Genomic DNA, 52362 nt, shown 5'->3' on the forward strand with positions numbered 1-52362 from the left:
GCGCTGCTCAAGCAAGTCGGTTCGGTGATAGGCCGCTTCGACCTTGTTCGCCACGGTATGCGCGAGCGCGCGCTCTGCAAGATCGCGAGCGTAGCCATGTTCACTAGCACAATCGCGGAAGCTGCTGCGGAATCCGTGCGCCGTGGCGATGCGTCCGGGGGTATCACTCTTCGCTTGAACGCGGCGCAGAAAGGACGTTAGGGCCATGTCGCTGAGTACCTTTCCGTGTGGTGACGGGAAGACAAGCGTTTCAACCGCTTGACGAGTGCGAGAGCGGGCGCGGGCGCGGGTAGCGCCACGCGATGCGGTTCCTTCGCTCTCATTCTGTGCGGCGGAACGGTCCAAATACCTGTCTTCAGGTCAAATTCCCCAAATCGCGCCGCGTACTTCGCCGCTTCGCGCCGCCGTCAAGATCAGAAAGAGCAGGGCGGCGCGCGTGGCTTCGCCTTGCTTGAGTTCCGAAACATGGTTTTTGACGATGCAGAACATCGCGCCAAGGCATAGCGGGCTGATGCTCTTTCTTACCGCCCTGCTTCGGCAGAATGTGATCGACCACGCTGACAGGGTTCGCCGTGACATGACCATGCGCCCAAGCCCATTGCATGACCGCGTGCATCCGCTGACGGACGCGGCTGGCGGTTTCCTGCTTTTCGAGGCAGATCGCTCTTAGAACTTCAGCAATCGGCGGGCGTGATCGCGTAGAGTTTCTTCGCGCCGAGTTTCGGAAAGACATACGCCTGTAGTGTGTTGATCCACTGGTCGGCGTGCTTCGCGTTCTTCCAGCCCGGTTTCAGTTCTGTGTGAACTTCCCGCGCCGCTTTCTCGAAGGTGAGTGCAGCAGCGGCGACTGCGGCTTTTTCGCGCTCGCTGTTTCGCTGGTCGATCGGATCGTCGCCCGCGTCGAGGGTTCGACGCATCGCGAGCGCATTCTCCCGAGCGTCTGCAATGGTTGTGTTCGGGTACGTGTCGAGGCCCGCATCGCGACGCTTGCCCGTGTTTAGACTTGTAAAACGAAAGGTCCATTTGCCGCCAGTCTTGGTGGGCGCGAGGAAAAGCCCCGTTACCTTGCCGTCGAAAACCGGCTTGTCGTCCGGTCGCAATGCCTTTGCTTGTTTGTCTGTCAGTGCCATTTTCAGCCCATCATAGACAGAAATTGGAACTTGATGGAACGCGTCGGAATCTGTTACGGCGGTCCCTCTTCGCCAGATTCTCAAGCCCTTGATCTTCAGGGGCTTTTTTTTTTCTGCGCCGCTCGTCGAGTTGAGCGTCGCGTATCGCGCGTTTCGATGACGTGCGTGAAACGCAGCACCTCGTTGTTTCGAAAGATCGCGACAACTCGATACAGCAGCCATCGAGCTTCCGGCGTTTCACGATCGATCGAAAGCTCACCGATGATCAGAAAATCGGGATTCCTACGTATTTGCGGCGAGAAGAGGAAGCGAGGCGCGCGCGCATCACAGTATTTGAGCAGGGAAAAATCAGGCGGGAATGTTGTCGTAAGAGTAGTGGGCGCCATGGCATGACTGCGCCTCTAATAATGCTCGATGAACTCTCGCACATGGCAGGGCGCAGCGGCGCATGTCACCCACCTCTTACGACATTCAGAAGCATAGTCGATGCAACTCGGAATGGAATCGGAAAAGTCGCGATATTCTCCGCGTGAACCGCAAACCATCAGCGGCGGGCAGTGTTGCTTTGCGAGTGCGAATCCTGAGCGAATGCGGCGATCGGATCGTCGCCGGCTGTCGCGGCGGCGGTTTGCCGCGGCGCGCTTTGAACGGACTTCGCGGTTTTGCGCGATGCAGCAGGCTGCGGCTGCGGCTGCGCGCGTGCAACTTCCGCGTTCGTCATCCAGTGTTCGGTGTACTGCGCGCGAGCGGCCATCGCGCTGAACAGAAACGCGACGGCGATTGGCGTCAGCAGGACGGTTGAGGTTCGCATGGTGTTGTCGTTGGGTCGGAAAGGAGCGCATTGCGGAGCGACGTCAGGAGGGACACGCGATTTTGCCCGCCACGAATGAAAAGCCCCGCGTGGGCCGCGGGGCATCGCGTCATCGCGCCGATGGCAGGCGCGATATGGGAAAGCTCAATGCGGGATCAACAACTGAGCGGGCTGATTTTCGGCATCGTAGTGGAGGGCCGAATTCGCTGCCTGCTCTTCGTGGACCAGAACCTCGCGCGCTGCCTGAGCGCCTCGCTCATAGCCTGACTTCGTTGCGTGCTCTTCGAGCGCGGCGATGAGCGGCAACTGTTCTTCCGCGACCGAGCGCATCAGTTCCAGCATGTCCCGGCGCACCGTTTCCGGATAGGCGCAGAAGCGCTCGAAGCCGCCCGGCGCGGCAACGATATTCACGAGCGACGTCAGCAGCCGCGCGCGATTGCCGCAGTGCTCGCTGATCTGCACCAATTGCGAGAGCGTCGCGTGGCCGTGCGCATCGACGGAAATTCGCAGCTTGTTCATCACTAAGCCTCTTCTTTTAGATAACGAGAAGGCCTGCATTTAAGCCGCTTCAGCAGTGGAAAACGACCGGACAATTCCTATTACTTGCGTACCATACGCGCCTCTTTCTCGTCGAGCAGTGGCTCGAACGCCCACCACAGCGCGCGCAAACGCCGAAGCGTCGAGCGCATCCGTTCGAGCAGCGCGGCGTCGGTGCGCCCGGCCATCAACTCCGTTTGCTGAAAGGCTTCGGTCGCGAGCGGGGCCGTCAGCATGACGAAAGCATCGGCGACAGGCTGATCGCGAAGTGAGAAGGGTTCGGAGACGCGGGAGCGAGCGGCGGCAGGGTGAGAACCGAGCGAGCTGCTGAGGCTCTTCCGTGCGAGCGCTGGGTCGAAATTCAGTGTCATCGTCTCGGTATGCACTTGTTTCGCACGACGCTTCGTTCTGCTTGTGCTTCAGTCGTGCGCCGGCGTTCTGTGCCGGTCGTCGAAGGTGCTGGCCGGAAACATAGACATGCCAAATGTCATGCCGATGACAGAGCCTCGAAATTTCGATGAAATCGTACTCGTTCACACGCAACGCGTCGTTGCTTCGCGCGGTGAAAGCTTTATGCGAACTGTTGACACAAAAGATTCATGATCCGGCGCCTCGGCGGAAAGTATGCTGAGCACCGCTACGGCAAACGCGCGAGGCAATCATGCCGGACATCGCATTTCCCCAGCAAGGCGGCGTCAGTGAACGCGCCCGCCGCACCAGCCTCTTCGTCTTCTTTCTTATTCTCATCGGCGGCGCCGGTTATGTCGGGCTCCATCTCGCGTCCGATCTCGAATCCGTCCGGCTGAGTTCAGCACTGCCTTATTTCCTGCTCGGTGTCGCGCTCCTGATCGCGCTCGGATTCGAGTTCGTCAATGGCTTTCACGACACCGCGAACGCGGTCGCGACCGTCATCTATACGCACTCGCTCACACCGAATCTCGCGGTCGTCTGGTCGGGCGCGTGGAACTTCATCGGGGTGCTGGTTTCGAGTGGCGCCGTTGCGTTCGGCATCCTGCAACTGCTGCCCGTCGAACTGATTCTGCAGGTCGGCAGCAGCGCGGGCTTCGCGATGGTCTTCGCACTGCTCATCGCCGCGATCATCTGGAACCTGGCGACGTGGTACTTCGGCTTGCCGTCGTCGAGTTCGCATACGCTGATCGGCTCGATCATCGGCGTGGGGCTGATGAATCAGCTCATGCGCGGACCGAACGGCACGAGCGGCGTCGACTGGTCGCAGGCGGCGGGTGTCGGGAAGTCCCTGCTGCTCTCGCCGATCGTCGGCTTCATCTGCGCGGGGCTTTTGCTGCTGTTGTTGAAGGCGCTCGTGAAGGTGCCGGCGCTCTATAAGGAGCCGAAGAAGAATCACCCGCCGCCGTTCTGGATTCGCGCGCTGCTGATCCTGACCTGCACGGGCGTGTCGTTTGCGCACGGCTCAAACGACGGGCAAAAAGGCATGGGTCTCATCATGCTGATCCTGATCGGCACGGTGCCGACGGCTTACGCGCTGAACAAGGCAGTGAGCCCCGCCGAGACGCAGAGTTTCGTGGCCGTGGCGCACGATGCCTCCGCGACGTTCGCGAAGTACACCAATAACGCGCCGGCTTCCTCCGACGCGCGCGAGGACGTGCAATCCTACGTGCGCACCCGTCAGCTTTCGCCCGCGAGCTTGCCGGCGGTGAAGCAACTGACCGACGTCATCGCAAATCAGGTCGGCGCGTCGGGATCGCTTGCGGCGGTGCCGCAAAACATGATCGACAACGTGCGCAACAACATGTACCTCGTGTCCGAGGCGATCCGCCTGATGGAGAGGGCGAACACGCCCGCGTTCGCGCCCGCGGACCGCGCGGTGATCGACAACTACAAGAAGCAGCTCGATCACGCGACGAAGTTCATTCCGACGTGGGTGAAGGTGGCGGTGGCGATCGCGCTCGGCCTCGGCACGATGGTCGGCTGGAAGCGCATCGTCGTGACCGTCGGCGAGAAGATCGGCAAGCAGCATCTTACGTACGGGCAGGGCGCTTCGGCGGAGCTGGTCGCGATGCTGACCATCGGCGCCGCCGATGCCTACGGCCTGCCGGTCTCGACGACGCACGTGCTGTCTTCGGGCGTCGCCGGGACAATGGCGGCCAACGGTTCGGGGCTGCAATGGAACACCGTGCGCAGCCTCGTGCTCGCGTGGGTGCTGACGCTGCCCGCGTCCATCGCTCTGGCCGCCGGGCTCTACTGGCTCTTCAGAGGCCTCTTCTGAACCGGTGACGCTCAGGCATTCGCCGGGCGGCCGGTCTTCACCGTTTCCAGCGCCCTGATCGCTTCGACGAGGCGCTTTTCCGTGGCAGCGTCGAGCATCGCGAGCGCCGCGCGCAGCAGTTCGCTCTTCTTCACGCGCACGCCGTTTTTCTGGCACTTCTCCTTCAGCGAGTCGATCTTCGCGTAGTCCGACTTGGGCATCGTGAAGCTGTCGCGCATGACCTTTTCCTTCTTCACGCGCTTGGCTTTCGGCTCGGATTTCGGCTGACTCGCGACGGCCTGCTCCGTGGCGGCGGTCTTCGTTGCGGGCGCTTTCACGGCCTGCTTTTTTGCGCTCTTCGGCGTGGCGGCGGGGGCGGCTGCCTTCGTCCCGGTCTTCGGCGTCGCGGGCGCTTTGGTTGGCGTGTTCTTGCTGACCTTGGCGTCGGGTTTGGCGTTCGTTGCAGCCTTGTCGGCGGCGCTCTTTGGGAAATGGAACGCCTTCTTGGTCGGGGCCTTGACTTGCGGTGTGCTCATCCGTTTTCTCCTTTTCGTGTGTGGAGAAAACAGTATATACGGTTTATGAGCGCGCCAAACCCGATGGCGCGCTCCGAAACGCGTTTCACTTCAACGGGATAGACGCGTAGCCATCGAGTTATCTACACGCTTGTCCACCGAAACTGTGGACAAGCGCGTGAGATGGTCGCGTTATTTGCGGTGACCGTGTCCCTGATCGTCGTGGTCGTCGTGATCGTCCCGATCGAAACGGCAAGCCTTGCCATCGCGCCCCTTCGCGCCCTGCAGACGTTGCGCGACATAGCCTTGCAAGTCGTCGGGGTCGATCGCGAAGACGAAGAACCTGTTCGGATTGTCGATGCCGTCCGGGTGATTCGTGTCCTTCGGTGCCGAGAAAGTCGTTGTCGTTCGCGATGAACAGAGTGTGCTTCAGCCTGCCGCGGACGCGCACGTCAGGACCAAACGCGAGACTCTCGATCTTCGCGGGGATGTCGGCGGGTTTGAAGCCGTAAGCCGTCACCGCCTTCACGACGTCGAGGAACAAGGTCTTCTTGATCGCGTAGGGCGGGAGGTCGCTTTCGCCGCTCGCCTGGCTCACGTCCTGCGCGCCCGAGATATCCACGTGATAGAGCTGCTTGAATTTGGCGGTCGAGTCGTCGCCGAGTCCTTTGCCGTCGCGCTCGCCGAGCAGAAACTCGTGATCGTTCACGGCGACGATATCGCTGATCGTCGGATAGTTCGGTTTGCCGGCGGTGCCGATATCGGTGAGCGGATACGCGAATGGCGCCGTCTTTCCGGTGCGCACGTCGATTCGCAGGATGCGCGTGTACGCGCCGTTCGTGCCGCCGTCCTGAATCAGCGGGCATGCAGGAGCGTCGTGTCGGCGAGCGTGGGGTTCAGCGTGTACGGCAGCGCGTCGCCTTTGCCGCCCGCTTCGAGACGCAGGTTCAGCGTCTGGAAGCGATTGATGTACGACGCGGTGTCGTCGATGGCCTTGTTGTAAGCGATCGCGTTCGGGCCGCGGTCGGGCACGGCGAGAAACGTGTCGCAGCCGGCGTAAGCGAGACCGGAGCCGAGGCCGCCGAGCAGGTTGCCCGGCGCGCCGTTTTCGAGCGGCGCGGCCGTCGCATCCGAGCGATCGGCGCCGTTGCCGCTCAACTGGCCGATGGCGATGAGATCGACGCTCGCCCACGCGGACGAGCACGCGACGGTCAACGCGGACAACGCAAACGACAAGGCACAGGCACGAGCGCGAATCATGACGATTCCTTCTGTTGAATGAAGCGAAGCGTTGCAGCCCGCGCGCCTAGTGGCCGATTTCTTTCAGGTACGCCATGCGGGCCGCGAAGCCGGTGTTGGAAAAATCCGTGAACACGCCGTCGACGCCCAGCCGGAAGAATTTCAGGTATTCGGCGTTCGGATCGCCGTTGTAGTCCGCGGCCAGATACTTCTTCTCGTTGCGGAACGTGAAGACGTGCACGAAGAGCCCGGCCTTGTGCGCATCGCTGATGACGCTCGTGGGCGGTCGTGTGGTCGCCTGAGCGGTCGAGCCGGTGAAGGGCGTGCCGTCGGGATTGGTCGCGGGGAAGGGCGCGATCTCGAGCGGCACGATCTGCGGTTTCCACGGGCCGATGCCGTCCGCGTAAGTCTTGATCTGCGCGAGGCCGGCAGGCGTGAGCATCGCGTCGAACCAGCGCGGATCGCCGGCGACGGTCCAGTCGAACGGACGGCTGTCGGTGATTTCGTTGTAGATGACGGCGCCTGTGCGGTAATCGACATCGTATGCGTTGATCAGTTGCACGACCATTTGGCTTCCCGTCCCCTATGATTTGTCCCCGCGCATTATTACGAACTGCGGGTGACGTCTGTATGACCAGGGAAGCGATCGCTTACTTTTTCGAGGCGGCTATTGAGCGCCGTGTAACTTTCAATGAAAACGCCGGCGCGCGGCCGGCGTCCTTCGACCTCACTGCGTCGGGCTAGTTATTGTTTGATCGTCCCGGACGATTGCGAGCCTTGCGACTGATTCGGCGACATGCCTTGCTCGCGCTTTTGCATCAACGTTCCGCTGTCCGAGGTGCCGGGCTGCACACCGCCTTGCGAGGAGTCGCCTGTACGCGGGCTCGGCATCGGCTCGTTCTTGCCCGGTTGCATCTGCTGCTGGCGCTGCATCATCTGATCGCGCGACATTTCCTGCGAAAGCGCCGCTGTGCTGGCGAGCGCGAGGAGCGCGCCAGTGATTACGGTGGTGGTTCTCATGAACGTCTCCTTGAGTCGGGCGGCGGTCAGCCGCATACAGCGCTATCAGCATCGAGCGTGCCGCCTCCGACTTGCATAAGACTGCGCTTATTTATTTCTGAAAGCGCTCTAAAGAGTCCGAATCCGGATAGCATATTCGGTAGGCGACAAGAGCGCGGGTCCATTACAATTCGCGATCCAAACAATCTCGAATTGCCAGAATCCGGCTCAATAGACTGAACGCCACGGAGTATGTCATGTCGATCACACTGAACGATTTACTTGAATGGCGCGATCGCTTGCCCGAAGAGTCGGGTGAGGAAGCGCATATGGTGGGCGCCTTGATCGCGCGCCGCGAAGCGGAATTGCGCTCGCGCATCGCTGATTCGATCGCAATGGCAAGCCAGCACGAAAACTGGAAATTGCAGCGCTGCGCAGCGATTGCGCGGCGCGTCGAACAAGCTCCGGTCGCGCAACTCGAATCTGTTCACGCATTTTTTCAAAATCGGTGCGAAGGACGGCTGGATATCGAAACGCCGGCCGTACTTTCGGTATTCTTCGCGCAGGAACGCGCTCCGGTTCAAGCTCCTGTCACGGTGACGGCCGCCGCCGCTTCGCCTTCGCCGGTTGCCAGTCTGCACGGGGCAATGGGCAGGTTGGAATCGAGCATCGCCACGACGCCGGGCGTGCCGTGCGGTATTCAGGGAATCAGGATCATGCGCATGGTCGCGTTGATGTCAAAGGCGCGTTCCGCACAGATCGAGAAAATGAGAATGACCGGCGCGCAAGCGTATTATCGTCACTCTTGAGCTCAATCGTTTCACGCGGCGGGATACGATTTACGCCGCATGAATTTCACTTCAACTTGCGGAAAAAGGCGCTATCGCACCGGTGTTTTATCCGCTTCGTTTGAAACGCCAAACGTCTCGCCTATACTGAATCAACAGCTTATTCGAACAAGAACGCGTCGGCGCCGTTCGTCATGCAGATTGGCAATCGCTGCATTCAGGAAATTCGAATAACGCTCGCGGTCCTGTCATTCCGCCGGACACATTGCATGACGGCTGGTCCCGACGAGGGATGCGGCCAGGGAGCCATCGTGAAAAACCTGCTGAGCAGAAGAGGTAGCTTGCTCGACAATGCACCATCGTTTCTCGTGCGCCAGAAAGCGAACGGTTCAATCCGGGTGGCATTGCCCGAAATCCCCGAAGACGTACCTTCGGACGAAGATGTTCCGAACAGCGCGCCCGTCACTCGCGTGACGCCGTTGCGCCCTGCCGCGGTTCCGTCACAGTCCGCGGGCGTTCAGGCTTTGCAGGCCGGCCAGCTTGCCGAGGTCGAATGGCTCGTTCAGCAAGGCTCGCTGTCGACGTTTCGCACGTTTCAGAGTTTCGCGTATCGCGCGGGTTTGTTGTTCTATCCGCGCGAGCTGGTCTATTACGCCGTGCTGTATCACGAGGACGCGGTGTGGCGCGTGCTCAAGGCCGGCGATATCGAAGCCGCCGAGCCGGCGTTCCGTCATTTCGTCGAGCAGGCAATGCGTCTTGCCGATGCCGACATGCGGCGCGCGCATCTCGAGGCGCACAACGAGCAGTTCACGCGTCTCATCGAAGAGTCGGAGGCGCAGATCGACCGCGTGCGCACCGATCTGCAGCAGGGCAGCACGCATGACCAGCAAGTCGCCCTGAAACAGCAGGAAGTCCGCAAGGAACTGGCGCAACTGGAAGGCCAGCGCATCGCGGCGCAGGCACAACTGAACAAGCTGCAGCGTCAGCTTCATCAGTTGAACGCAACGGTTAACGACCGCGTGCCGCATCTGCCGTCGCGTCGATGACACAGCGCTTCGTTTCGTCCGAAGAAAGCTTCGCTACATCGCGTAAAATCGCCCGTTCGAGCAGCTAGTCGAATCGTTCGGCATACTCGGGGCCGAACTTCGCGATATACGTGCTGAGCCCGCGTCCGGCGCGGGCTAGCCGCTTCATCTCCTCGACGCGCGTGCGACCGGGCACGCGATAGTCATACAAGTATGTCCCGCCGCTCACGAAGCGCACCTTGATGCCGTCGCGCAGGATGTCGAATGCTTCGACGCCCGAATTGCCGGCAAGATTCTCATAGGGTTGCATGGTGTCTTCCGCCGCGAGCGCGCGCAATCGTACGCAAACGATTGCGCGCTCCAGGCTTGCCTAAAGTTTCGTCGGCAGGGACCGTTAAGGGTGTCATGGATAAAGATCAATTCCCGTTCCTCGACGCGGACGACCCGCACTTTCAGCACGCACGCGCGCTGAGCCTCTCGGTCGGTGCGATTCGCCGCGCACAAGGCAAGTGCAATCCGCACGACTTTCCGGTCGGCTCGCTCGAATGGCACTTCGCCATCGAGGACTTCGCGGGCGACGTCCTGCGCGCCTTGATGGACGAGACCGAAGGCGTCGACATGCAGGTCGGAGAGCGACCGCGCGACTGATCGCGCGCACGCGCTCCGCATTCTCTGGCCGCCGTTCGGCGCGGCCACTTCCCTGTGTTAAAGCTTCACGCCGCCCGATTCGGGCGCATCCACGCCACCGGGCGGAATCGCGCCGCTCTGGCTGACGTCGCCCGCGCGATTGTTCGACCAGTACGGCTCGCGCCCGTAGTGCTGATGCACGGTGCTCGCCCAGACGCGGTCCGCCATCGACGGCCACGCATCCTTGTCGAAGCCCGGCGAATTGCGCACCTGCTCCGCGGTCGCATCGATCCTGAAACAGCGGTTGTCGGTGTCGAGCGTGAGCGCGCTCCACGGCACGGCGAGCAGCTTGTCGCCGATGCCGAGAAAGCCGCCGCTCGACAGCACCGCATATGCGATACGCCCGGTCGTCACGTCGAGCATGATTTCCTTGAGCGAGCCGACATCGTGTCCGTCGCTGCTCATCACCGAATTGCCATCGAGCGTGCTCGCAGCCATCACATCGGGGCCGGGGCCCGCAGCCGTCGCCGCGCCCTTGCCGACGATCTTCGCGCCGTCCGAAGACGATCCCATCGACTGATTCATGATCCGCTCCTTTTGACAGGTTGTGAGGAGGCGTGAAGGCTAGCCTTTCACGCGCTTCCGTCAGCAACGGACATACCCATGACGCGTCATGGTCGTCTGCTAAGCTCGGAGGTCGTTCCATTCGCCCGCCGCCCATGATCGCTTTCGAGGAATTGCTCACTGTCGCCTACAAGAAGGAGCGCCTGCAGAGCCGCCGGCTCGCCAGAGGCGCGTCGATTTCCGAGCACACGGCGCTCGTCAGGACACTCCAAAAGGCGGCGGGCGAGCAGTCCTTGCACGATTTGATCGATGCGCGCCGTGCCGCGCAAAACCGTCACGCGGATGCGCAGCGCTTGCGCGAAGCGCGGCGCGCCGAACGGGTCAGCGAGGCGAAGCAGCGCAAGGCCCGGATCGACACGGGCGGATGGCGCGGCTGGTTCGACGGCTCTGCGCTGCCCAATCCGGGCCGATTGGGCGTCGGCGGCGTGCTGGCCGGGCCGCTCGGAACGGCGGTCGAGATCAGCGTCGCCGCGGGCACGGGCGACAGCAGCCTTGCGGAGTATCTCGCGCTCATCGCGCTGCTCGAAGCGGCGCTGCGCGAACGTGCCGTCGATATCGTGATTTACGGCGACAGCCGCGTCGTCATCGACGACATGAGCGCGCCGCACGATGCCGGAATTCGTTCACTCGCGCATCACGCCGCACGCGCCCGCGCGCTTATCGCGCTGATCGGCGAGGTGCGGCTGCAGTGGATTCCGCGTGCGCGCAATGTCCGCGCGGACGAACTCTCCCGCGCGGCGCTCGAATCGACGCGCGCGTCCGCCGAAGCGGCATGACACAGGCTCGACGGAACCGTCACTTCAAGTCACGAACATCCGCCGTCGGCGTGTCGCCGAACGCATCGCTCAACAGATAATCGACGACCTTGCGCGCCGACGCTTCCGGCGTCGCGAGCTGACCGTCGCGCTTCAGCGCGTCGAAGCGTTCGCGCATCGGAAAGCGCCCGAGCTCCGTGCCGCGGATTTCGGCCTGCATGTCGGTGTCGACGACGCCCGGCGCCACGCTGCAGATGCGCAGCGCGCGATTGCCGTCGAGCGCGACCGCGCGCGCGTGATGGTCGAGCGCCGCCTTGGTCGCGCAGTAGACGCTCCATCCCGGATAAGCGTTGCGAGCCGCGCCGCTGGAAATATGCACGATGCGCGTCTCCGCCGCCTGCGCGCCCGCTTGAACGACGGCGGCCGCGAGCGCCATCGGAGCCGCCACGTTCACGCTCACCGCGCGCGCGACGGCCGCCGGGTCCTGATCGGCGAGGCTGCCGACCGGCGCGAGCAACCCCGCGTTGTTGACGAGCAGAACACGCTCGCTGCCCGACACGAAGCGGGACAACGTGCCGCCCGACAGCCATGCGGTGAGCTGCGTCAGATCGGCGAGATCGAGCTCGACTTCCTGCAGCTCGCCGGGATGGCGGGCGGCGAGACCAGCGTTGCGCGTGCGGGAGATCGCGAGCACATCGGCACCTGCATCGAGCAGTAGTTCGGCAAGTGCGGCGCCGAGTCCGCGAGTATGACCGGTGAGGATGGCTCGAATCGGATGGGGCATGGGCATGACCGGGTTGACTGAAGGCGTCTCTCGATTCTAGCGGCAAGCCCGCTCAGGCGTCGGCTACGCTCAAGCGCGCCGTTCCGGCAAGCGAAAACTGTCGAGGACGGTCGTTCGTTGGTTCCGGCATACAGAAACGACCGAGCGCGTTTTTTCGACTGACAAGCCCCTTAACAAAACCGACAATCTTTCCAGAACCGAGAACCACCGGAGACCTCCATGCCGATCCGCCCGAAAGCATCCCAAGCCGCATCAATGACGTCGCCAGGCTGTCCTCGACGGCGCTCGCTGACGTCTTCGATGGCGGTCTGCGCGACGCTCATCGGCTTGCCGGCGGCGGCCTGGGCGCAGAGTTCGGTGCAGCTCTATGGCGATCTCGACACGGGTCTCGCCTATGTCAACAACGTGGGCGGCCATTCGCAATATCGCCTGACGACGGGCACGATCGACGGCAGCTACTGGGGTCTGCAAGGGTCCGAGGATCTGGGCGGCGGCGCGCGTGCGATCTTCCGTCTGGAGCGCGGCTTGTCGGTCGCGACGGGCGAGGGCCTCAACGATCATCCGATGTACGTCGGCGTCGGCACCGACACGCTCGGCACGCTCACGTTCGGTCATCAATACGATTCGATCCACGATTATTTCCAGACCTTCACGCTGACCGGCAGCAATGGCGGCACCGCCTTCGCGCACGTGCTCGACAACGACAACGCCAATAACTCCTTCCTCGCCGCGAACTCCGTGAAGTACACGAGCGCGACCTATGGCGGCTTCAGCTTCGGCGGCCTCTACGCGTTCTCGAATCAGGCGGGCGCGTTCTCGAACAACCGCGCGTACAGCGTCGGGGTCAACTACTCGGCGGGCTCGTTCAACGCGGGCGCGGCGTATCTGCACAACAACGGGCGCGGCAACACGACGAGCGGCGCCTACGACTCCCTCACGCTGCCCGGCCCGGCGAACACCGTCTTCAACGCGAACGTGCAGCAGCAGAACACGTTCGGCGTCGGCATGAGCTATGAGCTTGGCGAGTTCACGCTGAGCGGCGCGTTTTCGCGCGCGATCAACTCAGGCGTCAGCGATGCCGATACCGGCGCCCCAATGCCGTCGCTCGCGCTCAACAACTACGAGATCAACGGCATCTACAAGCTGACGCCCGCGATCATGCTCGCGGGCATGTACGTGTACACCAACGGCGGCGGCGCGCACTGGCACGAGGGCGGATTGCAGGTCGACTATCTGCTGTCCAAGCGCACCGATGTCTATCTGGAGTCGATCTATCAGCGGGCGTCGTCGGGCGCGCCGGCGGTGATCAACACGAACGATCCGTCGAGCGGCCGCAATCAGTTGATGCTGACCACGGGCATCCGTCATCGGTTCTGACGCTTTTGTGGACGCGCTTCGCGTGCTAACTTGGCGATCTCGTTACCGCCGGTTCGCAGGTGTTCCATGTCGCTCCAGACCTTCTCGCTTTTCCTGCCCGCGTGCTTCGCCATCAACATGGCGTTCGGGCCGAACAACGTGCTGTCGCTATCGAACGGCGCGCGCGAGGGCGTGCGCGCCTCGGTGCTGGCGGCATTCGGGCGGATCGTCGCGTTCGCGATCATGATCGCCATCGCGGGGCTCGGGCTCGGTGCATTGCTGCTCGCGTCCCAGACGCTCTTCACCGCGATCAAGTTTGCGGGCGCCGGGTATCTCGTCTGGATCGGCGTGAAGCTGATCCGCTCGGGGCCGTCGCTCGTCGTGAAGGAAGAGGGCATGGCCCACGAACCGGTGAGTCTTGCGCGGCTCACCAAGCAGGAATTCTGGGTCGCCGCCGGCAACCCGAAAGCGATTCTGGTCTTCACCGCGTTCTTCCCGCAATTCGTCGATAGCAGCGCGTACGCGACGAGCTTCGCGATCCTGGGCACGACGTTTCTGCTGCTCGAACTAGTGGCGATCGTTATTTACGCCGCCCTGGGCGCGCGTCTGGGGACGCTCTCGCGCGGCGCGCGTGGCTTTACCTGGTTCAATCGGGTGAGCGGGGCGCTGATGATCGGATTCGGGGTGATGTTGGCTTTCGTGCGCCGGCCGGCGAGTTGAATCGGCGCAATAGCGAGCGTCGAGATGATCGCAAGAATTATTACATCGGGCGATAGTCGATTAATGAGCCTTTGGTGTTCAGCGTAATTTGCGTGGCATCGAAAACAAATAGCGAATCGCTGAATTCGTGCTTGCCGGCAGCAATCGTCGCGCTCGCGGCGGCATTGCGCCGCGCGCCGGGCCGCCGCCGCTTCCGTGATACTGTCTCTTGCACATTGCTGCGCCACTGCCTGCAGGCAATCAGTTGTCCGTGATTTGCGATAATCGCGTATTCGATGCGCAAAATCGCCTGCGCACTTTCCGTGCATTCGGCGTTTTGCAATACGCCGCTTCGCCTTATCGCTGTTGAAGGATTTTTTCCGATGTCTACTCACCCGTCCGGCGCCACGCAGACGCGTTCATTCTCGACCGTCTTTCTGATCGAAATGTGGGAGCGCTTCGGCTATTACGGCATGGCCGCGCTGCTCGTGCTTTTCATGGTTGATCAGATCGGTTTCGCTGACGACCGCGCCAATCTGACCTGGGGCGCTTTCACGGCGCTCGTGTTCTCCGCGCCGTCGATCGGCGGCTGGATCGGCGACAAGGTGCTCGGCGCGCGCCGCACGATGACCGCGGGCGCGGTCGTCCTCGCGCTTGGCTATCTGATGCTCGCGCTGCCGGTCAATACGCTCGGCTTCATGTATGCGTCGCTTGGCGTGATCGTCGTCGGCAATGGGCTCTTCAAGTCGAATGCGGCGAATCTCGTGCGCCGCATTTACGAGGGCGACGATGCGCGCATCGACAGCGCGTTCACGATCTACTACATGGCGGTGAACATCGGCTCGACCTTTTCGATGCTCGCGACGCCCTGGATCAAGGATCGATGGGGCTGGCACGCCGCGTTCGCTGTCTGTTGCGGCGGCATGGTGCTCGGCCTCACCAACTTCGCGGTGATGCGCCGCACGCTCGCACACATCGGCTCCGCGCCGGACGATCATCCGATCCGCTGGAGGGCCGCGATTGCGGTCGCGGCGGGCAGCATCGCACTCGTTGCCGCGACGGTGTTCATCCTCGAGCACAAGGCGGTGGCCGTCGCGTGCGTGTACGCGGCCGGCATCGCGATTCTCGCGATCTTCGGCTACATGCTCAGGCGGTGCGATCCCGGCGAGCGCTCGGGCCTCATCGCCGCGCTGATTCTCACGCTTCAGGTCATCCTGTTCTTCGTGTTTTATCAGCAGATGTCGACGTCGCTGACGCTGTTCGCGCTGCGCAACGTCGATCCGTCGTTTGCGATTGGCGGTGTCGAGCTGTTCACGTGGAGCGCGGCGCAGTTTCAGGCGCTCAACCCGCTCTGGATCATGCTGCTGAGTCCGATTCTCGCGTTCGTCTATACGCGACAAGCGCGACGAGGCCGCGATATCCCGGTGGCCGCGAAGTATGCGCTGGGCTTCGTCGTCGTGGCGATGGGCTTCTTCGTGTTCAGCGCGAGCGGACGTTTTGCCGTGGATGGACGTGTGTCGTCGTGGTTCATGGTGGCGGGGTACGGCCTGTACTCGCTCGGCGAACTGCTCGTGTCGGGCCTCGGCCTCGCGATGATCGCGCGCTATGTGCCGGCCCGCATGAGCGGCTTTATGATGGGCGCGTATTTCGTCGCGACGGGCGTGTCGCAGTATCTCGGCAGCGTCGTCGCCAACTTTGCGCGCATGCCGTCGGGCAATCTCGAACCGATGCAATCGCTACCGCTTTACACGCAACTGTTCTTCGGACTCGGCTGGCTCGCGACGGGCGGCGCGATTGTCGCGATCGTGTTGCTGCCCTTGCTCGGCAGGCTGTCGCGGGCGCATCAGCGCGCGGTGGAGGCGGCCATCGACGCCAGCGCGAAGCGTGCGACGCCGATGGGTGCAAAAAGCGTTTGACCTGAAGGAATGCTTCGGCCTATAATCGAATTCTTCAGACGCGGGGTGGAGCAGTCTGGCAGCTCGTCGGGCTCATAACCCGAAGGTCGTAGGTTCAAATCCTACCCCCGCAACCATTTTCGTAGACACGTTCCCGAGTGTAGTCGTAATAAGTCGTTCGGAAACGTCGTCAAAGCTAGCGTAGTAAGCCTCGTCACGTTTCTCAACCGTGATCGGCCCGAATAGGGTGGCAATAATTTGCCGGGCTTCACCTGTGCTTCCAGCTAAAAGTTCCTTCAGGTCAGCAGTTCTTCGACGCACGCGCTGCGCCACTTCGGCGTATTGGTCGCTGCCAATCTTCCTATTCGAGAGCATTTGCTCTAGCGCCTGTCGCTCGGCCTCGGTGTGTTTGAACCGCTGGACGAGCATGGGAGACATGCCGAGCTCAGCTATCGTCTGAGTTAGGTTGTCCATTTCCTTGGTGAGCGCGTCAACCTTTGCCTTGGCAAGTCGTGCCGCATCCCGGTCGGTGTCGTCGTTCCCAAAATATCGGCGAACCGCTGCGTCGATGTCCGCCTGCGTCGCGTCGGAGCAGAGTTCGTCACGCAAGACGCCAAGCAGTCGTTCATCGGTCTGCTCGCGAAACACGGAGACCCCTTCGCATGCATGCCTGCCGCGTTCCTTGCGTGTAACGCAGCCGTAATAGCGTGGATTAATCGCCGTAAGCGCGCCACCGCAGTGCGCGCAGCGCAGCACTCCTGCAAACAAGGTTCTCGGGGGCGCGCTTCTGCCTTTGGTGCCGGAATTCAGACGATCGGCGCCCATGCGGGCGCGCACGGCGTGCCAGAGTTCATCGGACACGATCCGGTAATGCGGGCGGTGCTCGGTTTTCCACTCGTGCTCGGGACGGTCCTCGCGCACGCGCTTGCCGCTGTCAGGATCCTTGAGCCATTGCGAGCGATTCCAGATATAGACGCCGATGTAGGACGAGTTGTTAAGCATGCCCGAGCCTTTGTTGGGGCTGCCATAAAGCGCCGAGCGCATCCATGTACCACCGCGCGGCGATCGGATGCCGCGACGGTTCAGATCGTCGCAAATCTGAAGGGTTGACCAGCCGGCCGCGAATTTTTCGAAAACGAAGCGCACGGTCGCGGCTTCATCGTTGTTGACTTGGTAATCGCTGCCGCGCTCGCTCCTCACGATGTCGTAGCCATAGCTCTTGCCGCCCGCGACGAACCCGCGTTCAACCTGGCCCGTTTGGCCGCGGATAGTCTTGCAACGCAGATCGTCGATGTACAGTTCGTTCACCAATCCGCGCACGGCGCGCTGCACCTTGCGGCTGCTCGAAGTCGAGTCATAGCCATCGGCCACGCCTATTACGCGGATGCCCCGATATTCGAGGCGGCGGATGATCGTCTCTTGTTCGACCTGATCGCGGGAAAGACGATCGAGCGCCTCGACGATCAGCACGTCGAATCGATCGGCCATTGCATCGGCCATGAGTTTTCGGCCGCCGTTGCGTGATTCTACGCGCGTCGAGCCCGATATACCTTCATCCGAGCAACGCAATATCACTTCGCTAGCCGGCAAGCCTTGCGCGAAGCGTTCGCACACGCTCATTTGATCCGTGATGGAGGTTTCCTTTTGTTTGTCGGTGGAAAACCGGCCATATAGCGCGACTCGTAGCGCGAGTCGTTCGATGAGGGACATACTTTCTCTCGTTTCTGTTCTTGAGTAACGGGCTCGCCATTTCGTGGGTCGCGTGCAACCTGACGCACGATCATCTCGACGAATGCCCGCCATGCTTCGGGATGCTTATCGCGTAACAAGTCTACCTCTCGTGTGCGGTTGGTTGCGGGCGTTCGACCGTTATTGACACACCTTGAACGACCTTGATTTCAAGGGGCGCGCGCTGATCTACTGCGTGAATCCTTCGCGTCGCGCGTGCGCGATGTCGCGCAACTCGTCGCTATGTTCGCGTGGGAAGACAGCGTCAATCAGGTCGATGGCATCGTCCAGTTCTTCGAGCGATTGCGCGTGCTCGATGCGATCACGAACCTCTGCGTAGCTGTACTGCCGGTCGAGGCGCTGTTCGTGCGACTCGGCTGGTAGCACCGCTTCGGACGCGGCATTGCGCAGGGCGACTGACTTCTGACTGTACGCATCACGCGCGATCTTCTTCGCGCCCTCGCTTCGCATCTGAGCGGCAAGCGCGCCGGCCGCAGCTAGATCGTCAGCGTTGCGCGCAACGTCGATCCGCTCCAACACTTCTTCCAGCGTCGGCTCGCGCTCGACCGTCGGCGCGACTTGGCTTGTATCAGGCGGCTTCGCCTGCGCAGCGTCTGCCGCGGGTCTGCGCGCGACACGTTCGGCGGTACGCGGCGCAATGTTCAGATCGAGCGTGGGCGACGGATCGTTCGTCAATGCGGCAGGTGAGTTCGCGGTGGGCGCTGTGCGGCCTTCACGGATGGTGCGGTTGATCGCTTGCAAGGGATCATCCGGTGTCGCATCGAACAGCACTGAGTCGCGTGCGTCATCGCGTGCGAGGGCGGCGCGCGCCTTGGTGGTCATCGGCAGGCGCTTACAGAGGCGCTTTAACGGCCGCACCTTCGCCATCTCCTCGGGCCATTTCGACCAGGGCGTATCGTCCGCTTTGGCCTTGCTCATGTTGCGAAAGTACTCGATCTCAGCCCACTCCATCGCCTCGAAGTAAAAGCCGCCGTTGACGAGCCGGGCGAAAGCATACACCAACGCAGGCGGCTGCTCGATCTGTCGGCGGCGTTCCAGAAGATGCCGAACCGGCAGGATCAGATCGTCTGGGCACAGCGTCTCGGTCTGGATGACGGCACGCTGAACATGCTGCGTCAGGGACGCGGCGCGCTGTCGGACCTGGTCGACGAGAGCTACCGGAACTCGGCGGTCAGCGAAGACAGCGCCCGGCAGGCGGAGGCCACGCGCCGTGCGTGGGCGCGGCTGGGCAACACGTGGGAAAACGTCAAGAACACGCTCTTCAAAAATCTGACACCGGCGATCAATCTGCTGAATCGCGCGCTCGATGAACTGGACAAGTTCATGCAGGCGCATCCCGATGCGACGGCGGGCCTCTTCGGCACGCTGATGGCCGGGGCGACGCTGGGCGGGGTGCTGAAGCTGACCGGTGCATTGGGCGGGCTGAAAACGGTACTCGGCGCAGTGGGGCGCATGCTTGGCTTTGGCGGCGCGGCGGCAGCGGGAGCCGCCGGCGAGGGGGCGGCAGCGGGAGCCGCCGCAGGCGGTGGGCTGATGAGCACCCTCGGGCTGGCCGGCGCGCTCTCGTGGCTCGGGCTACAGGGGGCGAAAGCGGCGGGCCTGCCGGACGTGAACCGCAAGGCTGGCATCGAGGATGTCCAGCACGGGCGCTGGCTGGCCGCATCATCACACCTGTCGGCAGGCGATTTCCTGCGCGCCATGACGGCGAGAGCATCCGGCAAATCGAACGCGGAAATCGCCGCGGCGCTGGCCTCGGGCGAGTTAAAGAGTGCTGCGCAAGCCCAGCGCGACGCTTCGAAGGTGCTGGTCGACGCGGCGAAGGAACTCGCCGGTGCCGTGTCGACGAACGCGAGTGCGGCTGAAGCGCCGACGGGCGGGACGGGGTATCGGCCACCAGCGGGAAACGTGACATCGGGCAACGCGAAGTCAGCGTCGGCGACTTTCATGAAGATGGGCTGGTCGCGCGAGCAGGCGGCGGCGCTTGCAGCGAACTTGAACATCGAAAGCGGACTGCGACCCAACATCGTCGGCGACAACGGCGCAGCGTATGGCATCGCACAGTGGCATGCAGACAGGCAAGCGGAATTCAAACGCGTGTTCGGCCACGACATCCGCGGCTCGTCGCTCGATGAGCAGTTGCAGTTCGTGAACTACGAACTCACGCGCGGGCGCGAGCAAGCGGCAGGGCGTGCGTTGCGGCTGGCGAAGTCGGCAGGTGAGGCGGGCGCGATCGTATCGGCGAAGTATGAGCGGCCGCTGCGCGTCGAGCAGGAGATGACCAAGCGTTCGGCAGCGGCGACTTCGCTCTATGGTTCACTCGGCGTTGCAGGTGCTGCCAACACGCCGGCACCGATGATGGCTACGGCCTATCAGGCGAAGGCGGGCGGATCGTCATCGGTCAACAACAGCCATAACCGCGTGCAGACGCACATCGGCACCGTGAACGTCTACGGCTCCGACACGAGCGATGGGCACGCGGTGGCGGCGGGCATGCGCGATGAAATTAACCAGAACGGACTCATCGCGCAAGGCGCGTGGGGCATGACTTGAACTTACTGTCCAAAGCTTACGTTCGCATCGAACATACTGATCAGTGATGGATACCCGCCGCTGCCGCACGCTTCAACGTCTAAGAAGTAGCTTTTCCCGGCACGGATGAAATTGTTCGCCGCAGATCGTTCCGCGTTCGGTAACCTCGTAATATCGGTTGGAATCGACCACTGATTTCCGCTTGCGTCGGTGAAACGGAAGCTCTCAAGCGTCGCGCCGCTCGACGAGAATTGCACACCCTCGACCTTGATTCGCCCAAACCGACGGCTACAACCTTCGGTGGTTGACTGGTCGGTGTTGATAAGGCCAGCCGCTATCTGCGCCGGTGGCTTCTTGGGGACAGTAACGTAGCGATATACGACCTGCATGGCGGGCTGAACCGCATTCGCAACGACGGGTAGGGCGCTGATCATGACCATCAGCATAGCGAACCTTGTTTTCATATGGCTTCCTATTTTAACGGCATATCGTAACAGTGCATGCCGTGTGGCTATCTCATAAATAATTGCGTTTGCATGCCACTGATTCCGTTTCCCAATGTGCCGCCGGTGGCGGGCGTGCCGGACCTCGACCGTCTGCCGCTCGCCGTCGGCGTGTTGACTGGTGTGACGCAGGCGCTACAGGGAATTGACTATTTCGGCTTCCTGCCGGGCGACACGCCGCAGTGGGTACTGTGCGATGACGAGGGCAATGCGCTGGTCACGCCCGATGCGGTAGTTGACCTTGGTTTTCGCGGCGAGCAGCGCGTCGCTTCGTATCCGGTCGAGCAGGGCTCGTTTGCGTCGTATAACAAGGTCGGGCAACCGCAGGAACTGACACTGCGTCTGGCCTGCGGTGGTCGCAACATGAGCCGCGACGTGTTCCTGCTGGAGCTGGAGTATTTGCTCGGCTCGCTCACGCTCGTCAACGTCACAACGCCCGATGAGACGTACCGGGACTACAACCTCGACCGGCTCGATTACCAGCGCCGCAGTTCATCGGGCTTGTCGCTGATCGTCGCGGAGATTCATCTGACCGAAATCCGCATCAGTGCGCAGGCGTCGTATTCGAACACCGCACAGCCCTCTGGCAACGATCCGCAAAGTCAAGGCTGGGTGTGCACGGCGGCCGACCTGCCCGCGCCGACCAACCAGCGTACGCCGCTTCAGCTGGCCATGACGAGCGTAACGGACAGTTACACCAACGCGCAACAGTCGGTTACGCAGATCAAGCAGACCATCACGACGCAGCTTACGCAGGGCTTCTCGGGCGTGACGCCATCGCTCGAAACGGCTCTTGCTGGTGTGTTCACCTGAACGCGAGCCTGACATGCTCACGATCCCACTGGCGACGACGCCCTCGCAGCGCCTTTCGGTGGCGTTGGCGCAGCAGTCGTGTGGGCTTGCCGTCTATCAGAAGCGCACCGGCCTGTATCTGGATCTGTACCTCGGGCAACCTGATCATGGCGGGCGTGTTGTGCCGCAATCTGGTCTATCTGGTGCGCGAGGCATATTTCGGCTTCGTCGGCGATCTGGCGTTCGTCGACAGTGCCGGCGATGACGATCCGCAGTACAGCGGACTGGGTACGCGCTGGCGGTTGCTGTATGTCGAGGCCCATCTGGCGACCCAGTCGTGAGAAGAATCCATGCCGTTCGCCCGACGCCGCATCGATGTGACCTTCGCGTTAGCGAAGTCGACGTTTCCCGATGGCTCGCAGATTCTCGACCTCGAAGGGCATCGCGTGCAGGTGAGCCTCGCAAACAATGGCGGGGGACTGGCGCTGCCGGCGCTGTCGCTGCGCATCTATGGCATGAAGCTGGCCGACATGGGCGTGCTCGCCACGCGCGGCTTGACCGGACTTGCTGTGAAGGGCGATCAGGTGACGGTCTCGGCGGGCACGGTGGATGACACCAATACGGGGCTCATGAACACGATCTTTGTGGGCACGATCTACTCGGCAGTGACCGATTTCATCGGCAGCCCGGACGTGTCGTTCGTCGTGAACGCATCGAGCGGTTTCCTGCAGCGCATTCAGGCGTCGCCACCGAACACCTATCCCGGCCCGCAGGACGTCGCGAGCATCATCGGCGGGCTGGCGAAGCAGGCCGGCTTCGCCTTTCGTAATCATGGCGTGAACGCGAAGATTTCGGGGCAATATCTCGCCGGCACGCTGATGGACCAGATCGAGCGCGTGGCGGGTGCCACGCAGACGCTGGTGCTGCTCGATCAGGGCGTATTGCACATCTGGCCGAATGGTGGGGCGCCGGATTTTCCGCCAGTGACGTTGTCGGCCGAGACGAGCATGCGCGGCTATCCGACCTTCACGCCGACCGGCATCGAGGTGAGCTGCGAATGGAATGCCGCGATCCTGTTCGGCACGACCGCGAACGTGCAGTCAATCGTGCCGATGGCATCCGGGACGTGGCAGGTAATGCGCTCGAGCCATGAACTTTCAACGGTGACGCCGGACGGCGCGTGGTTCAGCACGCTCAATCTTTCGCCTGTGGGGTATCTCGGTGTCAGCCCCAACTGATGTCATGGCGAGTGCGCCGGTGAGTGCCCCGGCGGCGGTCACGAGCGTTCGTCCTTGGTCACTTTCGGGCGAGTATGAACGACAGCGGTCGGTTGTTGAGCAGATGCTTGCGCGGGTACGAACGGCGTATCTCGGCCGAGTCGTTGCGGCTCGCCAGAACGGCGCGGTGCAGGGCGCGGGCACAGTCGACGTTGAACCGCTCGCGGGCCAGCTCGACGGCGCGGGCAATGTGATCGCGCACGGCGTGATTCACGGCGTGCCGTACCTGCGGCTGGCGGGTGGCGCAAACGCGGTGGTTCTCGATCCGCAAGCGGGTGATATCGGACTCGTCGCGGTGTGTGATCGCGACCATTCGTCGGTGATCGCGAACGTGGGCGCAGCCGCACCGGGCAGCCTCCGCAAACACGATCAGTCAGATTCGGTCTATGTGACGACAGTGCTCGGGGCTGCGCCGAAGCAGTACGTGGCGTTCGCGCCCGGCGGAATCGACATCGTTTCGCCTGCGCGGATTCGGCTCGCCGCACCCACGATCGTGCTGCAGGCCGACAGTAGCATTGGTCTGACGGCGGGCAACAAGATCACGGACTCGGCCCCAGCGATTGATCTAGATGGCGCAATTGCGCAGGGTGAGGGTCCAATGGGCGGCTCAGCGAAGATGGCGGGACCGCTGAAGGTGCAGCAGGATGTGACGGCCAGCGGCATCAGCGTGCATGGACACACGCATCGCGATTCAGCGGACGGTGTGACGAGCAAGCCGCTGTGAGGGCGAAAAGGCAGTTTGATCGACCGTGGGTTCAAACACCGGGGCTGCAGTGCCACAACTCTCTAGCGAGTCCCTTCCACACGTATGTCGATCGGCGGAAGGGGGAAGGTTGGGATGACGGTCGGAATGCTTGAACCGAGGCTCATTGGGGTTGTCTTTGCACAACGTAGAGCGACGCTTAAATATGGGAGAATCAGGATCAAGTTAAAAAACAACGTCTCAAAGCGGGGACTGTGATGGATCAGGTAGTTGATAGCGTCGTCTTGCATGCTCGTAATGCACCTCTTCAGCCGGTAAAGCGAATAGTTCGCAACAACGTCCTAGACACTATAGACCGTGCCTTCGAGTCCAGTAGTATTGTCTTTCTTGAGGGGGACCCTCTTTCGGGAAAGTCAGAGCTCGCTGCACAGTTTATGACACGTCACGATGGGCGTGCGATCGGGGCGTTCCTAACGGCCGGCAGTCCAATGTTCTATTCGCCACCGTTCTTGAGACTTACACTCTCTGAGCAAATTCATCTGCTTACGGTCAGGTCAGGGTCCAATATCGAGCCACATGTGAGCGAGGCCGTCTACCATCAGTACATCTTGCGTCTGCAGTCGCTCGGTAGGAAGGAGCCAGTCACATTTGTTGTAGACGGATTGGAAGACTCCGAAAGAGCCGACAGACAAACTACCCTTGATATAGTCTCCGAACTTCCATCGGTACAATCGGAGTTTCGATTCCTGATAACGGGCAGCGAGAGGCTGTATCGCGAATTGAATCTGCAAAAGCGGAATGCGGTGCGCATCCCCCCATTCACGTTGAGTGAACCAGAGACTGAATCGTACCTGTCGGATCTGGAGATGGGCGAGACGGATGTGCGCGCTTTTCATGTGTACACCGGAGGCAATATTGGCTCTTTGCATAAGGTGAGGACGCTGTTAGCGGCGGGTACATCTATCGACGACCTGCTTTCGGAAAAGAAGGGGACTCTCGCAAAGCTATTCGAACACGAATGGGCTGGCTTGCAGGCCGAGGAGGCTACTGAAAGCCTTCTTGCACTGATCGTTTTTTCACACGTTCCGCTCACAACAAGAGCTCTTAGCGAACTGACTAGCTTCCCTGAAAGCGAGATTGAACGGCAGTTGAGACGATGCCGCTTTTTAGATATGTCGGGGAGCGTTTGGTCAATTCGAGCCGAAGCGCAGAGACGATTCATTGCGGACAAACTCCAACACTTGCGTCGACGAGTTGAGGATCAATTGATCGATCGTCTCTTCAGTAAGTCGGAAGAGCACGATTCGGTCGTAGCGCTACCATCTCAGTTAGTCTCCGCCGGAAAACATGTTGAAGCATTGAAAGTGCTTACAGGTGAACACTTCGCACAACTTCTTTCGCATGAAGGCTCACTGCGCTCGCTCAAGAAGCACGCGGAATTCGGAGTGATCTCGGCTCGTAGCGGTGGCGATACATTCTCGGAGCTGCGTTTCTCCATTATTCAGTCAGCGATCAATGGCACGACTCTCGCTGCGAGCTCGACCTATGAAATCGAAGCGCTGCTTTCCTTGGACTTAGATGATGCGGCGGCGGCCCTGGCACTTACCGCATCGACTGCCGAGGAGCGCCTTCGGCAACTCGCGGCCGCAGCGGGGTGTTTTGGGAAAAAGGGAAAAACGCCCCCCGAGCAGGTCGTGGCGACAGTGCGTGAACTCCTCAAGGAACTCGAAAGTGAGTTGACCGAGCCAGTTCTGATCAATATTGCTGCGGATCTTCTACAAGTTGACCAGGACTTAGCGTTACAAATTCTTGAAAAGGCGGCATCCAGTGAACGTGCCGACAAAGCTCCTTCCAACCAAGCAGGCACTAGCGAGGCTAGAGCAGCGAAGGACCAGAGCACCGATGAACCAGTTGCACAGGTTGAAGCTGCTAGCCGCCTCCGGCCCGTGCTGGATGCTGCCGAGTTCTTTGTAAAGAAGATGCCAGCGGACGAACTGCTGAAACGGATCTCGGCACTGGGAGACAGTCACAAGTTATTTCTCCTGCAGAGATGGCTTGAGGTGCATCGAACCAACCACAGAGCATCGGAGATCGCGCTCCTGGCCCTCGACATCGTGCTGCGAGACACCTCGAAGCCGCCTAAGCTCAGAGACCTGCGAGAGATCGCCATCGTCGTTCCCCATATTGCAGACAGACAGCTATCGGAGCGTGTCATATCACGGCTCGAAGCCCAAAGTAGCGAGTTAACCAGTCATGGAACCTCGGAAGACGCCGTTCGATTCAAGATGCTTCTTTTGCGGGCCAAGCAACGCTGGAGTCCGGAAGCAATTGACGGTGATCTAATCGACTTGTTTGCGCAAGTGCATGGCGTCGCAGACGTCGGAATTAGGACGGCATGTTACGCCTGGATGTTGTACCACTTAGGACTTCTGTGCGATAAATATGCAATAGAGAATCGCACCGGCGTCATCGCTGAGACGACTACCCATTTACTAGAGGCAATCGACCTACTCCTCGGTCAAACAGCCGAACACTATACGGCGGCTGTTGACGCTATAAGGGCGATTTGCATGGCTGCTCCGGAACGCGCGATCGAACTCGTTAGGCGATTCAACACGCGCGAGAGGCGCGACAAAGGATTCAGTGCGATTGTTCGGTGCTTGGCGGTTAATAAGACATACAACGACTATGCCCATATTGCGGTAACCGGCATCGAGAGCGTAACAGAGTCAGAACAGCGCGAAAAGTTGATAGTGTTTCTTCTCCATCGCATTACCAATGATCAGGCGGCCGACAATAGCCTCCCAGTAGAGCCAAGGTTGCTCGTGCTATGGAAGAAAATACTTCACAGCACTAGAAAGGTCCAATCCTTGATCTTGACGCATAAGATCATAGCCACGTCGGCGTCTTTGCGAAAGCCGATGACGCTTCTAACCACTGCAAAAGATTTATGGTGCGACATTTCGGACTCTTCCTCGAAGGTCAGCGTTGGCTACTGGGCCGTTAGCGAGCTGGCACCTGCGGACCGCGAAGCCGCGGAAGAATGGTTGCATATGGTTCGAGAGGAAGCACGGTCCTCGGGAGCTCCTTCATTCATGGCGGGTTCGCAGCTTTTTCTGACCGCGGAACTGGCAGGTCGGGTGTTTGCTCGCTTCGTCTCCGAGTTTCCGCAAGAATTCGATACGGCTTTAGCCCGACTCTCGAACGTTGTACGAATGATTCCGGCGTTGGACGAGCAAGCACAGATATGGGCAGAAGTGGGAACATGCCTTTTCTTCCGAGCGAAGCGCGATCTGAGCCAGCGAGTTGTCGAGACGAAGATCGAGCCGATACTGGCAACTGACTTCACGAATGATATACCTCTGCAGAGGCAGATCGTGATCAACGTTGCGCCGCTGCTGTATTTGACGGCGGCTGACTCTGCGAATGCGCGAATCGAGCGCGTTCTAACCAGCGAAGAGGGAGACGTAGCTCGTGATGCCATAGCAGCAACAATTCTAAGGAAGATGTTACCGTCCGACTTCTTTCAAGAACGCGAACGCATGGAGTTTCAGTTATCGTATTCCGAAGCGGTTGCTGTGCTCGCACAGTTAAAGGCGATAAAGAGCGATTCTTTGATCTATCGGAACGTTTCTCGACTGTGTAACAGTCTATGCTCGCGTAAGAATCGTATTTCTATTCGCCGCAATCAAGTCGCCGATATCCTCGTTGATCTGAAGGCGACAGTGGAAAAAAGTCTGCCTGACGAACAGAATATAAAGCATGAAGGCTTCCTTATCGCATGCCTTGCCGAAATATTGCGGTGTCAGATTGCTGAGACAAAGCAGCGAGATAGCGGCCAATGGCTCGCTCTTTTGGATCGTTCTAAGAAAATTGAGAACCGAGCAGACAGAGTAATAGTGGTCAGCATAGTGGCTTCTTGCGCCAATGGCGGCGGACCCTTTGCTGACGGTAAATGGTTCGAGGAGGTGTTGAGCGACGTCCAAAACATTCCATCTGATCGCGACCGCGTCGAACGCTACCAATGGGTGGCTCAGATTCTTGAGCCCTTCGACAAGCCGAAATGCCGTATCACGCTGAAGGCGGGAATGCTTGCATCCACTCATATCCGTGACACTGGAGCGATGGACAAGCGCCAGCGCATCTTAGATCTTGCACATAATATCGACCCGTCGTTTGTTGACGAACTGATAGACCTTCTGGACGAAGATCAGGCTAATGAGGCACCAAGGTCTCTGCTAAAGGAGCATCTCAAATTGCTTGATGCCAGAAAGGAGGCTGCGTCAGATGTTAGCCGCTTAAGTTTGCACGATTATTCGGTGGCCGACCTTACAGAGATTGCTGTGCGAAACATCGGAGCAATGAATGCCGATCGGCAGATACCTCAGTCTGTGAAGCTTTTTATGGACTTGGCTGAGAAAAGCAAGCGTTTCCCGTTTATGCTGACGTATCCGGTATGGCTCTGGATTATTGAGAGTGCTCTCAGAAAGTCAACGCAACAAAACGCTCAGCGTGCGCTTCCTTCATTTTTTGAGAACATATGTTGCGCGGCAGAACTCGCGGTGAACCTCCTGACGCGTAGTGGTGGTGGCCAAAGAGCACCACTTCTCAATGTCGGCGAGACGATCGTGGGGCCTGGCGCACGCGACCAACTTTTCGCTCGTGTTCGGAAGTGGATAGCAGAGCAAGCGGGAGCCGAAATCTTCATCAGTGATCCGTATTTTGGGCCTAATGATTTGGATGTGGTCAAAACTATCGCTGAGGTCTGTCCTGAGAAAGAATTGACGATCTTAACTAGTAGAGAAGAGATCAATCGCGCGACCAAGGGCGCTTCCGCCGAAGAAGCGTTCCGAGAAGCTTGGGACGAAATGTGTGAAGGCGGTCCACCGCAGACTGACGTCGTTGTGGTCGGCTACGGGACAGAGGGTAAGCACCCAATCCATGATCGTTGGATCGTTTCAAGTGGTGGAGGCCTTCGTCTTGGCACTTCGACAAACTCAATGGGCACCGTCCGAATCTCAGAGATTTCTGAGATGGACGTTTCGCAAGCTGCCGAGAAGATCAACGCGATTAAGCACGTACTCGACCGTTCGACTCGTCACTGGGACGGGCAGAAGTTGCATCGTTCTAGGTTCACGCTGTGACAGGCGTAGCGTTGCTGGCATCGCACGTTTGGTGGCTCAGGCGATGCGTACGCTTCTGCTAGACCTCACGAGATGGGACTTGTGCCTCGATGCCGCAGGCGACATCGCCTGCGCGACTGATCCATATCAGGTCGCGCAAGATGTAGCCAGCGCGATCCGCACCTTTCGTGGCGAGTGCTTTTACGACACGACTCTCGGCATCCCATATTGGCAGGCAGTGCTCAGTCAATTGCCGCCGGCCTCGTTTATTCGTTCCGAACTTGTGAAAGCGGCGCTCACGGTACCGAACGTGGCGGCAGCAAGCGTGACGCAACTCGTGCTCAACGACCGACAGGTAACTGGCGAGATAGACGTCACCGACACGAGTGGTAACACGCAGACCGCCGCCTTCTGACCTGTAGTTCACCACCGCGGGCAAACCTCTTCGCACAGCTATGGAGACCAACGTCCCCCCGATCCAGTTCACGGATCAGGGACCGGTTATGCCAGCCGAATCTGCGGTCCTCGCGGGCGTGCAGGCCGACTTCAATGCCGCATTCGGCGGCGGCGTCAATCCGGGCCTGACGACACCGCAGGGGCAACTTGCACAGTCGCTCACCGCCATCATCGGCGACAAGAACGACGACATCCTCGAAGTCTCGAACCAGGTCGACCCGGACGTGGCGTCGGGCCGCTGGCAGGACGCAATCGGGCGTATCTACTTTCTGAACCGCATCGCAGCGTCGGGCACCGTCGTCACCGCGACATGCATCGGGCTGGTGGGCGCGGTGATTTCCGCCGGGTCGGTGGCGCAGGATGTCAACGGCTATCTGTACGCGTCGACGGCCGCCGTGACGATCGGTGCTTCCGGCAAGACCGACGTGGCGTTCCAGTGCCAGACGATGGGTCCTATCGCCTGTCCGATCGGCGCGCTCGCAACCATTTACACGGCGGCACAGGGGTGGGATCGCGTCACCAATGCGACGGCCGGCACGCCGGGGCAGTTGGCTGAGTCGCGTGCAGCCTTCGAAGCACGGCGGCGTCTGTCGGTCGCGATCAACTCGGTCAACGGCGTGCAGTCGGTCTACGGCGCAGTGCTCAACGTGCCGAACGTGCTCGACGCCTTCGTGATCGACAATCCGACTAGCGAAGTGGTGCAGTACGGCTCGACGCGTTATCCGCTGCTCGCCCACTCGCTGTTCGTTTCCGCCTTGGGCTGTGATCCCGCTGCCATTGCGGCGGCCATCTGGAGCAAGAAGGCGCCTGGCTGCGACTACAACGGCGACACGGCCTACATCGTTACCGACACCAGCTACGATCCACCGCAGCCGCAGTACACCATCAAGTGGGTGACGCCCGCGCCGGTGCAGTGCTTCTTTGCCGTGACGATCCAGGCGAATGACCAACTGCCCGCCGACATCACGCAGCGGATCCAGCAGGCGATCATTGCCGCGTTCAACGGTGAGGATGGGGGCGCGGCAGCGCGCATCGGTTCGACCACCTACGCGGGGCGTTACTACGCCGGGGTGGCCGCCACCGACTCGAACGTGAACATCTTCTCGATTGCGCTCGGTACCGATCCGATGGACGTTACACAGACGTCGCTTGCGTTCGGCATCGATCAGTATCCGACGCTTGATCCATCGAACGTTTCCGTGCTGCAGGTCGCATCGTCATGAGAAATTGGACCGACACGCTGCTGGCGCAGTACGCGAACTCGCCGACGCTCACTGCGATCATCGACTGCCTGAATCAGGACCTCGATCCGCAGGCAGATCTCGACGCCTTCTACGACACGATCTGGAATGTCGCAACGGCCATCGGCTACGGACTCGACGTGTGGGGCAAGATCGTCAATGTGAAGCGGGGCGTTTCCGCGGCCTTGCCGCCCGCTGAGCTTGGTTTCGCGGAAGCCTTTGATCGCGCCAACGCTTCGCTGGGTGTGCAGCCGTTCAACTGTGGCGTGTTCAACGACGGCTCGCCGGCCGTGGTGCGCAACGTCGCACTCGACGACGGCACCTACCGCACGCTCGTCATGACCAAGGCGATGGCCAACATCACCGACTGTTCGTGCGCGTCGTTGAACCGCTTGCTCGGGTATCTGTTTGCCGGGCGAGGGCGCTGCTATGCACTCGACACCGGCGCGATGACGATGCTGTATGTGTTCGAGTTCGATCTGTCGATTCTCGAAGCGGCGTTTCTGACGCAATCCGGCGTGCTGCCGCGCCCGACCGGCGTGTTGTGCAACATCGTCGTCGCCTCCGTCGACGTGTTCGGGTTCTCGAATCCGGCTCAGGACTTCCAGCCCTTCAATCAGGGCGTGTTTGCGGGCGGCGTGCTCGCGGCGTCGTGAATCATGCAAGCTGACCAGTCACCGGCCCTCGTCACGCTGCCTTTCGCGGCCAACGCACTCAGGAACGTCATCCCTGAGTCGTCGCAAACCGGTGTGGCTGCTGGTGCGGCGTCGCTCAACGACGGCTTCCCACCGGCGACGATGCAGCCCAAGACGCAGGGCGGCGTGCCACCCGATGGGAAAGACTTCAACGGCATCCTGTTCCTGCTGTCGGCGGTCGCGCGCTGGATGCAGGCGGGTGGGTCGTTCGCGTATGATCCGGCATTCAAGGCCAATCCGAATCTCGGCGGGTATCCGAGGGGTGCGACTGTCCTGCGCGCCGACTTGAACGGCTTCTGGTTCAACACCACCGACAACAACACGACCAACCCAGACGCCAAAGACGGCAGTGCTCGCAACTGGATCGCGCTGAATGCCGATTGGAACGCTGCGAGCGGTCCGGGCGCCATCCAGAATCGGCCGACGCTTGCGAAGGTCGCAACGACCGGCCAATACAGCGATCTGAGTGGCACACCGACCGCGTTCATCCCGCCCGGGGCGTTGTTGCCCTTCATGGGCAGCGCCGTGCCGGTGGGGTACCTGCTTGCCAATGGCGCAGCCGTCTCACGCCAGACCTATGCGGCGCTGTTCGCCGCGATCGGTACCACCTACGGGGCGGGCAATGGCTCGACCACCTTCAATCTGCCGGATACGCGCGGCGTATGCCTGCGCGGACTCGACAACGGCCGCGGTCTCGACCCCGGGCGGGCGCTGGGCTCGTACCAAGCCGACAGCTACGCCTGGCACGGTCACGGCGTGAGCGACCCGGGCCATGCTCACGGCGTCGCCGATCCCGGCCACGCGCATGGCGTCTACGATCCCGGGCACGGACATGGCGTGGGCGACCCCGGCCACTCGCACTCGATGCCTGCGGGTGGCTGGGTTCAGTCCGGCACCGACAATGGCGGCTCTTGCGCGGTGAGCCCGCCGAACCAGTACGGGGCGTACAACCGCGCCATCAACAACACGAACAGCAACGGAACGGGCATCTGGATCGGCGCCTCAAACGCGAATATCGGCATCTACGGCAGCGGCACGGGCATCGGCATCTATGGCAGTGGCACCGGCATCAGCATTGTCGCGGCGGGCGGCGCGGAAACGCGCGGTAAGAATCTGCCCGCCAATTTCATCATCGCATACTGAATCGCCAACTGAGTCACCTTCGGAGCGTTCAATGGAGAACCTGACACGCGCATACCAACTCGACGAGCAGGGCGTGCTGGTGGGCGAGACGATGGTGCAGGAAGACCCGATGGAGCCGGGCGTGTATCTGTTGCCACCGGGCTGTGTGCTGCTGGCGCCCCCTGCCGTCGATGCCGACACGCAGGTCGTCCGGTATCGGGACGGCGCATGGGACGTTCACGATCGTCCTTCTTCGTCGGAGCCGACGACCGCACCGGTCGAAGCCGATGTCTCGACGCCACGGGCCGTGTCGGCCATCGTTCCGACGCAGGCCAATCAGCCCAAAGCCGGCGAGCATGAGATCGCCTTGATCGTCGATGGGCAATGGGCCGTCGTCGCCGACTGGCGCGGGACGGCGTATTGGCTACCTAATGATGACACGGCGGGTCCCGCGGCCACCGAGCACCGCATCACCGAACTGGGTCAGACGCCACCGGATGGCGCGTTGTTCTCGCCACCGCCGGCCCCATTGCGTGTGTCCTCTACGAGCTTGGCCGACGCGCAGGCGGTGCAGATCGCGACGCTGCGCTCAGCCTGGCAGTCGGCCACCGAGTGTCCGGTCAACTTCACAACGGCGGCGGGCCACGCCGATGGTTTCGCCTGCGACGCCGCCAGTGTGGCGAAGCTCGACGCGATGCTGGCAGCGTATGCGCAAAGCGGAACCTGGCCGCCCAACCTCTGGCTGAACGCGTCCGGGATGCCGGTCACGCCCTTTACCTTCGCCGACATGCAGGCGCTCGCGCGAGCCGTCGCCGACCGGGCGACGCCTGACTATGAAGCGTTGCTGTTGAAGATCGGCCAGGTCATGGCGGCGGCGACCACCGACGAAGTTCAAGCGATCGGGCTGTGAACGCAGCTGAAGGCCGCCCAAGGATAGGATCATGCGACAGACTGACAGACCACCGCCGGTGACGGTGCCGTTTGCGCAGAACGGCAGCCGCAACGACATTCCGGTCAGCTCACAGATCAGCGTCACGAAAGGTGCGGCGTCCTTCAACGACGGCTTCCCGCCGTTGACGATGACGAGCCCGCTGAAGGGCGGCATTCCGCCGTTCGGTCAGGACATGAACGGCGTCCTGTTCGTGCTCTCGCGGATCGCGCGCTGGGTGATGAGCAGTGGGGCGCTCGCCTATGACACGGCGTTCGCCACCGATCCGAACATCGGCGGCTATCCAGCGGGGGCGCTGCTGCTGCGCGTGGACGCTCAGGGCACCATTCAGGGCTTTTGGCTGAACGGCGTGGACAACAACGCAACCAATCCCGATGCGACGGATGGCAGCGCCGCCGGGTGGATGTCACTCAACGCCGACTGGAACGCCACCAGTGGACCCGGCGTCATCCGAAACCGGCCCACGCTCGCGAAGGTGGCGACCAGCGGCAAGTACAGCGACCTCGCCGGTACGCCACCTTCGCCGGTCAATACCGACTGGAGCGCGGAATCTGGCCTTGCCGAGATCCGGAATCGGCCCGATCTGGCGGCCGTGGCGACTAGCGGCAAATATGAAGACCTCGTCGATCCACCCGCCATCCCGGCGGAGCAAGTCAACGCCGACTGGGATGCGGATTCCGGATTTGCCGAAATTCTCAACCGCCCCAATCTGGCGAAGGTGGCGACCAGCGGCAACTACGCGGACCTCACAGGCGAGCCGCAGTTCGAGACGCCGCCGCAGTTCGACCACAGCACCGCGCCGGCCACGACCGAATTCGTGCAGCGCGCGCTCGGGAGTTTTTCGGGGCAGGTCACGCTCAACGACGACACAAAGCTCAAAGCATCCCACGCCGGCATGGCGATCCAGTGGGCCGGCGCGGACGGCGGCAAGATCACGCTTGCGCGCACGTCGACGCTGCCGCTCAATGCCGTCGCGTTCCTCATCTATCACCACGGCGCAGGGGTGCTCAACCTGCTCGCGCAGGGCAATGATTTCATCTGGATGGGCGGCCCCGACGCGGCGCCTGGCGTCGTCCTCGCGCACGGCGAGTTCGCGCTGTGCCTTGCTCGGGTGAACGGCGAATACGATGTGCTCGTCACACGGCTGCCGGTCAACGCGGACTGGGACGCCGGGGCCGGAGCCGCCCACATCCTGAATCGGCCGGATCTCGCCCAGGTGGCGACTTCCGGCCAGTACGCGGATCTCTCGGGCACGCCGACGATTCCCGCCGCGCAGGTCAACAGCGACTGGAACGCGACGCAGGGCGTAGCGATGATCCTCAACAAGCCCTCATCGCTCAGTGGCTTGGCCTCGGGCCTGCAGATCGAACTCGGCTACGCGGGAACCCGCGGCATCGACAAGGGCGACCATTACGAGCTGGATTTCAGCACGGGCACCAGCCCATTCGGAGGCTTCCCGTTCACGCTGAACGGCGACAATTCGATCTCGGTCCCGTCGGGTATGTATCTGGTCGATGCCGACATCGAGATTCTCGCGCCCGTCGAGGACGACTGGCAAATACCTGCACAGGTGATCTTCTCGGTGTGCAACGGATACGGGTATCCGGGCGTTTATCAGCAGGCGGTCCGGCGTTTCCCCGATCCGCCGCTGAGCACGCAGAAAAAGGGCGGGACGCTCGGCTCGCTGGTCCGCTCTCCATTTCAGCGGGGGACCACGTGTTCCTCGCAGTCCAATCGATCTATTCGAAATGCCAATGCATCGAGTCCTGAGAACAATCCGAATTATGCGGACTACGATCTGTTACTGACTGTTGGCAATAAAAATTTAGGTCACAATCAACCTGTTTAAGCCGAATTGCAAAGCGAATTCGTGGCATGTGATCCGATGGGGCGTAGCGCAACGCTTCAGTATTGCCGTCGAGCCGACGGCGCAAGTTCAGCAGGGAGTTTTTGCATGTCGATGGTGTTACCGAGCCAGGCGTATAGCCTAGTGCTCAAGCCGCAGCCTGCCCCGATATCGGTATCGGGCTTTAATGGCGAATCTGCCATTAGTCAGCTATACAAATATCACATCGAATTCACCAGTCCGGTCGCTGACATCGGAATGGATCAAGTCGTGGGTCGGCAAGCTAAATTTACGATCGAGCCGGTGGACCCGGATATGGCCTACCTGACACGTATGTTCGGCGAGCGGGCCAAGCAATTCAGCAAAATGCCCGGTGTGTTCTCGACGCACGGGGTGATTGACGCATTCGAAAATATTGGCACGTCGGCGGACGAAACCCGGTATCGCGTCACGCTCGTGCCGAAAATCGCAGAACTCGCGCGCGCGCGAAAATGCAGATTGTTTCAAAAACAATCTGTTATTGAAATAATCACGGATTGTCTACGCCACTACGGCTATCGCTTGGGCGTGGACTTCGACTTCCAGAAGCTGCGCGGCAAGTACAAGCGGCACGAGTATATCACTCAGTATCACGAATCGACTTTCGCATTCATCCAAAGACTGTGTGCCGAAGAGGGGGTTTGGTTCCGGTTCGAGCAAAAACACGACCGCGCCGTCATCATATTTGGCGATGATCTGGATGCCTACGCGCGCAAGAAGCGGATCATTCCGTTTCGCCTCTATTCGGGCCTTGAGAGCGCCGGTGCGGAGTCGATTCGTTCGCTCAGAACCATCACCAGGCGCGTACCCGAAGCGATCCAGTTGAACGATTATAACCATCGGCAGGCGGATGTGTCGCCGCTGGTGGAAGAGAATGCCGCGCCTGCGGACAAGACCACGGACGGTGTCGATAACCACTGGGGCGAGCACTATGAAACCCGCGAAGAGGGTAAGGCGATCGCACGTCGGCGCCATGAAGAGCATCTCGCTACACAGATCACCTTCCGGGCACGGGGTAATCCGTTCTCGCTCGAAGCGGGTGAGGCAGTCAATCTGGACGTGAATCCGAAGGATGCGCCGCACGGGCTTCTGGTGACATCGATCCGTTTTGGTGGCGGTCGACGCACGTCGTACTGGTGCGCGTTCCGGGCGATTCCGGCGGACCGGAGATGGCGCACGAGCATCGACTCGGTCGCGAAACCGAAAATCGAAGGCATCCTGCCAGCGCGAATCGATTCGCCGGGAAAATACACCTATGGCTATGTGACCGAGAAGGGCCTGTACGTCACGGCGATGCCGTTCGATCTGGACGAGTGGAGTCCGGGTGGGCGCAGCCGCGCGATCCGCATGATGAGGCCGTATGCGGGGTCGAACTACGGGCATCATTTCCCGCTGATCGATGGGACCGAGGTCGCACTGATTTTTACAAATCAAGATCCGAATCGCCCGGTGATCGCCGGCTCACTTCATGACAGCCTGAATCCGGATCTGGTCAACAACCTCAACAACACGCGAAATCTTATCCGCTCGGCCGCGCTCAACGAGATGCGCATGGAGGATAAGCGCGGTTATGAGCACATCCATCTTACTACGCCGTATCAGACCAGTGAGCTGAATCTGGGGCACATGGTCGATGGGGATCGCAAGGAGCGGGGAAAAGGGGCGGAGCTGCGCAGCGATGAGCACATAGCGCTGAGAGGAGGTAAAGGCGTCTTCATATCTGCAGACGCGCAGTATGCGGCGCAGGGAGCGCAACTTGACATGCAACCTGCGCAAGGGTTGCTTCAACAGGCCCTACAGCAGATGGAGTCGCTCGCCGGCGCGGCAGCGGCGGCGCAGGCCATCGCGGCGGACTACGAGAAGCAGAAGACTCTGCTCGATGGCACCCTCACAGAACTCAAGAAATCCGGCGTGCTCGTGAGCGCTCCCGCAGGCATAGGCCTGGTATCGGGCGATCACCTGCAACTGAGTGCGGACCAGAACATCATCGCGACAGCGGGAGGAAACGCAGACATCGGCGTGCTAAAGCGCTTTACGGTTGCAGCTGGCGAGGCGATTTCAATCTTCGCGCAGAAGCTCGGCCTGAAGCTTTTCGCCAAGGGCAAGGTCGAAGTCCGTGCGCTGGACGACGAAATGGCGCTGGCCGCGCTCAAGGACTTGACCATCACAAGCGTTGACGGCCGGTTGGTGTTGTCGGCTTCGAAGGAGGTGTGGATCGGCGCAGGCGGCTCGTACATCAAGATCAACGCCAACAGCATCGAAAACGGAACCCCAGGCGACATTCTTGAGAAATGCGCTTCATGGGACAAGCCTGGCGCGTCGTCGATGCGCTTGCCAGCCCCGCAATTGACCTCAGGCGATCTGAAGGGTTGCGCGTGGCGATCGGCTGCAGCTTCAGCTGAAAGCGCATCCAGTGTCGCATTGGACTGAGGTTCGCACATGACATTCGCCTCATCCAAAACTCAAATTGCTGACCCGATGCCGGGGACCAATCCGGCCGACAAAGTAGTCGATGCATTGCGGCAACATCACCGGGAGCATCCGGGCGATCACTGCTATCTGGTGATCGACCCGTCTTTGCGGATACTGGAGGACCGGCCAGATGACGGCGTGTTTTTTAGCCGAATGACGGCTCATCCGGTTCCGATAGAGCACGGTGCCTTTCCGTCCGAACACCGTCCGAAACTGCTTGAGATCGACTTGTCCGATCCGCTTGGGGTCGCATTATTGCGCGAAGCCGTTCGCATCGCGTTCGCGGACCGAAACCCTGCCGAGCTCGCGCGTGGCCACGGTCAGCGCGTCGGCGGATGGTTGTTCAGCGGCGCACCAATCGACGATATTGTGGCTCACTGGTCCGCTGTCCTCCTGCAACGCGACGAGCGGGGCCAACAGCGCGTGTTGCGGTTCTATGATTCTCGGGCGTTGAGCTTGATGTGGCCGGTACTCGACGCGCAGCAGCAGCGAACCCTGCTCGGCCCTGTGCAGGCCTGGTTCGCACTGGATGCGAGCGCCAATCTCGTCACCTATACCGCGAAAGGGGCGATGCAGCCCCGCCTTGATCTTTCTGATGATCAGTGGCGTGTGTTGCACCGGCAGAGTCACGTCAATCGGGCGCTGAGTCTCTTCATGCACGACGTGGACCGTCAGCCGTCCGAGAGCGAAGTCGCCGCTGCGCAAGTCGCAGCAGCACGCGCGGACTATCTCGGGCTGTCAGATCGCGACGACATTGTGAAGTTTGTTGGATACGCATTGTCATGGCATCCCAAGTTCTACGAACATCCGGTTGTCGACGCCGCCTTCAAGGCGCTCGCTAAAGATGCGCTGCACTGCGCGGTCGTTGATGAGTTTGATGCTGGACTAATCGATGACGTTCAAAGCGGTCGTTGGCTTAAGCAAACAGCGTAGCCCCGCAACGCTCCGCGTCGAAAATAACACTCAAAATAAAACAGACTTCACATGGCAATCGATAACAGCGCCTCGTGCGACAACTGCAAGAAGGCGGGGCTACCCATCCTCCCCGTGCGTTACACCGTGGTACCGAAGGTCGTTTCTGCACATCTTCCGAGCGGAATCAGTGGCGAACAGGTGAACAGCGTCAAGCTGACCGAGCACAACTATGCGCTACGCACTTTGCGTGAGGGTTGGCTCTATTTGTTTTACGCCAAGGGAGCGCGTGGTCGAAATTATTGGGAAGCGTATAAGGTGACCGAAGATGGCCGGATCTGGAAGCAGTCCCTTCCGCTGCCCGCCACGCCGGTCACGCACCCGTCCTGTGCGAAGGCTGGCGTTGCGGTCCCGATGGAAATCATCGCGATCGAGCAACCGGAAAAATGCGGCGAAGTGTTCATTGCGTTCTCGGAACATAGCTGGCACAAGGAGACCTTCAAGCGCTACGCACAGGATGAAAAGCTTCGCCGGCAACGCATGCAATGCATCGAACCTGCGAAGTGGGCGGCCGGAGGAACGAACACGCATGCGGTGACCGCGACGCAGCAAAGCATCGACCAGGTCATCGAATATATGCCGGGTTTGGATTCGAAGCTGTTGAATCCGGGGCAGATAAAGAACCTGAGCAAAGAAGATGGCACGTACGACACGAAGTTGATCAGGCGCGAGGCCACACGCTATCCGCTCAAGATTCGGCAGGCTACACCGGCATCGGCGAGCAAGCAGCTTGTCGACGTAATGAACGACGTCGGCAAGAACAAAGGGGCGCAACCTCACCCGCCGATGTTGCTGGCCTTGTGGGATGCGGTTGGAAACGCGCATGAGCTGAACGGCTTTCGCAATGATGCGATGAGCATGTTGGACGTGTACGTTCGCGAGCGTGCGCAGCAGGTAGATGCGATGCAATCGATCGACTCAGCGGAGATCGCGGTGCGCAATGGTGCAGTGGCCTCCAAAAGTGCGATGCGATCCGCTATGGCTGGTGCCGTCGAAAGCATGAAGCGAAGCGGCGGCGGGCTGGGGTCGGACGGCTTCCTGATGCCTTCGATGAGCGATGACGATTACAAGGCAATCGATCAGGCTGCAAATAAGGCCGGTGAGATCAGTCCGGCCGAAGCGAAGCTAATTGGCGAAGCGAAGTGGAACAGCGAATATCTGCCCAAGCTGAATCTGGGCAAACTTATGGCGTTTCGACCGTGGTTTGCGTCTGTGCAAGGCGCGATAACCAACATACAGGCAAATCGCGCGCCGGACGTGGGAGCCTGGTTAAAAGCTCCCTTGTTCATTGCGACGCTCAACGACTATCACGATGATAATTTGGCCTGTGGCATAGCGTTCGCGGCAGTGATCGCCGAGGCGGTGACCGGTCTAGGATCAGAGGCGAAGGGCGAGCAGATTCTGTTTGATTTGGTCAACAACATGGACCCGACGCAGCCCGAGAGTGTGGTTTGGCGCGCCTTTGCATCGAACCAGAAAAAGCCGAAGGATGAGTTAAAGGAAGTATTAGAGGCCGCGACGAAGTACAAGGAGACTCCGTGGCAGACCTTTACGGGTGGCTTGGATTCGATCGGGATCTACCTCGATAAGCTGAAGTCGTTCACGGATTTCCGGGACAAGATGGGTGAGGTGACCGAGCATGAATTTCCGGTGTCTGGAACGGAAAGAGCATTAAAAGCGATGAAGGTTGATCGCTTGGTCATGGTGATTGCCACGCCGTTGTTCAAATGGACGGGACTGGGTAAGTTCAGCGATTGCACAGGTGCGTTCATGATTCGTGGGGCGTTAATGATGCACGCGGGCATTGCGCGCGCCGACGCAATTGGGTTGGTGAAGCAGTCGGCGAGGACCGAGCTTGTGTTGAGCAATAAATTGCGAGCCGAGTTCTTAGCATTGCGTCTTCAGGGCGTGAAGGCCGGCGAGGCTTATACGAAAGCTTTGATGAACGTTGCGGATGCCGAAGAAGGCAAGTTGCTGCGTGCCAAGTGGAACGCTGTTCGTCTCACACCCCAAGGCGATGCGGCGGCCACAGGAATGCGACTGGCGGGAACGCTTGCCATTATCGAATTGTTCTCTTTCGGTTCGATTCTGGCGAAGGAGAATAAGTCAGGCGAAGACTATGCGCTGCTCGTCGCCAGTGGGTTTTCGTCAACCTCTGCCTGCTTGCAGTTGCCGATGAAGGCGATGGCGACAATGGCGAAGGATGCGGCGGGCACGCTGGCGAATTTGAAGGCTATCACCGGCTACTGTAGTGGCGCTTCTTCGATGATCGGGGCAGTGCTTGATTTTCGTAAAGCAGTTCTTACTGGTAAGAAGGGGGACGTCAAGATCGCTCTCGCTTACTTTGTGAAGTCGGCGTTAGGTGCGGGAGCAGCCAGTGCGAATCTTCTGACCGCTTTGACGTCGTCCGCACCCATGATTGCACGTGCGACTGGCGGAAAGGGCTTGGTATGGCTCGGGAAGGCGAATGCAGGAATGGCTGGGGCGACAGCCCGGACGGCTGAGCTAGCTCGTGCAACAGAAGCCGGAGTTAGTGCCGCTGCTCGTCGAGAAGCAGCCGATCTCGCGGGCAAGGCCGCAGTCGGAGCCGTTGCCGAAGAGGTGGGAATTGTCGTAGGCGAACGGGGCGCATTGCTGTTATTGGGCAGAGCAGTTTTGTTCTTGGCAGGGTGGGAGGTTGCGGTCGTTCTCATGGTGATCCAATTCTTGGTCTGGTATTTTTCCGATAATGATTTACAAACATGGCTAGAAAAATGTTGGTTTGGAAAGTCGCCAAACAACCCGTTGTGGGACTCGAGCCAGCAGCGAGCAGAATTTGATAAAGCTCTTGCTGCAACCGGACTTAAGTCCGAAGAGGTCACTCAGTGAATTCAAGAAAAAATCAATCTGCACCTACCCAATTACTACGGGGAAAAATTCAGAATCTACGCAAAGAGCGCCGTAGTCGTGATTTCTTCTTCACCGATTCGGATCGTGCGCGAATGGGCGCGACCGCGATAGCGGTCGGCCTTGCTGGATTGGGAGGAATTGCAACAGGGCTAAGCGGTGTCGCACTTGACACGACAGAGGAGGCTGACCTATTGGAGTTCGATTTAGAAGGCCAGAGAGTACGGGCTTGGGTGTGGGTGTCAGTATTTAAAGACGGTGACGAGGTCGAAGTCGTTGCTGAGCGAGGAGCCACGGAATGGCAAGCCTTCGGAGTCCGGCGCATCAATGACGGTATCGTGGCGTTGCACCCGCATTGCAGTAGAGGGCGCTACGCACACTATAAAAAATCGGCAAAGCTATTTTTTAAAGTTATGGCAATTTTTTTCACGGCATTCTACGCGATGGGCCTCGTGGTTTGTCTCTTCCAGTCTTTAACTTGGTCGGAATGGAAGGGTCTATTGCCCATTTTTTTGGGAGGTACACTAATATCGATGGGCATATACGGAGTAATCGCCTATCGAATCGCTTCGAAGTTCATGGGCTTTGTCCGGCTAGCGGAAGGTATATTCGAAGGTTTCGGCTGGAAAGATGTCAGAAACATAGACCTCCCGGCTATGACGATGAAGAGCAAGCAACCCGGCGAACCGGGTCCGCTGGGCATCCTATATTTCCGCTACAACGAAGTCAGCGGAGATAGACGTTGAACTCGAAGACTTGCGAACTACCATCGACGCAATTGCTGCGCGGTCATATGCAAAACAAAACTTGCGGAAGGAGCGCAAAGCGCAGGATTTTTTCTTCACGGAGGCTGATCACGTGAAGATGGGCGTCACAGCCGTGGCTGCAGGGCTCGCAGGTTTGGGTGGAATTGCCACCGGGCTTAGCGCTGCGGCGCTGGACACTACGGAGGAAGCTGATCTTTTGTCCTTTGATCTCGATGGTCGACAAGTTCGCGCATGGGTATGGACGTCCGTGTTCAGAGAAGGAGATGAAGTTGAAGTTGTTGCTGAGCGGTCCGATGAAGGATGGCGGGGCTACGGTATACGTCGCGTTGCTGATGGGATCGTTGCCCTACATCCACATTGCAGCCGAGGGCGTTACGCGCACTATAAGAAATCCTTCGCTTTATTTTTTAAAGTCATCGCGATCTTCTTCATGGCGTTTTACACGATGGGTTTCATAGTCGGGCTATGCAAATCGATGACTCTAACGGATGTGAAAGTCATCTTCCCGCCTCTGTTGGCGGCATCATTGACTGCCGCAGCGATCTACGGTGTGATCGCATATCGAATCGCTTGGAAGTTCATGGGCTTTGTCCGGCTAGCAGAAGGAATATTCGAAGGCTTTGGATGGAGAGACGTTAAGAACATCGATCTCCCGGCAATAACCAAAAGGACCAAGCAACAGGGCGAACCGGGCCCGCTCGGTGTCTTGTATTTCCGTTACAACGGAAGTTGAATTCAGGACGATGACACTTCCACGTGCCATTGCTCAAAAATGGCTTTTATTCCCTTAAATCTCTGAGAGAAAGGCTCCAATGATCAATCTAATTCGACTCGGCGACGCAACCGATCACGGCGGCAAAGTCATCACCGCATCGGAGACGATGCGCATGGACGGTCGATACGTCGCCCGCAAGGGCGACCAAGTGACATGCCCGAAGCACCCCGAGATCAATCCCAATCTGATCATCGATGGCGACGAGAGTATGACCGACGATGGCGTGCCGCTTGCACGTCACGGATACCGAGCCATGTGCGGTTGCCGTCTGATCTCAAGCCTGATCTGAGCCCACTCGATGTCGGTCGTGCTTCCTCCTGCGGAATCTTCTGAGCCGCGCCCAAATCCACCGCGACCGGTCGTCTGGCTGGTCGCGCTGGTCGTTACGCTGATTGCCGGTGGGGCGACTGCCTTGCTGACGTGGCCGAAGGGGGAACCTACCGGTACAGCTTGGTTCTGGATTCGCCTGTTCGTCATTCCACCGTTGTCATGGGGGCTCGCGTTTGGTCTTCGGCTGTTTTACCGCGAACAGGAAAACGATCGTATCGAGGCCGAGAACGAGGCGCTGCAAGAAGCCTATGAAACGGCATTGCAGTTTGCCAGCGAGCCGCTGGCGGTCAATGGTGTTGCCTATCTAACAGGCCTCGGAACGAAGGAACTGGCCAGGAAGCTGGCCGACGGTTCGATAACCCTGACAGCGCAAACTACTCGCAGCGGCGTAGAAGGCATACGCCATTCCGCGCTTACGTTGGAGAAAGAATCGATTCCGAAAGAAAACGACGAGCACAAGGATGACGATCCGGAAACGAGACGTTATCGAAACTGTTTTGATGCGTTGATCGCTGCCATCGCACCCACAGTCAAAGTGATCGCGTTCGATATCCCTTTTGGCGTGCGATTGCAGTTACCAGACGAGACGAAGCGCGATCATCTGCGCCAGGTGTGGCAAACCTGCTGGGACAAGAGCGGCTTGCGACGAACGCAAGCTGTCTTGACGGAGTCGTCGCAGGGTGTCATGTCGCTGGACGAGTGGCTTGATATCAAAGGCGGTCCGCGGCTCGAGAAGGCGCTTCTATTTGTCAGCGTGCAGCTTCACGAAACACCGCCGCAAAACAGTGCGGAAGTCGCGGTGGCACTGATCCTAAGTTGGTTGCCGCTCGCACAACGTCGGCGTTTACCAATCGTGGCGCACGTACATCGCCCGGTCGAAGCAATCTCAAATGACGTTTCGGCGTCGATAACGACCGCGCTGCAATGGGGGCGAGCGGAGGGTAAGGAAGTCGAGGATCTCTGGCAGTCCGGCGTCGAGCGCGCTGAGAAGGATGCCATCAGCCAATGCATGTCCGATCTTGCGATCGGTGTTTCGGCAACGCCAAACTTCTCAGGCTTACACAACATCGATGCCGCGTTGGGCTGTCCTGGCAGCAGCGCCGGATGGATGGCGCTTGCGCTTGGTGTCGAGCAAGCGTCCGGTAGAAAAAAAGCGCAATTGATCGCGTGGCGTGAAGCAAGCCTCAGGTTTTTGGTCGTGCAGCCAGTTGCTCAAAAGGAAAAGACGGTAGAGGAATGAAGTTGAGCAAGAAGATTTCGGGGTATTGGGTACTTGTCGGAGTGGCGACAGCATGTGCGGCGCTGTTCGCCTGGTTTAATGGTGCGGATATCGATCCTTCGCCTCAGCGTCGAATTTTTGTAGTTTGCCTGTTGGGCCTGATCGCGCTCGGATGGCGTGCGCCGCTTGCTGGATCATGGCGTTGGAGGGTACGTCGCGACAAGAAGGCGGATGCAAGTGACTTCGAGCGCGATGCGCAGGCGCGCGTGACCAATCCTGATGCCCCGAATGAGAGTCGCGCGACAACCCAGCGGCATTCATTGCAAACGACGTTGGTTGAGCAATATGGCTGGCGTTGGCGTTATCGCTGCCGTTGGCTCCTGGTGGTCGGGGAGGAGCCGCTGGTCAAGAATTTCGCGCCAGAACTCGTGAAGGAGGGGTTCTCCATCAGCGGTGAGACGGTGCTGTTGTACGCGAAGCAAAACGGCAAAACGCTCGATGCGGATTGGCTTGGCCAGATTCGCCGGTTGCGCCATCGTCGACCGGTCGATGCGACCGTCGCGTTGGCGAATCGTTCGAGCACAGCGAATGCATCGTTCAATTCCGAAGCGTTGTCGCTGAGTCTGGCGCGTCAGTCGCAGGCGCTCAGATGGGTTGCGCCGGTGTATCTGGTCGATTGCTCAGAAGTTGCCAAACACCATTCGGAGACGGACGAGGCGATCGGGTTCCTATGGGCGAACGTGTCGGCCATGCCAGGCAATATCGGGGCTGCGCTGCTCGATTTGGCGCATCGACTGGCCGATGAAGGCGTCGCACGACTTGTGCGGAATCGGAGAGATCGATTCGCAGGAGAGCTTTCGCAGCATATTGCGAAAATGCACGGTGCGTTATCTGATCTTGTGGCGCGGGTGAATAGGTCTCATAGCGCTCTGAATGCGGTGCATGGCCTGTTATTTGCGCCGAATTCCCAATGCACGACAACGGAACGCGTGCGGCAGGCCGACGAGGAGGAAGAGGAGACTCGACCTATATGGGAAACCATCGCGGATCACAGCCGCAAGGTTCACGGCCGGCGAGTAGGTTTTTCGCTTTCGACGACGGTGGCATGGTTCACCATCGCAATAAGCGCGCTTTGGCTGCTCGGCACGGTGATTTCTGGAGTGTTGAACCGAGCGGCGATGCAAGAGGCGGCGGCGACGCTGACCAAGCTTTCGTCCGTGCAGGACCCGACGCAGGCGCTGCTCGCACTCGATGCTTTGAATAAGCAGATTGACACGCTCGAAATCCATCGCAACGAAGGCGCTCCGTGGTTCGCCCGTTTCGGCCTGAATCATGATGCCGCGCTGCTGGACGCTTTGCGTCCTGGCTATCAGGGCGCCGTTTCGCGCGTGCTGATCGCGCCGATTCAAGGCAAGCTCGAAGAGCGTCTCAACCAACTCGCGTCACTCTCCGACGCCGAGATCGCCAGCGGCGGCAACGCGCAAGTGCAGGCGGCCTACGACACGCTCAAGACGTATCTGATGCTTGCGCACCCCGAGCGCGTCGACGCCGCATTCCTTACCGCACAATTGCTGGCGACCAACGCCCCGACGCATCCCAACAATTCGTCGGTGACGCCCGGCACATGGGAAGACTTGCGCCAACATGCGATTGCCTTCTATACGGGTCATCTGAAACGTAACGCGGCACCGGCCATCACGCCGGACGTATCCCTTGTTGCCTCGACGCGCCAGACGATCATCGGCGTGCGCGGGATCCAGAACTCGACCGATGCGATCTACCAGCAGATCATCGAGGAAGCGAAGCCGAAGTATCCGCCGATCAGCTTGGCGACCTTGCTGGGCGATCATCCGAGCCGCGGCCTTTTCAATACGACCGCTACGGTTTCAGGCGTGTTCACGCGTGCGGCATGGGACGAACGCATCCCGAAGGCGATCGATGAAGCGAGCGAGCAGCGCACGGTCACGGGCGACTGGGTACTGTCGGACGCCAAGATCGGCAACACCGCGCCGTCCGCGCTCAAGACCGAGTTGCGCCAGCGCTACTTCGACGATTACGCCCGTGCGTGGAGCCAGTTCCTGAACAGCATCCGCTGGCAGAACGCACCGTCGCTCTCGGGCACGGTCGACCAGTTGACACTGCTGGGCGATCCGCAACGCTCGCCGCTGGTGGCGCTGATGAACGCGATCGTCTATCAGGCGAGCGCCGGCGCTTCGACGCAATCGCTGTCGGATAACCTGATCGCGAAGGCACAGCAGTGGGCCGGCAAGGACGAGCAGGACCCGTCCAGACAGACGCAGCCGGCGATCGCGCCATTAGCGGCGGCCTTCGGCCCGATCCTGCGCCTGACCGGGAGCGACCTCGCGACCAACGCACCGGTCAATGCGAAGGGGACGCCCCAGATAGTCGGCGACCTCAGCCTGCCACGTTACCTTGAGCGCGTGACCGCCATGCGTCTGAAGACTCAGCAGATGATGGCCAGCGCCGATCCGGACGCGATGTCGCGCATCGCCGCGCAAGCGATGCTTCAGGGCAAGACCTCCGACATTGCCGACAGCCGCGACTATGCGAGCCGCCTCGCCGCAAGCCTCGGCGAACAGTGGTCCGGATTCGGGCACCTGTTCGAAGCGCCGCTCGACCAGACGTGGCAGGTGGTGGTGCAACCTGCTTCAGCGAGCCTGAACGACATCTGGCGCAATTCGATCCTCGCCGACTGGAATCGCGCCTTTGGCGGACGCTATCCGTTCGCCGACTCGGACAACGATGCTTCTTTGCCCGACATGGCGCGCTTCATGCGGCTCGATAACGGCGTGATTGCGAGATTCGTCGCCACGCAACTTGCCGGCGTCATCGAACTACAAGGCGATCGCTGGGTTGCGGCACAGGGCGCCAATCAGGGCACGCTTACGCTGGATCCTGCATTCCTTGCCGCGCTCAATAAGCTCACGCACGTCTCGACCGTCCTGTTCCCCTCTGGCGACGCCCGCGTGCGTTTCGAACTTCGCGGCGTGCCCACGCCCGGCATCACGGACCTGAAGCTCATCGCGTCGGGCCAGCAGCTGCACTATTTCAACCAGATGGAACAGTGGGTGCCGTTCGAATGGCCGGGTCAGGCGCTCGACAACCAGGCGCAGTTGCAGTGGGAAACCGATGAAGGCGGTTTGCGCTCGACGATGTATGCGCAAGGACGCTTCGCACTGATTCGCCTGCTGGAGCGCGCGAAAGCCGAACAGCAGGACAACGCGCGCTATCTGCTGTCGTGGACGCCGGATCAGAGCTTGGGTGTCCCGCTGTCGGTACAACTGCGCGCCGAAGCCGGTGCCGGTCCGCTCGACGTGCTGCAGTTGCGCCACTTCGCGTTGCCCACGCGCATTTTCGTGACGAGCGTGGCGAAAGATGGATCGAAGCTTTCGGGACCGACACCGCCGCCCCTGCCACCGGGCGCCATCGCCTCCGCACAAAAACTCGGCGTGCCGCTGCCGGTGATGAAGTGACGCGCGCGCGTCACCATGAGAATCCAATCTGAATGAAGAACGATAAAACGCCCGACGTCGAACAGCATGCCGACCCGCATCCCGATCCGGTTCTCCGCTACTACGAAGCCGAGATGCGCTATCTGCGCGAGGCGGGGCGCGAGTTCGCACGCGCGCATCCGGACCGGGCGCGCATGCTCAATCTCGATCGCGTCGGCGACCGCGATCCTTACGTCGAACGCCTCTAGAAGGCTTCGCATTTCTCACCGGACGCCTCCAACAGAAACTCGACGACGAATTGCCCGAGCTGACCGAGGGGCTCGTGAGCCTGCTGTGGCCGCACTACCTGCGCATGATTCCGTCGCTGTCGGTCGTGGAGTTGACCCCGCTTGGCGAAAAGCATCAGCGCACCGAGCACGTACCGGCAGGCGTGGCCGTGCGCTCCGCACCGATTCCGGCTGGCAACGACTCGGGTAGCGGCGCCACACAAAAGACCGTCCAGTGCCTGTACCGAACCACGCAGCCCGTCGAATTGCACCCGCTGCGCCTGCTGCAGGCCGGACCCACCGTGCGTCACGACGGCCGCTCGGTGATCCGTCTCGCCTTCGAACTGGATCATTCGGCGAACCGCAAGGAAACGGATCTGTCGCGCCTGCGCTTGTATCTGAACGCGGACTTGCCGACCGCCTTCGCGATGCACCTGGCGCTCACGCGTCAAATCCACACGATCGAATGGCGCGTGCCTGAAATTCGCGACGGTGAAGCGTTGCCGCTCGCGGGCGTCACCATCGAACCTGCGGGTTTCTCACCCGAGGAACGCCTGTGGCCGAAGTCAGATGCCGCGTTCTCCGGCTATCAGTTGCTGCTCGAATACTTCACGTTCCGCGAGAAGTTTCTCTTCGTCGATCTGTGCGGATTCGACGTCGAGAAGCTTCCCGAGAACTCGACGCGCTTCGAACTGGAAATCGTGCTCGAACATCCGTATCCCTCCGATCAGCGTTTCAACAGGGACAACGTGCGGCTCTTCTGCACGCCAGTCATCAACCTGTTCGAGCTCGATGCGGAGCCGGTCGTCATCGATCATCACGAGACGGAATATCGGGTGGTGCCGGCGGGCTATCAGGGTGAGCACGTCGAAACCTATTCAGTCGATGCGGTCGAAGCCTTCGATCACGAAAGCTCCGAGCGCTACGAGTACGTGCCGTTCGCGACCTTCCGCCATCGCGGTGGGATGATGCGCCATGAAGCGCCCGAGCGCTATTTCCATACGCGCGTGCGGCCTGGCATGGACGGCTTGCATGAGACGTGGGTAATCTTCGGCGGCCACGCGTGGGAGACGATGCAGGATTTGCCGGAGGAAAGCGTGTCGCTGCACGTGACGGGCACCAACGGCATGCTGCCGCGCAAGGGCTTGCGGGAAGCACGTCTGGACGAACTCGCGGAAAGTACGCCGAATGTCGCGGGCGTGCGCAATCTCATCGCGCCGACCTTGCCGCTGTATCCGCCCACGGGCGACCGCTTCCAGTGGCGCGTCCTGTCACATCTCGCGCCCAACTTCCTGTCGATGATGAACGCGGAGGTGCTGCGCGGCGCGCTCGCACTCTACGACTGGACCAACGATGAACTGAATCGCCGGCGTCTGGCGGGGATTCTGTGGGTGTCGGAAGAGCTGCTCGAAGAGGTGACGGGCGGCGCGGTGGAGCGGGGCGTGTTGATCGAAGTGACGCTCGACTCGCAGGCCTTCTCCGGCGATGGCGACGTGATGTTGTTCGGCGAATTGCTGCATCGCTTTTTCGAACAATACGCAGAGATCAACCTGTTCACGGAGCTGGCGATCGTGAGTCTGCCGTCGAAAACGCGCATCGAATGGCCGCGCAGCAAGACGTGGCGGGCGCCGCTATGAGCGCACGCGAATTGGCGAACGTGGAACCGTTGGTCGTAGCGCTCCTCGCACGTGCACCGAAGATGAGCTTCATGCAGCTCTGCCGGCTGCTGGAAGCGGGGATGCCTGAGCGCGCGGGCTTCGGTGAGCGCGACACACCCGAACAAGAGCCGGTGCGCTTCCGCTCGCGCGCCCGTATGGGTTTTCCGGCGGGCGAGATCGCGGGCGTCGAATATGCCGATATCGACGATGATCCTTATGCCACGTCCCAGCCGCCGACGATCCGCACGACCTTCATGGGTCTGTACGGCGTCGATGCGGCGATGCCTAGCCACTATCTGGACGACGTCGCCCAGCGCGAGGAAGGACACGAAGCGGTCGAAGCGTTTCTCGATCAATTTCACCACCGGTTCGTGACGCTGCTGTACCGGGCGTGGAAGAAGTATCGCTATCCGGAGCGTTTTCGATACGGCGGCACCGATGCGCAGTCGAAGAATCTGCTGTGTCTGATCGGCTTTGGCTGGGGTAACAAGCCAGCACGCGCAGGACTGCCCGATGCGCGCACGCTGGCGCTGCTGGGTCTCATGATCCAGCGCACGCGCACACCGGAAGGGCTGGCGGGTGTGATTGCGCTCGGCGCACCGGGCGTGGAAGTGAAAGTCGATGAATTCTGGCCGGTTGCGAAGCGCGCCGGGCAGCAACAGCCGCTCACGACGAAGGGAACGGTTGCGAAAGGCCGTGGACTCGGCGGTGGCTACGTGCTGGGCAAGCGCCTGCCATATCGCAGCCGTGCGGTGCGCGTGACGCTGCAGCCACAGGACGCGCAGCAAGCACGCGATCTGCTGCCGGGCGGTTGGCTGCATCGCGACGTAAAAGCGCTCGTGGGGCTCTACATGGGCGTGAAGGCGGACGTGCATCTGCGCATGCAAATGTCCTCGCGCTTCGCGCCTACGCCGTCGGTGGGCGAGAAACGCACGGATGTCGCGCCGCGTTTGGGCTGGACCGTTGTGCTGCCGGCGCAGCAGGAGCGTGCCATCACAGTGGAACTGGGCGTGTGCGAAGCGTTTCCGATGCCTCAGCCCAATCCATATATGCAGCAGCACGCCGCGTGAGTAAAGGGAGAAACGATGCTCATTCGATATAGCGCGGTGCTGGCGTTACTGTTGTCAGGGTGCGGCGCATGGCAGGCCGTCTCCGATAGCACGTCGAATGCCTACGATACGGTGTTCCACAACCGCGGAAGAACGGTCAACGTCGATCTGGGCGCAAACGCTGGGTTGAATCGGGACAGCGCGGGCCGCTCGAACTCGGTTGCCGTGCGCGTCTATCAGTTGAAGGATCGTAAGCGCTTTGACGGCGCCTCCTACGGTGATCTGATTGTCAAGGACGCGCCTGTGCTTAACGAGGATTTACAGGCGAGCATGGCGGTCGTGGTGAACCCCGGTGGCGCGGCAAACCTCTCGCAACCAATGATGAAGGACACGAAGTACGTGGCGATTGCGGCGTTTTTTCAAAACCCGGACAAGACGGGAACATGGAAGCAGGTCATCAAGAGCGAGTCACTGTCGGCAGACGAACCGCTCAAGCTGGCGCTGGTGGATAAAGCGCTGTCGATCACCGACGACACCAAGGCACGTAGAAAATGAGCGGCGCTGGACAGTTGGAAGCCAATCGCTATCTGATCAAGCTGCATGAGGGTGCGGCTAAACTGGGTTGGCGGTGCGTGTCGGAAGTGTGGGCAGGCAGCAGCGCGCGCTATCTGTTCGAATGTGCGAAAGGGCATCGCTTTGAGCGTGGCGCTAACGCCTTCTACGGCAGACCGCACTGCATGGAGTGTGAGGCTGAGGAGATCCGCTCGCGTTGTATGACCAACATAGAAGCGCACGGTGGCACGCTGCTGGGCGTCTTCACGGGACTTCGTGATCGCCGTCGGGTGCGTTGTGCGCAGGGGCATGAGTGGGCGCCGACAGGAGCAAGCCTTTGCCTGGGTCATTGGTGCATGCGATGCAAGGCCGAAGCTGACGGACGGCGCGCATTGCGCAGCGATGGTCTGGAGCGGCTGCATGCAGTCGCCGCCGCTAAAGGCGTGCGGTGCCTGGCCGATGAGTACACGGGAAGCCGTCACTTATATCCTTTCGAGTGCGATTGCGACCATCGGTGGACCGCGCGAGGCGATGCCGTCCTGAGCGAAACGCTATCGTGCTCGCGTTGCCAGAATATGCGCGTAGCCGCGAATTTGGAACCCAATCCCTATCTGGCCAGGCTGCACGATCATGCGACTAAGCTCGGTTGGCGGTGCCTGTCGCAAGAGTGGGCGGGCAGTAACGCGCGCTATTTGTTCGAATGTGCGAAGGGGCATCGTTTCGAGCGCGGCATTACTTTCCTCTATCGCAGATCACACTGCATGGAGTGTGAAGCCGAGGATATCCGCTCGCGTTGCTACACAAACATTGCCGCGCACGGCGGCACGCTGCTATTGAGTTTTACTAAATCCATGACAACCGATTCTCGGCTTGAGCGTTATACGATCATCGCCTTGATGAGGGATGAG

49 protein-coding genes, 1 tRNA gene and 2 pseudogenes are annotated in these 52362 nt (G+C 60.5%); 34 read left to right on the forward strand and 18 right to left on the reverse strand.

Annotated features, from left to right (window positions below; all coding sequences use genetic code 11):
* Window positions 1-201: hypothetical protein (locus tag AWB75_RS38845; RefSeq protein WP_235012292.1), on the forward strand; the 201-nt coding region annotated here is incomplete at its 5' end.
* A gap of 159 nt (window positions 202-360) precedes the next feature.
* Here AWB75_RS38845 and AWB75_RS39215 read toward each other — a convergent pair.
* From AWB75_RS39215 to AWB75_RS38855, 5 genes and pseudogenes are all read right to left on the reverse strand, one after another.
* Window positions 361-489 (reverse strand): hypothetical protein, encoded by a 129-nt coding sequence (locus AWB75_RS39215; protein WP_268807880.1) that lies wholly within the window; start codon window positions 487-489, stop codon window positions 361-363.
* A gap of 127 nt (window positions 490-616) precedes the next feature.
* A pseudogene (locus AWB75_RS38850) lies at window positions 617-1352 on the reverse strand (tyrosine-type recombinase/integrase); the annotation flags it as partial.
* A gap of 322 nt (window positions 1353-1674) precedes the next feature.
* Entirely contained in the window at window positions 1675-1941 is a 267-nt protein-coding gene (locus AWB75_RS30075; protein ID WP_061127665.1) for a hypothetical protein, read from the reverse strand.
* 144 nt (window positions 1942-2085) lie between these two features.
* Window positions 2086-2460: a hypothetical protein gene (locus AWB75_RS30080; RefSeq protein ID WP_087086990.1), complete on the reverse strand. Its 375-nt coding sequence runs from the start codon at window positions 2458-2460 to the stop codon at window positions 2086-2088.
* Between the two features lie 80 nt (window positions 2461-2540).
* Window positions 2541-2849: a hypothetical protein gene (locus tag AWB75_RS38855; RefSeq protein ID WP_235012294.1), complete on the reverse strand. Its 309-nt coding sequence runs from the start codon at window positions 2847-2849 to the stop codon at window positions 2541-2543.
* 290 nt (window positions 2850-3139) lie between these two features.
* Here AWB75_RS38855 and AWB75_RS30090 point away from each other — a divergent pair, with 290 nt between their 5' ends.
* Complete coding sequence (locus AWB75_RS30090) at window positions 3140-4726, forward strand: inorganic phosphate transporter (RefSeq protein WP_061127667.1); 1587 nt, start codon at window positions 3140-3142, stop codon at window positions 4724-4726.
* 11 nt (window positions 4727-4737) lie between these two features.
* Here the strand turns inward: AWB75_RS30090 and AWB75_RS30095 are convergent, their stop codons facing one another.
* From AWB75_RS30095 to AWB75_RS30110, 5 genes are all read right to left on the reverse strand, one after another.
* A complete protein-coding gene (locus tag AWB75_RS30095) occupies window positions 4738-5241 on the reverse strand; it encodes a hypothetical protein (protein WP_061127668.1) in 504 nt (167 codons plus the stop codon).
* Between the two features lie 118 nt (window positions 5242-5359).
* On the reverse strand, window positions 5360-6025 hold the full coding sequence (locus tag AWB75_RS38860; RefSeq protein ID WP_061127669.1) for an esterase-like activity of phytase family protein: 666 nt from the start codon (window positions 6023-6025) through the stop codon (window positions 5360-5362).
* A 50-nt stretch (window positions 6026-6075) separates the two neighbouring features.
* Window positions 6076-6480, reverse strand: a complete 405-nt coding sequence (locus tag AWB75_RS38865) for a hypothetical protein (protein ID WP_235012295.1) — start codon at window positions 6478-6480, stop codon at window positions 6076-6078.
* 46 nt (window positions 6481-6526) lie between these two features.
* On the reverse strand, window positions 6527-7027 hold the full coding sequence (locus tag AWB75_RS30105; protein WP_087086992.1) for a glycerophosphodiester phosphodiesterase family protein: 501 nt from the start codon (window positions 7025-7027) through the stop codon (window positions 6527-6529).
* Between the two features lie 176 nt (window positions 7028-7203).
* Window positions 7204-7479 (reverse strand): hypothetical protein, encoded by a 276-nt coding sequence (locus AWB75_RS30110; RefSeq protein ID WP_061127703.1) that lies wholly within the window; start codon window positions 7477-7479, stop codon window positions 7204-7206.
* 236 nt (window positions 7480-7715) lie between these two features.
* Between AWB75_RS30110 and AWB75_RS30115 the strand changes: the two genes are divergently transcribed.
* Together AWB75_RS30115 and AWB75_RS30120 are read left to right on the forward strand one after the other, a co-directional pair.
* Complete coding sequence (locus tag AWB75_RS30115; protein WP_061127671.1) at window positions 7716-8267, forward strand: hypothetical protein; 552 nt, start codon at window positions 7716-7718, stop codon at window positions 8265-8267.
* 290 nt (window positions 8268-8557) lie between these two features.
* Window positions 8558-9292 (forward strand): DUF2968 domain-containing protein, encoded by a 735-nt coding sequence (locus AWB75_RS30120; RefSeq protein WP_061127704.1) that lies wholly within the window; start codon window positions 8558-8560, stop codon window positions 9290-9292.
* A 64-nt stretch (window positions 9293-9356) separates the two neighbouring features.
* Here the strand turns inward: AWB75_RS30120 and AWB75_RS30125 are convergent, their stop codons facing one another.
* Entirely contained in the window at window positions 9357-9581 is a 225-nt protein-coding gene (locus AWB75_RS30125) for a hypothetical protein (protein ID WP_061127705.1), read from the reverse strand.
* Window positions 9582-9676: 95 nt separating this feature from the next.
* On the opposite strand from AWB75_RS30125, the gene AWB75_RS30130 reads away from it, so the two are divergent.
* Window positions 9677-9919, forward strand: coding sequence for a hypothetical protein (locus AWB75_RS30130; protein ID WP_061127672.1), 243 nt, complete (start codon window positions 9677-9679; stop codon window positions 9917-9919).
* Between the two features lie 57 nt (window positions 9920-9976).
* Here the strand turns inward: AWB75_RS30130 and AWB75_RS30135 are convergent, their stop codons facing one another.
* Window positions 9977-10483 carry a PRC-barrel domain-containing protein gene (locus AWB75_RS30135; protein WP_061127673.1) on the reverse strand — a complete coding sequence of 169 codons (507 nt, stop codon included), beginning with the start codon at window positions 10481-10483 and terminating at the stop codon, window positions 9977-9979.
* A 134-nt stretch (window positions 10484-10617) separates the two neighbouring features.
* On the opposite strand from AWB75_RS30135, the gene AWB75_RS30140 reads away from it, so the two are divergent.
* The gene (locus AWB75_RS30140) at window positions 10618-11298 is read left to right on the forward strand and encodes a reverse transcriptase-like protein (protein WP_061127674.1); all 681 of its coding nucleotides are present in this window, start codon (window positions 10618-10620) and stop codon (window positions 11296-11298) included.
* A gap of 19 nt (window positions 11299-11317) precedes the next feature.
* Here the strand turns inward: AWB75_RS30140 and AWB75_RS30145 are convergent, their stop codons facing one another.
* Window positions 11318-12067 carry an SDR family oxidoreductase gene (locus tag AWB75_RS30145; RefSeq protein ID WP_061127675.1) on the reverse strand — a complete coding sequence of 250 codons (750 nt, stop codon included), beginning with the start codon at window positions 12065-12067 and terminating at the stop codon, window positions 11318-11320.
* A gap of 249 nt (window positions 12068-12316) precedes the next feature.
* Here AWB75_RS30145 and AWB75_RS30150 point away from each other — a divergent pair, with 249 nt between their 5' ends.
* Window positions 12317-13438, forward strand: a complete 1122-nt coding sequence (locus AWB75_RS30150; RefSeq protein WP_061127676.1) for a porin — start codon at window positions 12317-12319, stop codon at window positions 13436-13438.
* A gap of 66 nt (window positions 13439-13504) precedes the next feature.
* Window positions 13505-14137: a LysE family translocator gene (locus tag AWB75_RS30155; RefSeq protein WP_061127677.1), complete on the forward strand. Its 633-nt coding sequence runs from the start codon at window positions 13505-13507 to the stop codon at window positions 14135-14137.
* 40 nt (window positions 14138-14177) lie between these two features.
* Here the strand turns inward: AWB75_RS30155 and AWB75_RS30160 are convergent, their stop codons facing one another.
* The gene (locus tag AWB75_RS30160) at window positions 14178-14459 is read right to left on the reverse strand and encodes a hypothetical protein (protein ID WP_061127678.1); all 282 of its coding nucleotides are present in this window, start codon (window positions 14457-14459) and stop codon (window positions 14178-14180) included.
* 40 nt (window positions 14460-14499) lie between these two features.
* Here AWB75_RS30160 and AWB75_RS30165 point away from each other — a divergent pair, with 40 nt between their 5' ends.
* Together AWB75_RS30165 and AWB75_RS30170 are read left to right on the forward strand one after the other, a co-directional pair.
* Entirely contained in the window at window positions 14500-16032 is a 1533-nt protein-coding gene (locus AWB75_RS30165; protein ID WP_061127679.1) for a peptide MFS transporter, read from the forward strand.
* Between the two features lie 39 nt (window positions 16033-16071).
* Window positions 16072-16148 (forward strand) — tRNA-Met (locus tag AWB75_RS30170).
* On the opposite strand, the gene AWB75_RS30175 is transcribed toward AWB75_RS30170, so the two are convergent.
* Both AWB75_RS30175 and AWB75_RS30180 read right to left on the reverse strand, forming a co-directional pair.
* Window positions 16105-17814 (reverse strand): recombinase family protein, encoded by a 1710-nt coding sequence (locus AWB75_RS30175; protein WP_327220118.1) that lies wholly within the window; start codon window positions 17812-17814, stop codon window positions 16105-16107. The two genes, AWB75_RS30170 and AWB75_RS30175, sit on opposite strands and share 44 nt — an antisense overlap.
* A gap of 114 nt (window positions 17815-17928) precedes the next feature.
* Window positions 17929-19095 (reverse strand): recombinase RecT, encoded by a 1167-nt coding sequence (locus AWB75_RS30180; protein WP_087086996.1) that lies wholly within the window; start codon window positions 19093-19095, stop codon window positions 17929-17931.
* Here AWB75_RS30180 and AWB75_RS30185 point away from each other — a divergent pair.
* Window positions 19084-20310: a phage tail tip lysozyme gene (locus AWB75_RS30185; RefSeq protein WP_087086998.1), complete on the forward strand. Its 1227-nt coding sequence runs from the start codon at window positions 19084-19086 to the stop codon at window positions 20308-20310. The two genes, AWB75_RS30180 and AWB75_RS30185, sit on opposite strands and share 12 nt — an antisense overlap.
* 2 nt (window positions 20311-20312) lie before the next feature.
* Here the strand turns inward: AWB75_RS30185 and AWB75_RS30190 are convergent, their stop codons facing one another.
* Window positions 20313-20753, reverse strand: a complete 441-nt coding sequence (locus AWB75_RS30190) for a hypothetical protein (protein WP_143746533.1) — start codon at window positions 20751-20753, stop codon at window positions 20313-20315.
* Window positions 20754-20825: 72 nt separating this feature from the next.
* On the opposite strand from AWB75_RS30190, the gene AWB75_RS30195 reads away from it, so the two are divergent.
* The 18 genes from AWB75_RS30195 (at window position 20826) to AWB75_RS30280 (ending at window position 44477) form a co-directional block, all read left to right on the forward strand.
* Window positions 20826-21605 carry a phage baseplate protein gene (locus AWB75_RS30195; RefSeq protein WP_061127684.1) on the forward strand — a complete coding sequence of 260 codons (780 nt, stop codon included), beginning with the start codon at window positions 20826-20828 and terminating at the stop codon, window positions 21603-21605.
* Window positions 21606-21691: 86 nt separating this feature from the next.
* Window positions 21692-21925, forward strand: coding sequence for a phage baseplate plug family protein (locus tag AWB75_RS30200; protein WP_235012296.1), 234 nt, complete (start codon window positions 21692-21694; stop codon window positions 21923-21925).
* A 9-nt stretch (window positions 21926-21934) separates the two neighbouring features.
* Window positions 21935-22822, forward strand: a complete 888-nt coding sequence (locus tag AWB75_RS30205) for a baseplate hub protein (RefSeq protein ID WP_061127685.1) — start codon at window positions 21935-21937, stop codon at window positions 22820-22822.
* Between the two features lie 4 nt (window positions 22823-22826).
* On the forward strand, window positions 22827-23585 hold the full coding sequence (locus tag AWB75_RS30210) for an oxidoreductase (protein WP_143746534.1): 759 nt from the start codon (window positions 22827-22829) through the stop codon (window positions 23583-23585).
* Between the two features lie 557 nt (window positions 23586-24142).
* Window positions 24143-28708, forward strand: a complete 4566-nt coding sequence (locus AWB75_RS30215) for a hypothetical protein (protein WP_143746535.1) — start codon at window positions 24143-24145, stop codon at window positions 28706-28708.
* Between the two features lie 79 nt (window positions 28709-28787).
* On the forward strand, window positions 28788-29102 hold the full coding sequence (locus AWB75_RS30220) for a hypothetical protein (RefSeq protein ID WP_235012297.1): 315 nt from the start codon (window positions 28788-28790) through the stop codon (window positions 29100-29102).
* A gap of 88 nt (window positions 29103-29190) precedes the next feature.
* The gene (locus tag AWB75_RS30225) at window positions 29191-30366 is read left to right on the forward strand and encodes a baseplate J/gp47 family protein (RefSeq protein ID WP_087087002.1); all 1176 of its coding nucleotides are present in this window, start codon (window positions 29191-29193) and stop codon (window positions 30364-30366) included.
* Complete coding sequence (locus AWB75_RS30230) at window positions 30363-31040, forward strand: DUF2612 domain-containing protein (RefSeq protein WP_061127689.1); 678 nt, start codon at window positions 30363-30365, stop codon at window positions 31038-31040. The genes AWB75_RS30225 and AWB75_RS30230 overlap by 4 nt, the downstream gene beginning before the upstream one ends.
* Before the next feature lie 3 nt (window positions 31041-31043).
* A complete protein-coding gene (locus AWB75_RS30235) occupies window positions 31044-32222 on the forward strand; it encodes a tail fiber protein (RefSeq protein ID WP_087087004.1) in 1179 nt (392 codons plus the stop codon).
* Between the two features lie 31 nt (window positions 32223-32253).
* Window positions 32254-33111 (forward strand): hypothetical protein, encoded by an 858-nt coding sequence (locus tag AWB75_RS30240; RefSeq protein WP_061127691.1) that lies wholly within the window; start codon window positions 32254-32256, stop codon window positions 33109-33111.
* A 31-nt stretch (window positions 33112-33142) separates the two neighbouring features.
* Window positions 33143-34999 carry a hypothetical protein gene (locus AWB75_RS30245; protein ID WP_143746536.1) on the forward strand — a complete coding sequence of 619 codons (1857 nt, stop codon included), beginning with the start codon at window positions 33143-33145 and terminating at the stop codon, window positions 34997-34999.
* Between the two features lie 105 nt (window positions 35000-35104).
* Window positions 35105-37465 (forward strand): type VI secretion system Vgr family protein, encoded by a 2361-nt coding sequence (locus AWB75_RS30250; protein WP_061127693.1) that lies wholly within the window; start codon window positions 35105-35107, stop codon window positions 37463-37465.
* Between the two features lie 9 nt (window positions 37466-37474).
* Entirely contained in the window at window positions 37475-38440 is a 966-nt protein-coding gene (locus AWB75_RS30255; protein WP_061127694.1) for a DUF4123 domain-containing protein, read from the forward strand.
* 51 nt (window positions 38441-38491) lie between these two features.
* Entirely contained in the window at window positions 38492-41347 is a 2856-nt protein-coding gene (locus AWB75_RS30260) for a T6SS effector BTH_I2691 family protein (RefSeq protein ID WP_061127695.1), read from the forward strand.
* Window positions 41344-42111: a putative type VI secretion system effector gene (locus AWB75_RS30265; RefSeq protein ID WP_061127696.1), complete on the forward strand. Its 768-nt coding sequence runs from the start codon at window positions 41344-41346 to the stop codon at window positions 42109-42111. Before AWB75_RS30260 ends, AWB75_RS30265 begins: the two co-directional genes overlap by 4 nt.
* Before the next feature lie 10 nt (window positions 42112-42121).
* Window positions 42122-42865: a putative type VI secretion system effector gene (locus AWB75_RS30270; protein ID WP_061127697.1), complete on the forward strand. Its 744-nt coding sequence runs from the start codon at window positions 42122-42124 to the stop codon at window positions 42863-42865.
* A gap of 79 nt (window positions 42866-42944) precedes the next feature.
* The gene (locus AWB75_RS30275; RefSeq protein ID WP_061127698.1) at window positions 42945-43196 is read left to right on the forward strand and encodes a PAAR domain-containing protein; all 252 of its coding nucleotides are present in this window, start codon (window positions 42945-42947) and stop codon (window positions 43194-43196) included.
* Window positions 43197-43205: 9 nt separating this feature from the next.
* The gene (locus AWB75_RS30280) at window positions 43206-44477 is read left to right on the forward strand and encodes a hypothetical protein (protein ID WP_087087006.1); all 1272 of its coding nucleotides are present in this window, start codon (window positions 43206-43208) and stop codon (window positions 44475-44477) included.
* A gap of 296 nt (window positions 44478-44773) precedes the next feature.
* Here the strand turns inward: AWB75_RS30280 and AWB75_RS38870 are convergent, their stop codons facing one another.
* Entirely contained in the window at window positions 44774-44992 is a 219-nt protein-coding gene (locus tag AWB75_RS38870; RefSeq protein WP_235012298.1) for a hypothetical protein, read from the reverse strand.
* 339 nt (window positions 44993-45331) lie between these two features.
* Here AWB75_RS38870 and AWB75_RS30285 point away from each other — a divergent pair, with 339 nt between their 5' ends.
* From AWB75_RS30285 to AWB75_RS37375, 5 genes and pseudogenes are all read left to right on the forward strand, one after another.
* Window positions 45332-47950 carry an ImcF-related family protein gene (locus AWB75_RS30285; protein WP_235012299.1) on the forward strand — a complete coding sequence of 873 codons (2619 nt, stop codon included), beginning with the start codon at window positions 45332-45334 and terminating at the stop codon, window positions 47948-47950.
* A gap of 32 nt (window positions 47951-47982) precedes the next feature.
* Window positions 47983-49832 (forward strand): annotated as a pseudogene (gene tssF, locus AWB75_RS30290) (type VI secretion system baseplate subunit TssF).
* Window positions 49796-50923: a type VI secretion system baseplate subunit TssG gene (tssG, locus tag AWB75_RS30295; protein ID WP_087087007.1), complete on the forward strand. Its 1128-nt coding sequence runs from the start codon at window positions 49796-49798 to the stop codon at window positions 50921-50923. Before tssF ends, tssG begins: the two are co-directional and overlap by 37 nt.
* Window positions 50924-50938: 15 nt before the next feature.
* Window positions 50939-51457, forward strand: coding sequence for a type VI secretion system lipoprotein TssJ (gene tssJ, locus AWB75_RS30300; protein WP_061127701.1), 519 nt, complete (start codon window positions 50939-50941; stop codon window positions 51455-51457).
* A partial coding sequence (locus AWB75_RS37375; protein ID WP_143746538.1) for a hypothetical protein occupies window positions 51454-52362 on the forward strand: 909 nt, incomplete at its 3' end. The genes tssJ and AWB75_RS37375, both read left to right, overlap by 4 nt.

The organism is Caballeronia catudaia (assembly GCF_001544755.2).
Taxonomy (GTDB): domain Bacteria; phylum Pseudomonadota; class Gammaproteobacteria; order Burkholderiales; family Burkholderiaceae; genus Caballeronia; species Caballeronia catudaia.

Coding starts and splice junctions, on each gene's coding strand:
- AWB75_RS39215 (WP_268807880.1), bottom strand. CDS start 489: ATGTTCTGCATCGTCAAAAACCATGTTTCGGAACTCAAGCAAGGCGAA.
- AWB75_RS30075 (WP_061127665.1), bottom strand. CDS start 1,941: ATGCGAACCTCAACCGTCCTGCTGACGCCAATCGCCGTCGCGTTTCTG.
- AWB75_RS30080 (WP_087086990.1), bottom strand. CDS start 2,460: ATGAACAAGCTGCGAATTTCCGTCGATGCGCACGGCCACGCGACGCTC.
- AWB75_RS38855 (WP_235012294.1), bottom strand. CDS start 2,849: ATGACACTGAATTTCGACCCAGCGCTCGCACGGAAGAGCCTCAGCAGC.
- AWB75_RS30090 (WP_061127667.1), top strand. CDS start 3,140: ATGCCGGACATCGCATTTCCCCAGCAAGGCGGCGTCAGTGAACGCGCC.
- AWB75_RS30095 (WP_061127668.1), bottom strand. CDS start 5,241: ATGAGCACACCGCAAGTCAAGGCCCCGACCAAGAAGGCGTTCCATTTC.
- AWB75_RS38865 (WP_235012295.1), bottom strand. CDS start 6,480: ATGATTCGCGCTCGTGCCTGTGCCTTGTCGTTTGCGTTGTCCGCGTTG.
- AWB75_RS30105 (WP_087086992.1), bottom strand. CDS start 7,027: ATGGTCGTGCAACTGATCAACGCATACGATGTCGATTACCGCACAGGC.
- AWB75_RS30110 (WP_061127703.1), bottom strand. CDS start 7,479: ATGAGAACCACCACCGTAATCACTGGCGCGCTCCTCGCGCTCGCCAGC.
- AWB75_RS30115 (WP_061127671.1), top strand. CDS start 7,716: ATGTCGATCACACTGAACGATTTACTTGAATGGCGCGATCGCTTGCCC.
- AWB75_RS30125 (WP_061127705.1), bottom strand. CDS start 9,581: ATGCAACCCTATGAGAATCTTGCCGGCAATTCGGGCGTCGAAGCATTC.
- AWB75_RS30130 (WP_061127672.1), top strand. CDS start 9,677: ATGGATAAAGATCAATTCCCGTTCCTCGACGCGGACGACCCGCACTTT.
- AWB75_RS30135 (WP_061127673.1), bottom strand. CDS start 10,483: ATGAATCAGTCGATGGGATCGTCTTCGGACGGCGCGAAGATCGTCGGC.
- AWB75_RS30140 (WP_061127674.1), top strand. CDS start 10,618: ATGATCGCTTTCGAGGAATTGCTCACTGTCGCCTACAAGAAGGAGCGC.
- AWB75_RS30145 (WP_061127675.1), bottom strand. CDS start 12,067: ATGCCCATGCCCCATCCGATTCGAGCCATCCTCACCGGTCATACTCGC.
- AWB75_RS30150 (WP_061127676.1), top strand. CDS start 12,317: ATGACGTCGCCAGGCTGTCCTCGACGGCGCTCGCTGACGTCTTCGATG.
- AWB75_RS30155 (WP_061127677.1), top strand. CDS start 13,505: ATGTCGCTCCAGACCTTCTCGCTTTTCCTGCCCGCGTGCTTCGCCATC.
- AWB75_RS30165 (WP_061127679.1), top strand. CDS start 14,500: ATGTCTACTCACCCGTCCGGCGCCACGCAGACGCGTTCATTCTCGACC.
- AWB75_RS30175 (WP_327220118.1), bottom strand. CDS start 17,814: ATGGCGGGCATTCGTCGAGATGATCGTGCGTCAGGTTGCACGCGACCC.
- AWB75_RS30185 (WP_087086998.1), top strand. CDS start 19,084: ATGCAGGCGCATCCCGATGCGACGGCGGGCCTCTTCGGCACGCTGATG.
- AWB75_RS30180 (WP_087086996.1), bottom strand. CDS start 19,095: ATGCGCCTGCATGAACTTGTCCAGTTCATCGAGCGCGCGATTCAGCAG.
- AWB75_RS30190 (WP_143746533.1), bottom strand. CDS start 20,753: ATGAAAACAAGGTTCGCTATGCTGATGGTCATGATCAGCGCCCTACCC.
- AWB75_RS30195 (WP_061127684.1), top strand. CDS start 20,826: ATGCCACTGATTCCGTTTCCCAATGTGCCGCCGGTGGCGGGCGTGCCG.
- AWB75_RS30205 (WP_061127685.1), top strand. CDS start 21,935: ATGCCGTTCGCCCGACGCCGCATCGATGTGACCTTCGCGTTAGCGAAG.
- AWB75_RS30210 (WP_143746534.1), top strand. CDS start 22,827: ATGGCGAGTGCGCCGGTGAGTGCCCCGGCGGCGGTCACGAGCGTTCGT.
- AWB75_RS30225 (WP_087087002.1), top strand. CDS start 29,191: ATGCCAGCCGAATCTGCGGTCCTCGCGGGCGTGCAGGCCGACTTCAAT.
- AWB75_RS30230 (WP_061127689.1), top strand. CDS start 30,363: ATGAGAAATTGGACCGACACGCTGCTGGCGCAGTACGCGAACTCGCCG.
- AWB75_RS30235 (WP_087087004.1), top strand. CDS start 31,044: ATGCAAGCTGACCAGTCACCGGCCCTCGTCACGCTGCCTTTCGCGGCC.
- AWB75_RS30240 (WP_061127691.1), top strand. CDS start 32,254: ATGGAGAACCTGACACGCGCATACCAACTCGACGAGCAGGGCGTGCTG.
- AWB75_RS30245 (WP_143746536.1), top strand. CDS start 33,143: ATGCGACAGACTGACAGACCACCGCCGGTGACGGTGCCGTTTGCGCAG.
- AWB75_RS30250 (WP_061127693.1), top strand. CDS start 35,105: ATGTCGATGGTGTTACCGAGCCAGGCGTATAGCCTAGTGCTCAAGCCG.
- AWB75_RS30255 (WP_061127694.1), top strand. CDS start 37,475: ATGACATTCGCCTCATCCAAAACTCAAATTGCTGACCCGATGCCGGGG.
- AWB75_RS30260 (WP_061127695.1), top strand. CDS start 38,492: ATGGCAATCGATAACAGCGCCTCGTGCGACAACTGCAAGAAGGCGGGG.
- AWB75_RS30275 (WP_061127698.1), top strand. CDS start 42,945: ATGATCAATCTAATTCGACTCGGCGACGCAACCGATCACGGCGGCAAA.
- AWB75_RS30280 (WP_087087006.1), top strand. CDS start 43,206: ATGTCGGTCGTGCTTCCTCCTGCGGAATCTTCTGAGCCGCGCCCAAAT.
- AWB75_RS38870 (WP_235012298.1), bottom strand. CDS start 44,992: ATGGCGCAACCGGCGAATCTGGCCAAGCCAATCCGCATCGAGCGTTTT.
- AWB75_RS30285 (WP_235012299.1), top strand. CDS start 45,332: ATGCACGGTGCGTTATCTGATCTTGTGGCGCGGGTGAATAGGTCTCAT.
- tssG (WP_087087007.1), top strand. CDS start 49,796: ATGGCCGCGCAGCAAGACGTGGCGGGCGCCGCTATGAGCGCACGCGAA.
- tssJ (WP_061127701.1), top strand. CDS start 50,939: ATGCTCATTCGATATAGCGCGGTGCTGGCGTTACTGTTGTCAGGGTGC.